This is a genomic window from Marinobacter alkalisoli (assembly GCF_045449795.1).
GTDB lineage: Bacteria > Pseudomonadota > Gammaproteobacteria > Pseudomonadales > Oleiphilaceae > Marinobacter.
Window position 1 is genome coordinate 1 of the sequence record NZ_JBJJLB010000030.1, and the last position, 50,823, is coordinate 50,823.

Sequence of the window (50,823 nt, forward strand, 5' to 3'; positions counted from 1 at the left end):
AAAAGCGACCCCCACCCCGATACCGGCAGGCCTGTTTGCCAGCCCTAGATCAGGAATTCAGTGGTTCAAGGTAATCCACCAACAACTGCAGGTTGGTTCTTCCCCTGAACGTATTGGCATCCGGCTTGTAAACCACTCTGGCCCCGGTTTTAGTGTAGTCGGGCACTTCCGGCCCGGTGTTGAACGCAATGCCATCAACAATCCCGCTGCCATCAGCGGGCTGCAGCACCAGTTTCAGGTGGTTTTCGCCGACGATGCGCTGGCTGACCACACGGAATTCGCCATCGAACAGCGGCTCGGGAAAGTGCTGCCCCCAGGGACCGGCTCTCTTGAGCAGGGTAGCGGTGTCGAGGCACAGCTCCTGGCTGTTCAGCGGGCCGTCGGTGACGATGGCGGCTTCCAGGTCTTCCGGCGTTAGCGTATCCCGCACGGCTTGATCGAAAGCCTCGCAGAAGGTGTCCAGATCTTCCCTGGCCAGGGTCATGCCGGCAGCCATGGCGTGGCCGCCGTATTTTTTCATCAGGCCGGGATTGCGCGAGTCCACTACCGCCAGGGCGTCGCGGATGTGCAGGCCGGGGATGGAGCGGGCGGAGCCTTTGACGTCTTCGCCGTTGTCGTCCGCGGCAAACGCTATTGTCGGACGGTTGGTTTGCTCGCGGATTCGCGCGGCGAGAATGCCGATGACGCCCTGATGCCACTCCGGGTCATACAGCGCCAGCCCCCAGGGCAACCCCTCCAGATCCAGGGACATGGACGCCAGCAGGTCCTGGGCCTGGGCTTTCATGTCTTTTTCGATGGTGCGGCGTTCGCGGTTGAAGGTGTCCAGCTCTCTGGCCAGCCTCTGGGCCTCGTCGGGGCTGTCGGCCAGCAGGCAGGCGATGCCGATGCTCATGTCATCGAGCCGGCCGGCAGCGTTGAGGCGGGGGCCGACGACGAAGCCAAGGTCGGTGGAACTGATGGCGGTGTGATCACGGCCTGCCACTTCCAGCAGCGCCAGAATACCCGGGCGGGCCTCGCCCTGACGTATCCGGCGCAGGCCCTGCTCTACGAATATCCGGTTATTGTGGTCCAGTGGCACAACATCGGCCACGGTGCCCAGCGCCACCAGATCCAGCAGGGTGCCAAGATTGGGCTGCGGCTCCGGCAGTCTGCCCTGCTCCCGCAAGTGTTTGCGCAACGCCGTCAGTACGTAAAACATCACGCCCACACCGGCGGCATTCTTGCTGAGGAACGGGCAACCCGGCTGATTGGGATTCACGATGGCGTCGGCATCTGGCAACGTCTCGCCGGCCAGGTGATGGTCGGTGATGACCACCCGGATGCCCAGTTCTTTTGCCGCCCTGACACCCTCAACGGCGGAAATACCATTATCCACCGTGACCATCAGGTCCGGTAGCTCGCCCTCATCCTTCAGGCGATGAATGATGCCCGGGGTCAGGCCATAGCCGTCAGCAAACCGGCTGGGCACGCGGAAGTCGACGCTTTTCAGACCAAGCATGGACAATCCCAACATGGCGACAGCGGTGCTGGTGGCACCGTCAGCGTCAAAATCCCCCAGAATCATCACCCGCTGCTGGCCGGTGATCGCTTCAGACAACAGCTCCACCGCCCGGTCAATACCGCGCAGCTCCAGCGGCGAGGCCAGGTGCTTCAGGGTATAAGTCAGCTGCTCATCGGAAGTGACGCCGCGTGCGGCGTATAAACGGCGAAGCAAGGGGGGCAGATTTTGACCCCAGCCCGGAAGGGTGTCGGGCTGGGGGCGACGCAGGATCTTTTTGGGTGTCATACCGGATCAGGTATTCTTCCAGTGTTTGGCGATGAATTCCTGAACGCCCGCGATGTTGTTATCCAGCACCGTGTAGCGCTCTTCCCGCTCGAACAGGTCCGCCATGTGCGCCGGCAATTCGGGCTTGACGGCCAGGCCGGATTCCGCGATGGCATCCGGGAACTTGGCCGGGTGGGCCGTACCCAGGGTCACCATCGGCACGGCCTTGTCACGGCGACAGTTACGGGCGGCACGCACACCGATGGCGGTGTGGGGATCCAGCAGGTATTCGTTCTGCTCGTAGATCTCGCGAATAGTATCGCAGGTGGTCTTGTCGTCCACCGCGTCACTGTCAAACAACTTGCGAGCATGCTTCCAACGGTATTCCTCGATACTGACCGGCCCCTTGGCGGCATTCTCCAGAAGCAGCTTGACCGCCGCGCCGTCACGACCGTGCAGATCGAACAGCAGGCGCTCGAAATTGCTGGATACCATGATATCCATGCTCGGCGACAGGGTATGTTCGAGCTGGTGCTGTTCGTACTTGTTGCCGCTCATGAAGCGATGAAGAATGTCGTTACGGTTGGTGGCGATCACCAGTTGGGAGATCGGCAGGCCCATTTTCTTCGCCAGGTAACCGGCAAAAATGTCACCGAAATTACCGGTAGGCACCGAGAACGCCATGCTGCGATCGGGACCGCCCAGCGCCAGCGACGCCTGGAAGTAATAGACGATCTGGGCCATGATCCGCGCCCAGTTGATGGAGTTCACCGCAGCCAGCTGGGTCTTGCCACCCAGGAACGACTGGTTGCCGAAGCTCTCCTTCACCATACGCTGGCAGTCATCAAAGTTGCCGCGCACCGCTATGTTGTGGATATTGTCGCCCTTGACCGTGGTCATCTGGCGACGCTGCACTTCGGACACCCGCTCGTGCGGATGCAGGATGAAGATATCCACGTGCTCGCAACGACGGCAGCCTTCAATCGCCGCGGAACCGGTATCACCCGAGGTTGCCCCCATGATAACCACGTGCTGCTTGCGTTTCTCCAGCACGTAATCCAGCAGACGGCCCAGCAGCTGCAGGGCGAAATCCTTGAACGCCAAGGTCGGACCGCGGAACAGCTCCAACACCCATTCATTGGTATCGAGCTGAACCAGCGGGGCAACCGACTGATGGGCAAACACGCTATAGGTCTCGTCCAGCATCTTGCGGAAATCATCAGCCGGAATGGCGTCGTCCACGAACGGGTACATGACGTTGAACGCCAGCTCGCTGTAGGACAGGCCACGCCAGCTGCGAATTTCTTCCACGCTGAAGTGCGGCAGGGATTCGGGCACATACAGGCCACCATCGGTGGCCAGCCCGGTCAGCAGAACGTCTTCAAAACCCAGAGCGGGAGCTTCCCCCCGTGTACTGATGTATCTCACGTGCGTACCTGTCAGTTGAAGTTTTCGGCGCGGATGCGAACAACCTGACCATCGATGTCCGTCAGGGCTTCCAGTTCTTCAATGGCGCGGTTTACCTGGCGCTCCTGAACCGTGTGGGTCAGGATGATCACCGGAATGCGGCCATCTTTCAGCTCCGACTCCTTCTGCATGATCGACTCTATGTTGATGCCATGCTCGCTGAGAATCGAGGCCACCTTGGCCAGCACACCGGGATGGTCCATGGCGGTGATGCGCAGATAGTACGCCGACTGAATGTCTTCCATCGGCAAGACATTGAGTTCTTCCAGCGCGGACGGATCAAAGCCGAGGTAGGGCACCCGCTGGGAGCTTCCGGCTGCGACCGTGCGGGCCACATCCACGATATCAGCGATCACTGCGGAGGCCGTCGCCTCGTCGCCGGCCCCCGGACCGTAATACATGGTCTGACCAACCGCGTCGCCGTCCACCAGTACCGCGTTGAGAACGCCATCGACCTGGGCAATCAGGTGGCTCCGTGGCACCAGGGTCGGATGCACACGCAGCTCGATACCGTCATCACGACGACGGGCAATGCCAAGGTGTTTGATGCGATAACCCAGCAGCTCCGCATGGGCAATGTCGTAAGGCGTGATCTGCGAGATGCCCTCGGTGTAGGCTTTTTCGAATTGCAGCGGCACACCAAAACCGGCCGAAGCCAGGATGGTCAGCTTATGTGCGGCATCAATACCTTCCACGTCAAACGTGGGGTCGGCTTCGGCGTAACCCAGGTCCTGGGCCTCCTTGAGCACTTCCGCGAATTCGCGGCCTGCGCGCATCTCGGTAAGAATGTAGTTGCCAGTACCGTTGATGATGCCGGCAATCCAGTCGATGCGGTTGGCAGCCATGCCCTCGCGAACCGATTTGATCACCGGAATACCGCCCGCCACGCCGGCCTCATAGGCAACGATAACGCCGGCTTTTTCTGCCGCCTCAAAGATCTCGTTACCGTGGACCGCGATCAGGGCCTTGTTGGCCGTCACCACATGCTTGCCATTCCTGATGGCAGCCAGCACCAGTTCCCGGGCAGCGTCATATCCACCAATCAACTCCACCACAACATCAATATCGGGGTCGTTGATGACGTCGAAAATGTCGGTGCTGAACGGAATACCGCCCATATCAATATCTTCCCGGGGGGTACGGCTAGCCACCCGGCCAATCCGGATATTGCAGCCGGCACGGCCCGTAATGAGTTTGGCGTTTCGGGTCAGTACGTTAAATGTACCGCCGCCGACGGTTCCCAATCCGCAGATTCCGACACTGACGTCTTTCAAACTTTCACCTCTGATCCCGCTTGGGGGTGCTGATGGGTTTTCTTGGGGTTATCTCAAGAGGGCATAGTATACCGATTAAGGGCACACTGAATAAGCCCTGCGTCACTGCTCGGACTTATTCAGTCGGGGGCGCCGGTGAGGCCCCGGCATCCGCAGGGTTACAGCAGGCCAAGCCCTTCGGCCAATTTCTGCGCGGGGACGTATCCACGCACCATGTTGCCATCTTCCAGCACAATAGCCGGCGTGCCGGTTACCCCAACTTCTCCGCCCAGATTGAACTGATCCCTGACAGGATTCTCGCAGGATTGCGCATCAACCTGTTTGCCGGCTTTGGCCATATCCATGGCCGCCTGCTGATCGTCACTGCACCATACCGAAACGTATTTGTTGAACGACCGGGTATTCGGCCCCGAACGGGGGAACCCATAATAGTGCACGGTAATACCGTATTCGTTGAGCTGGGCCATCTCGTCATGCAACTTGCGGCAATAAGGGCAGTCGATATCGGTAAACACGGCAATCTCAGCCTTCTCTTCGCCGTCGGCACGATAACTGATCACTCCCCTGGCACCAAACGCTTCCATCTGCTGTTTGCGGACAATGGCCCGATTCCTTTCCGACACATTGGCAATGCCTTTATCGGTTACCTGAAGCAGATCACCCGTTAGCAGGTAACCGCCATCCTCGGTGGTATAAATAGTGTCGCCATTATTGCTGTACACCTCATAAAGCCCCGGAGCTTCAGACTCTCGAACCTCACTCACCCTCAGCCCTGGAATGGCCTTGGTCAGCCGCTCGGAAATCTGGTCCTCCACCTCGCCGGCCACCGCAGTGTGCATGCCGATCAACCCCGCCATCATCAGGGCGACCACCAGGGAGGATGTAAACAGTTTTCTGGCAAACATAATGTCTTCCGCTTTCAGTTGTGGTTCAAACCCGGCGCGTCCCCGGGTCGGGTTCAGTTAATCTACTGCGACACCCTGGCGGCGTGAAAGTTCAGGCGCGGCTCCAAGGTTATCAAAGTTACCGGAAAGAATGCCCCTCAGCCACGCGGGTGGTGAGCCTGATGCAGGGACTGCAGGCGCTGGCGGGCCACATGGGTATAGATCTGCGTGGTCGAGAGATCGGAGTGCCCCAACAGCATCTGAACCACTCGCAGGTCTGCACCGTGGTTCAGCAGGTGCGTCGCAAAGGCGTGCCTCAGTGTGTGCGGAGACAGGTGCTTGTTAATGCCGGCACGCATGGCGTAATGACGGATACGATGCCAGAAGGTTTGCCGTGTCATTGCCACAGGCCGGTTACCCGGGAACAGTGCATCCGAGGTTCGTCCTTTCAACAATTCCGCGCGCCCTTCTTTCATGTAGCGCAGCAGCCAGTCCACCGCCTCTTCACCAAGCGGAACCAGACGCTCTTTGTTTCCCTTGCCAGTGATCCGAGCCACGCCCTGGCGCAGGTTGACCTGATCCACTCGCAACTCCGTCAATTCCGAAACCCTCAACCCACACCCATAGAGAATTTCCATCATCGCCTTGTCGCGCAATTCTATGGGGATTTCCGGATCTGGCTCGTCCAGCAGGGCATCAACATCCCGTTCCGACAACGAATCCGGAAGCCTGCGGGGCAGACGCGGGCTGTCAATCTGCAACGTGGGATCTTCACTGATAACCCCCTCTCGCAGCAGATAACGATAGAAGCGCCGCAACCCCGACAGCCTGCGCGCTGCCGTAGAAGTCTTGGCGCCCTCCGCCAACCCCCGGGAGATCCACGCGAGAAGATCCATCCGCTTCACCGCCACCAGAAGCGGTCGCCCCGGCTGATCCACCAGCCAGGCTGCCAGACCCTCCAGATCATTACGGTAAGCCATACGGGTTTTATCGCCCAGGCCATCTTCCAGCCAGATAGCATCGGTGAAACGCGCAATCAGCGCCTCATCATCGGGCCGAAGCTCCTTACGGGATCTGCGTTGAGACACCATACTTACTTCCCGGACCAATGACTAAAACCCTGTTTATAACAGCCAGACACGAAAAAGGCAGCCCGCGGCTGCCTTTTTCTGAAGCACTCTGTTCAGCGCAAGGCTGATCAGCCCAGCTTCTCCTTGATACGAGCTGCCTTACCAGACAGGTCGCGCAGGTAGTAAAGCTTGGCCTGACGTACGTCACCACGACGCTTCACGCTGATGCTGTCGATCAGCTTGGAGTGAGTCTGGAAAGTACGCTCAACACCCACACCGTAAGAAATCTTACGAACAGTGAAGGAAGAGTTCATGCCACGGTTACGCTTACCGATAACAACGCCTTCGAACGCCTGCAGACGCTCACGGTTGCCTTCAGTTACGCGAACCTGGATAACCACGGTGTCACCCGGCGCGAACGCAGGGATTTCCTTGGTCATCTGTTCTGCTTCAAGTTGACTGATGATGTTGTTCTTGCCGCTCATCGTATGCTCCTGATACCCAATCTTTTAATGCCCTGATGATTCAGAGGCACCCGGTTCGTTCAAAATCTCTTCCAGCAGCTCACGCTCTTCGTCCGTCAGTACCCGCTTTTCCAGCAGGTCGGGGCGTCGCTCCCGGGTTCGCCTCAGCGACTGCTTGAGCCGCCAACGCCGGATCTGATCATGGTGACCGCCTAACAAAACATCCGGCACCGCCTGACCTTCGTAAACCTCGGGCCGGGTGTAGTGCGGACAATCCAGCAAACCGTCGGCAAAGGAATCCTGCTCTGCCGACTGCGCATGACCCAGCGCTCCGGGGATGAGGCGCGTAACCGCATCAATGACAGCCATGGCTGCCAACTCGCCGCCGGACAGGACAAAATCCCCCAGCGACACTTCCCGATCGACTTCCGCCGATATCAGGCGCTCGTCGACACCCTCGTAACGGCCCGCCACCAGAATCAACCGTTCTTCCGCCGCAAGGGACTCAACAACAGACTGATTCAGGGTCTCACCCTGGGGTGAGAGATAAACAACACAGGCTTTGCCGGGTGCCGATTCCCTGGCCGCATGGATCGCATCCCGCAGAGGCTGCATTTTCATCAGCATGCCAGGACCACCACCATAAGGCCGGTCATCCACCGTGCGGTGACGATCATGGGTAAATTCCCGCGGGTTCCAGCTCTTGAAGGTCAGAAGACCATCACGAACCGCCCTGCCGGTAATGCCATAATCAGTGACCGCACTGAACATTTCCGGGAACAGACTGACTGCGCCAATCCACACCCTCAGAACTCCGGATCCCAGTCAACAACCATGCGCTTCGCGGCCAGATCCACTTCCCGAACCACCTGATCCGGAAGATAGGGAATCAGCCGCTCACGCTGGTCGATGGAAGCCTGATTGGACTTCACCACCAGAACGTCGTTGGAGCCTGTCTCGATCATGTGATCCAGCACACCCAGGCACTCATCCTCAACAGTGAAGACGTCAAGCCCCTCAAGCTGGTGCCAGTAGTACTCCCCTTCGGGAAGCGCCGGCAGCTCAGCGGTCGGAACCTTGACCTCTGCACCGCAGTATGTGTGCGCCAGATCACGATCATTAACACCTTTCAGCCTGACGACGATCCCCTGCCCCTGGCGGCGACCTTCCTCAAGCCTGGCCGGAATACGCTTACCGTTGAGGACCAGAGTCCAGTCACGGTAGTTCAGTATTCCGTCCCTGGGGTCTGTGTAGGAATAAACCTTAAGCCATCCCTTAACCCCAAACACCGAGGTAATCCGGCCAATCACAGTTTCCTGCGAATCCTGTGTCATGCCATCAACCCCGGTATTAAAGCGTAATTACTCAGCGCCTTTCAGCAGCTGGGCAACGCGATCGGTGGCCTGAGCACCCTGGCCCAGCCAGAACTCAACACGATCACGATCAACGCGCAGACGCTCTTCCTGACCACGGGCAACCGGGTTGAAGAAGCCAACACGCTCAATAAAACGACCGTCGCGGGATTTGCGGCTGTCGGTGACTGTCAGGTGATAGAACGGGCGCTTCTTTGAGCCGCCGCGAGCCAAACGGATTGTTACCATTTAACCAATATCCTGTTCTGTTGTACGAACTTTGTACGATTCACACCCGCCAGAACTGGCCGGCGTGAAGACCCATACTCGAAAGGGGCGCTATTCTATGCTAAAAAAGCGCCAATGAAAACAGGGAAACACAGTGAAACCCGGTTTTCTGCGTACGGCTTTCTACATACGGCCATATGGCGGCATACCGCCACCGCCTCCACCCGGAGGCATCATGCCGCCCAGGCCCCGCATCATATTGGCCATACCGCCTTTTTTACCGAATTTCTTCATCATTTTCTGCATCTGCTTGTGCTGCTTGAGCAGACGATTCACATCCTGAATCTGGGTGCCGGACCCGGTCGCTATACGGCGCTTGCGGGAGTTGTTGATGACATCCGGGTAACGACGCTCTTTCGGCGTCATGGAGCAGATGATGGCCTCCATCTGCCCCATGGACTTGTCATTCACCTGCTGCTGGGCCACTTGCGCCATCTGCCCCATGCCCGGCAGTTTATCCATCAGCCCGGCGACACCGCCCATGCTTTTCATTTGCTGCAGCTGATCACGGAAGTCCTCAAGATCGAAACTCTTGCCCTTCTTGATCTTCTTGGTCAGCTTCTGGGCCTTCTTCTGGTCCAGCTTGCGCTCAGCCTCTTCTATAAGGGAGAGCACATCCCCCATCCCCAGAATCCGCGAAGCCACCCGATCCGGATAGAAGGGCTCAAGGGCATCGGACTTTTCACCAATACCAAGGAACTTGATGGGCTTACCGGTAATGTGACGCACGGAAAGCGCAGCACCGCCACGGGCATCGCCATCGGTCTTGGTCAGCACCACACCGGTCAGCGGCAAGGCATCATTAAAGGCCTTGGCGGTATTGGCAGCGTCCTGACCGGTCATGGCATCGACCACGAACAGGGTTTCCACCGGGTTGACCGCCTTATGCAGCCGCCCGATCTCGCCCATCATCTGCTCATCCACATGCAAGCGACCGGCCGTATCCAGGATCACTACATCTATATGCTTTTTACGGGCTGCTGCTATGGCGCCTTCGGCAATGTCCACCGGATCCTGATCCGAGGAACTGGGGAAAAACTCCACCCCGACCTCACCGGCCAGAGTTTCCAGCTGCCGGATAGCGGCAGGGCGGTAGATGTCGGCACTGACCACCATCACCGATTTTTTCTGGCGCTCCTTGAGCAATCGGGAGAGCTTGGCCACCGTTGTGGTTTTACCCGCACCCTGCAGGCCAGCCATCATAATGACCGCCGGCGGCTGCACAGACAGGTTGAGGGATTCATTGCCCTCACCCATGACCCGCTCAAGTTCCTGCTGGACGACCTTTACGAACACCTGGCCCGGCGTAAGACTGCGCTGCACTTCCTGGCCGACGGCGCGTTGGCGGACACCTTCTATGAAGTCCTTGACCACCGGCAGGGCAACGTCTGCCTCCAGCAGCGCCTTTCGCACTTCGCGCAGCGTGTCCTTGATATTGTCATCGGTAAGCCGCGCCTGGCCGGAAATTTTGCGCAGGCTACCGGAAAGTCGGTCTTGGAGGTTTTCAAACATGTTGCTCTTCCGTACCCCGGATAAATTGAGTGCACAAACCACAAAGCCGGAACCCGGCTCCTTGATTCCTGTTGCATAATCGCGACATTATAACCAGACTATCGCCCTGAAACGACCAACCCGGTCAAATCGGTGACTAACCGCACCGATCCCCAGTCAGACAGTGGTTAAAGGAAGTCATGGGAACGCTGATTCTCGCGGTCACCTCTCTTTTTCTGTATAGCATTGGTACCGCCCTGCAAGCACTCAGCTTCAGGGGGCGAGTGCATACCAATGTAGCCATCACCATGCTGATTGGCATTCTGGCACTGACCGGCCACGGCCTGCTGATTGCCCAGACGGTGCATCAGGATACTGCCTTTGATTTCAGCTTTTTCCAGAGTTCAGTACTGATATCCTGGCTGATCGTCTTCCTCCTGCTCGGGCTGAGTCTGCGCAAGCCTGTGCAAAGCCTGTTCCTGGGAGCTTACCCCCTGGCCGGGCTCACAATCATCCTGTCACTGATTACCCATACCCCTTCCCGCCTGGTACCGGAAGACAGCTATGGCATGCTTTCCCATATCGCGCTATCGGTGACAGCCTACAGCCTGTTCACCCTGGCCGCCATTCAGGCGACCCTTTTTTACTTCCAGAACCGTCAGCTCAAGCACAACTACAACAGCATCCTGGTTCGCAACCTGCCGCCACTGCAAACCATGGAATCCCTGCTGTTTGAAATGGTTTGGGCAGGGGTGGTCATGCTCATTCTGGCGATCGTCACCGGCGCGCTGTTCGTGGAGGACCTGTTTGCCCAGGACCTGGCCCACAAAACGCTCTTTTCGCTGTTATCCCTGGTGGTTTTTGTGGCTCTGCTGATTGGCCGCTACACCAAGGGCTGGCGCGGCATTACCGCCAGCCGCTGGACCCTAGCGGGCTGCGCGCTGCTGATGCTGGCGTTCTACGGTAGTAAATTCGCACTTGAGCTGGTATTCCATCAATGAATGAAACGTCGCTAACGGTACTTTTTAGCGTACTGGTCGGGCTTATTGTGCTGTCCGCTTTCTTCTCCAGCTCTGAAACCGGGATGATGTCCCTGAACCGGTACCGCCTGAAGCACATGGCGAAAACCGGCCACAAGGGCGCCAAGCGCGCCCAGGGCCTTCTGCAGAGAACCGATCAACTGATCGGCGTCATCCTCATTGGCAACAACTTCGTCAACATCCTGGCGTCCTCCATAGCGACTGTCATCGCCATTCGCATCTGGGGGGATGCGGGCATAGCCATCGCCACGCTGCTGCTCACGCTGGTTATCCTGATTTTTGCCGAGGTAACCCCGAAAACCCTGGCGGCACTCTTCCCTGAAAAAATCGCTTTTCCGGCCAGTCACATTCTCGGACCGCTGCTCAAGATCCTCTATCCGCTGGTCTGGGCGGTCAACCTGTTCACCGGAGCCATCCTCAAGATTCTCGGCATTTCTCCCCACGACGCTGCCAACGACCACCTGAGCCGCGAAGAGCTGCGCACCGTAGTCAATGAAGCCGGCGCGCTGATTCCCGCCAAGCACAAAGACATGCTGGTGGGCATCCTGGATCTGGAGAACGTCACTGTGAACGACATCATGGTGCCCCGTAACGACGTGGTCGGTATCGATCTCGACGATGAAATGGACACCATCCTGCGCCAGCTCCGCAGCAGCCAGCACACCCGGCTGCCGGTCTACAAGGGCGACATCAACAATATCCGGGGTATTCTCCACCTCCGCAGCGCGTCAAAGCTGCTGTTGCAGGAAGACCTGAACAAGGCAATGTTGATGCAGCTGTGCCAGGAACCCTACTTCATTCCGGAAAGCACGCCACTGAATACCCAACTGATCAATTTCCAGAAAGGCAAGCGCCGGTTCGGGGTAGTGGTGGATGAGTATGGCGACGTGCGGGGCCTGGCCACTCTTGAGGACATCCTTGAAGAAATCGTGGGTGAATTCACCACAGATTACGCCGCGACCAGCCCCGACATCATCCCGCAGGACGACGGCACCTTTATTATTGATGGCGCCACGGCGCTCAGGACCATCAACAAGACACTGGGCTGGAAGATGCCCACGGATGGCCCCAAAACCCTGAACGGACTGATCACCGAAACCCTGGAAAACATCCCGGAAACCAACGTCTGCCTTAAGGTCTCCGGTCACCGGATCGAGGTTCTGCAGATCAAGGATAATGTCGTCAAGGCAGCCATCGTCCACCCTGCCCGCCGCAAGAAACGCTCTCTCCTCTGATGCTCCGGGATACTTATACCGTAAGGTTATAGCAGCTCCGGGGTTAGACGATCAAAATTTAACCGACTCCTTGACCGCCACTCACATTCCACCAAGACTGAAGGTGCGTGCGACATAACAATAATCATTAGGAGTCTTTCCATGAGTCTGACACACACCGTTGGCCTGCTCACCCACCCTGATCGTGAGTGGGAAGCCATACGTCGGGATTCTGAATCCGTTAGTAAACTGTATTTAGGCCACATTTTTATCCTGGCCCTGATTCCCGCTATTGCCGGTTTTGTCGGGACCACCCAGGTTGGCTGGCAAATCGGAGATGGAGCCATCACCCGGCTGACGGTCACCAGCGGACTGCAACTGTCCGCCCTGTTCTACGCCGCCATGCTTGCGGGCATCTATGTTCTGGGCAAGTTCATCGATTTTTTCGCCGCCACCTACGAAGTCAAGGACCGCACACCCCGTGGCGTGACCCTGGCCGCGTATACTGCGACCCCGATGTTCCTGCTGGGCGTTATTGCGGCCTACCCCAACATCTGGGTAAACATGGCGGTAGGGCTCGTCGCCGTTTCCTACGCCGTGTATCTTCTTTATGAAGGCCTGCCGATCCTGATGAAGATACCTGAGGATCGGGGCTTCATGTTTGCGTCCTCGGTACTGACCGTCGGACTGGTCATGCTGGTGGCGATGCTGGCAGTCAGCGTGGTGATCTGGAGCGTTGGCATCGGACCGGTGTACATTCACTGATACCGTCCGAACCTCGCATAAACCGAGGATCATGCAACGGGGTACCCTTCGGGGTGCCCCGAAATTTTTTGGCAACGTGGGCCTGTTATCATTTAGTCATGTTACCGCCTGTAAAAATGCGGTAGATTTAACCGATAATGAGAAACAAAGTCAGTAAGCTCGGTCATGTATCCGGTTGAGGCGTAAACAGGAGTCGGCCATGAATAAGCAGTCCGGCATACATTATCTCCGCGAACACAGGAAAGCGGGCAGTTCCCGCCCCGTTCCCGCAGAGGTAACCCGGATCCGTGACACCGTCGTTGCCGGGCTGGGTGACTTGCTGCAGGGAGCCTTCGACGCGGTCGATGACTCGTTGTTCGAGCTGGCCAACAATGCCCGCAGCAATAACGAGCAAAACCGGTATTTTGAGGCGATGCGCGAAATCCGCATCAAACGCAAGGGTGTGGAACGGCATTTCCAGAACGCCGTTGCCCAGAATTTTTCCGCGCCACCGCGCAGCGGCGGTGTGACCAGCGAAGAAAGCCAGACTGCACAGCCTTCGGCTGACAACCTCTCTCTCGTGGGCAATGACGACCTGGAAGAGCAGGTCGCACTCAATGCCATGATCACCAAGGCCAAGGCACACTTCCAGGGACCACTGCTGCAACTCCAGACCCGTTTCAGCGTGGTCTACCCGGAAGCCAGCGAAGAGTCGCCGGTTAATCCGATGGCCCCGGAGCACTTGTGCAGCGCCTTTATCGAAGCCATACAGGCGCTGGAAATCCAGATTCGTGAGCGCCTGATCCTGCTCAAACAGTTCGACCGATACGTGGTATCCAACCTGGGCATGCTGCTGGATGAAGCCAACCGCATACTGATCCAGGCCGGCGTTATTCCCAATTTCCGCTACCACGGCAAAACCGGGCAGCAACAAGGTAAAACCCAGGGACAGTCAACTGAAAAGCCCAGGCCCGAGGGAGAGACCGACGACGCATCCCGAGCGGCCGGCCAGGCCGGTGACAGCGCGGTGTTTGAACAGATACGCCAGATGCTTGCCTTGCAGCGGGCCAACGCCGGCATCCCGTCACGGGCATCGGACCCCAATGTCCACGTTATCGGAGACGCGGAGCTGATCGGCCTGCTGAGCGCCCTGCCCCAGCAGCCGGCAACTTCCACCTCGGAGAATCTCAGTGCCGGAGAGCCGCTCACCGTAGATCTGCGGCAGGTGGTTGAGCAGTTGCTGGCCCACAAAGTGGCTGCGGATGGCAAGAAACCCGCACTGAACGAAATGGATGAGGACCTGATCAACCTCGTCTCCATGCTGTTTGAATTCATCCTTGACGACTACAACCTGTCAGCGCCTATTCAGGTACTGATCAGCCGGTTGCAGATTCCCATCCTCAAAGTGGTCATCAAGGACAAAACCTTCTTCAGCAAAGCAACCCATCCGGCGCGCCGTTTACTGAACTCCCTTGCCCGTGCAGGTATCGGATGGAGTGACAGTGACGAAAAGACTCGCGACAAACTTTACGACAAGATTCACAGCATCGTGCAACGCATCCTCAACGAATTCGATGGCGACCTGTCACTGTTTGAAGAACTCGGAGAAGAGTTTGAGCAGTACCTTGCCAGGGAGAACCGTAAAGCTTCACTGGTGGAACAACGAACCCGAGAGTCGGAGCGTGGCCGAATAAAATCCCAGAAAGCCCAGGAAACCGTCGATCGCGTGCTTCAGGAAAAAGTCGCCCGCTACCATTTGCCGGATTCGGTTCAAAACATCCTGGTCAACGGCTGGAGCCGGGTCATGTTCCTGGCGTACCTGCGGGACGATGTCGAGCACCGCTGGCTGGAATCCGTACGGGTCGTGGATGACCTGATCTGGTGCCTCCATCCTCACCAGGAAGATGAGGAAAGAGACCAGTGGGTACGCGTAGTGCCGGGCCTGATCAAGTCTTTGCGCGCAGGGCTGGAAGAAGTTTCCTACAACTCCTCAAAGCTCGACGAAATGATGAGCGAGCTCAAACACGAACTGACGGAAGCATTCCGGGCCAACGCGCTGATGGAAGCCCGGGAGGAAATACCAGCCCCCTCCGCTGAAGAACCGGAACAAATCCCGCCAACGGCTGTCGAGCGCCAACAGCAGCTTGAGGAAGCCGCCATTGCGGAGTACGTCGCGCAGATTGATGCGATCGAAATTGGCAACTGGGTTGAGTTCAACCTGGTCAACGGCGCCAGCTTCCGCTGCAAACTGTCTGCCATTATCGAGGAAGCGGACTGCTTCGTTTTCGTCAATCGCATGGGGCTCAAGGTAATCGAGAAAACTCGCACCGAGCTGGCCCACGAAATGCGTCGCGGGAGACTGACCGTACTGGAACAGGGCGCACTCATTGACCGGGCACTGGATGCTGTTGTTGGCAGCTTGCGGAGCAAGGCTGGATAAGGCCGCAATTCATTCTTGCCAGGAGCACGCGACAGACCATGCTGGATTATGGCCGTACTACCAGCCTTCCGGCCCAGTATCGAATTGCCCTTGCCATTTCCCTGGCGCTGTTCCTGCACACTGCGGCCCTGTCGGCCATTCCCTCACTGCTTGAGAAAACAGAGCAACCGACGCCGACCATGACCGTCACGCTGGTTGCTCCCGGCAGTCAGGCAGCCCCCGAGGCCGTGACCAGCTCCGCGGAAAAACCCGCCGAGCAGCCACAGCCCCCCCGGGATTCCAGCGTCCCGCCGCAGGATTCGAAGACAGCAAACCCGGACCAACCCGAGACGCCCTCGCAATCTGCACCCCCACGGGTCACTCCGGCCCCCGAACCGGCATCAGCGGCGCCCGCCGCCGGAGCCTCGCAGGCGGAGGCAGAAAACCAGTCGCCCTCCTCCCGAACAACGGCGGCGGGCGCTCCCGCCACCTCTCCAACCGAAGCGCCCCGTCAGATCAGACAGGTAACAGACTCCCCGAAAGAAACCGACGCCTACGTTGTCAGTCTCGCCACCCGGATTGCCCGGGAACTGAGGCGCAATGGCGTGCCGATGCTTCGGGAACTGAGCTCGCCCATCACCCTGGAGGTTGAACTGCAACTGCTGGGAAATGGCGCTCTGACCAGGGCAAACGTGTCCCGATCAAGTGGTATGAAAGGAATCGATGGCGCAGCCTACCGGGCTGCATTGGCAGCCAGCCCCTATCCGGAGCCGCCAGGTAAGGAGGGAGGGCAACAACGCTACCGGGTTGAACTGGTGTTCTCCCCGGAGCGCCTGGAAAACTAACGGATCAGGCTTCAGCCTGCTTGGCTGCATCCTTGACAGCCTTGGCCAAATCGCCACTTTCGGACATCTCAAGAACGATGTCACAGCCACCCACCAGCTCACCGTTGATGTAAAGCTGCGGGTAGGTCGGCCAGCTGGAATAAACCTTCAGGGCCTCACGCAGTTCCTGATTGTCCAGAATATTGACAAACGCAAAGCGCTCACCGCAGGCCATCAATGCCTGGACGGTTTTTGCCGAGAAACCGCACTGTGGAGCCTGCGGAGTACCCTTCATGTACAGAATGACCGGGTTACCCTCAAGCTGGCTCTTAATGGTTTCGTTAATGTCCATGAACATTCACCTCTGATTGGAAACGGAATTGCCTGTCGGCAATGCACTTGAGGCCTATTGTACACGCCGCCTGTCGGGGGCACCAAACTCCCCGCTTGATGCAGCGCAACCACCGCGGCAACGCCGTTGTCATCATCTGCCTTAAGGGCTAGACTTGAGCCCCTGTCTTCCAGGCAGTCAGCGCAGCTCCCGTCACGTTCACCCGCCGGTGCGGTTTTATCCGCAGTCTGGCGCGTTGTGGTTTTCCGACGCGGATTTTTACGGGCCAGTTGTAACAACCAGCATGCCCGTAAATGTGCGGCAGGGTTTTCGTTTGATAAAGGGCCAGAACATGGCAGCAAGACACTTTCTGACATTGAATGACATGACCTCCGGCGAGCTTGAGAGCCTGTTGGACCATGCAAGCAAACTTCGCAAAGAGTGGCGCAGCGGCGTTACCCGGGACACCCTGAAGAACCGGGTGCTGGCGATGATCTTTGAGAAATCATCCACTCGAACCCGGGTATCGTTCGAGGCCGGCATGACCCAGCTCGGCGGCGCCGCTCTGTTCCTCTCTCCCCGCGATACCCAGTTGGGACGAGGTGAGCCCATCGAGGATTCCGCCATCGTCATTTCCAGCATGGTGGATGCGGTGATGATCCGCACTTTTGCCCACGAAACCGTGGAAAAATTTGCCAGCGCCTCCCGCGTGCCGGTCATCAACGCGCTGACCGACGACTTCCATCCCTGCCAGTTGCTGGCCGACATGCAGACTTACCGTGAGCACCGGGGCAGCATCCGTGGCGCCACGGTGACCTGGGTCGGCGATGGCAACAACATGTGCCATTCCTACATCAATGCCGCTACCCAGTTCGGCTTTAACCTGCGCATTGCCTGCCCTGAAGGCTACGACCCCAGCGCCTCACTGATGCAGATGCACAGCGACCGCGTCAGCATCGTCCGCGATCCGCAGGAGGCAGCCCGCGGCGCCAACCTGCTGGTCACCGACGTGTGGGCCTCCATGGGCCAGGAAGACGAGCAGAAAGCTCGCGAAAAGGCATTCCAGGGCTACCAGATCAGCCCTGAACTGATGACCCTGGCAGACAAGGACGCACTCTTCATGCACTGCCTCCCAGCCCACCGGGGCGAGGAAATCTCCACGGACATGATGGAGCACGCCAGCTCCGTAGTGTGGGATGAAGCGGAAAATCGTCTGCACGCCCAGAAGGCACTGCTTGAATTCCTGATTCTCAACAAACTGGACTGACCGGATGAGCCCGAGCCTGAACCAACCCGCCGACTGGCTGCTGGAAGTGCACAACCTGTCCTGCGGGTACGGTGACGGCTCGGTGGTCAACGACGTCAGCTTCTCACTGAGCCACGGCGACATTGGCTGCCTCCTGGGCCCCAGCGGCTGCGGTAAAAGCACCATACTTCGTGCGCTGGCCGGTTTCCTGCCGCTCAATACCGGCGAAATCCGCCTGCAGTCACAATCCATCAGCCTGCCCGGCCGGACACTGGCACCGGAGAAACGCCGCATCGGCATGGTGTTTCAGGATTACGCGCTGTTTCCACACCTGACCATCGCCGACAATGTGGGGTTTGGCCTGCACAAGGAGAGCCGCAGCGAGAAGCGCCAGAAAGTCATGGAACTGCTGACTCTGGTGCACCTTCAGGACCTGGCGGACAACTACCCCCACGAACTGTCAGGCGGCCAGCAACAACGGGTCGCTCTCGCCCGGGCACTGGCGCCGGAACCAACGCTGATCCTGCTGGACGAACCCTTCTCCAACCTGGACACCGATCTGCGCCGTCGCCTGAGCCTGGATGTGCGCGAGATCCTCAAAACCCTCGGTATCAGCGCCATCCTGGTGACCCATGACCAGCAGGAAGCCTTTGCCATGTGCGATCAGGTAGCGGTACTGAAAAACGGCAGCATCCAGCAGTGGGACGTGCCCTACAACCTCTATCACGAACCGGCCAATCGTTTTGTGGCCGGCTTTGTCGGTCAGGGTGGTTTTATTCCCGGCAAGGCGCTGGGTCCGGATACCATTGAATCGGAGCTGGGCATCATTCACGGCAACAGGGCCTACAAATGGGCACCCGGCACCCTGGTGGACGTGCTGATCCGGCCTGACGACATCGTCTACGACGCGGACTCCGGCCTCAAACCCAAGGTGGTCGAGAAAACCTTTGCCGGCACCTCAACCCTGTACCGTTTCCGCTGCTCGGAAGACACGGAGTTCGAGGCCCTGTTCCGCAGCCATCTGGATTTTCATCTGGGCGAAACCGTGCCGGTGCGCGTCGAAGCCGACCATCTGATCGCGTTCGAACGCACTGCCTGACCGGGCCGTCAGTTGTTGCAGACCCGCTCCACGGCATCCAGCCATCCGGCATAGAGCGATTCCCTGAGGGCCGGTCTCATGGCCGGCTCGAACCGCCGCTCCCGCTCCCACAACTGCGCAATCTCATCCAGGCTCTTGTAGACGCCAGTATGGAGCCCGGCCAGGTACGCGGCTCCCAACGCCGTGGTTTCTGTTACCCGTGGGCGGTCCACCGTCACATTCAGAATATCCGACAGGAACTGCATGACCCAGTCGTTCACCGCCATTCCGCCGTCGACCCTCAGCGCCTGCAGGGGGGCACCGTCGTTCTGAATGGCGCGGACAAGATCCTTGGTCTGGTAGCAAACGGACTGCAGGCCTGCGGTGACAATCTCGGCGATACCGGTATCCCGGGTCAGCCCCATGATTGCCCCCCGGGCGTGAGGGTCCCAGTGTGGCGCCCCCAGACCGGTAAACGCCGGCACCAGGTACACCGGGTTATCCACCCCGACCTGCTCCGCACACGCAGCCGATTCACTGGCATGGCGAATCAGCTTCAGGCCATCCCGCAGCCACTGCATCGCCGCACCCGCGACAAAGATGCTTCCCTCCATGGCGTAACAGGGTTTGCCGTTCAGACGATAGGCCATGGTGGTCAACAGGCGGTTCTCGGAGCGTAGCGCCTGCTCTCCGGTGTTGAGCATGAGAAAACAGCCGGTGCCATAGGTGCTTTTGGCCATACCAGGCTCAAAACAGGCCTGGCCGATCAATGCGGCGTGCTGATCACCCGCGATACCCGCGACCTGCACCGGCGCGCCCAGACATGCCTCGTCAGTGGTACCGAAATCCGCGGCACAATCCATGACTTCCGGAAGCAGCGCCCTGGGCACGCGGAACAACTCAAGCAGTTCATCGTCCCAGGCCTGATTATGGATATTGAACAGCGCGGTGCGAGAAGCGTTGGTGGCATCGGTCAGGTGCGACCGGCCGCCGGTCAGGTTCCACAACAACCAACTGTCAACCGTGCCGAATGCCAGTTCTCCGGCCTCGGCGCGGGTCCGAGCACCATCGACATGATCCAGAATCCAGGCAACCTTGGTGGCCGAAAAGTATGGGTCAATCAGTAATCCGGTACGCTCGACAACGGTATCCTCATACCCATCGGTTTTCAGCTTGGTGCAAATCGATGCCGTACGGCGATCCTGCCAGACAATGGCGTGATGAATGGGCTTGCCCGTCTGACGGTCCCAGATAATCGTTGTCTCACGCTGATTGGTGATTCCGATCCCTGCCAGGGTCGCGGCGTCTATGCCGCCTTTTTCCAACACTTCACGACACACCGCCAGAGTGCTGTCCCATATCTCGGCGGCATCGTGCTCAACCCAGCCATCCCGGGGGAAATATTGATGGAATTCCTGCTGGGCCACGGCAACGCTGGTCCCGGTTTCATCAAACACGATAGCGCGGGAGCTGGTCGTCCCCTGATCAATGGCGAGAAGGTAATCTGGCATGATGATTGGCACTCCATTGTTTTTTCATGATTCTAACAGTGGAGAGCCTGAGGAAAGCAAAACCAGCAACAAAAATCCAAAAAAAAGGGCCGGTAAAAACCGGCCCTCAAATGACGAATGAAACAAGGAAAGTTCGTAAGAACTACAACCTCAAAAGTCATCCCTTACACTGCGAATTATGGACAAGGCGATGACCCTGTTCAGTTGAGGTTATGTATGTGGATTGTTACATCAGGTGAGAGGGCGAGACACAGTTCACACTATCGCGTCCACCGGCTTCTTGCGCGGCCACACCAGGCTGAACCTGGCACCACCCAGCGCTTCACTGCGGCTGACGAACGCCTGCCCGCCATGCCAGTACAGAATACGGCGCACAATCGACAACCCCAGCCCATAACCGCCGGAGGTGCGCGTGCGACTGTCATCCAGACGGGCAAAGGCGGTAAAGACCTTCTCCCAGTCCTCTTCCGGAATGCCGGGGCCGTCGTCCTCAACGTCCACCCGGCAGTTATCTTCGTCGAAATGACAGCAGACCATCACTTTCTCGCGGGCATAACGTCCGGCATTTCCGACCAGGTTCTGGATGGCTCGGTGGATGTAGCGAGGCTCGACATCTGACAGCCCCCACTGCTCCGATTCCTCGCCAATCCTGGCCGTAATGGCCAGTTCCGGGCGGATCAGCTGCTGCTCGCCCACCACCTGCCGAACAATATCCGTTACCGAAGTTTCCTGCAGCGAGAACACCGGCCCACCCTGCTCCAGCCGGGCGTAGGTCAGAATCTCATCAATCAGTTCATCCAGTTCCTGGATATCGCCGTCAATGCCATCCAGCTGCTTCTGCAGCGCCTCCGGGCTGGAGGCGCTCTCAATCATCTGTACACCAAAACGAATGCGGGCAACCGGCGTGCGCAACTCGTGGGACACCGCGTGGATCATCTCCCGCTGAACCCCCACCAGGCGCTGAATATGCTCTGCCATGCCATTAAAGGCCGCCGCCAGACGGGAAACCAGCTTACTGTCCCCGGCATCCACCCGGGCGCCCATCTCCCCCCGTGCAATGCGCACAGCCACCGATTCAACCGACCGCAGATTGCTATCCACTTCCCTCAGCGCCAGGTAGAGCGCCAGTGCCAGCACGCCGCCACTGACCGTCAGCAGCAGCAGGATCACGGGCCAGCCCCAGGAACTGAATGGCTTCGGCATGGTGAGGTCGATCAGGGAACCGTCCCCAAGCCGAATCAATACACTGGCACGGTCAGTGCCGTCCTGCTGGTACAGTGACAGTCCCCGCTCCGATACCCGATCCAGCACTTCGGAGCCCGGCACACGATCGGGACTCTCAACCCGGGACAGGAGTATCCCGAAGGTCTCTTCCAACTGATCGATCATCATCTCTTCACGGCCGGGGCCCACTTCATCCATATGCTGGCGCACAATCAGGGCCACCGCTTCAGCCACATCGCGATAGGTATCCCTGAATCGGATCGACAGCACCGAACCATCCACACCCTGAACCAGAACCTGCTGACCGATACTCGACTCCCTGGCGACAACCTGGCCATACGCCAACCGCTCAAGAACAACCGGTGACAGGGACAGGCCATCGGGCGCGGCTACCTGGAAATCGTAGAGCGATTCAAGCCAATGATATTGCTGGAGTGGTGCTGGCGACGCTGCCAGCCAGCGCATGAGCGGCTCGGGAAATCGTTCATTCCAGAACTGGGAACGAACCGAATTGACGCCCATGAACAGGGCAGCACACAGCAGCAGGACCAGAAAGGTAAGGCCGATCAGGCGAAGGTAGAGTTTGAGGAAAAACTTCAGGGGCATCGCGTTAACCCTGGCAACGAACGCCGGCCCCACCCCACAGGGAAGGCTGCCGGCGCCAGAGGCTGATGGTTCAGGCTTCTTTTACGAACAGATAGCCTTTGCTGCGAACCGTTTTGATGCGGCGGGGGTGTATCGGATCGTCACCGATCTTGGGACGAATCCGTGACACCCTGACATCGATGGAGCGGTCCTGGCCGTCGTATTCAATCCCCCGCAGGGCCGTGAAGATTTCCTCCCGGCTGAGCACCCGCCCGGCGTTACTGGCCAACAACCAGAGCAGATCGAACTCGGCACTGGTCAGATCGATACTCTCGTCATTGAGCCAGGCTTCGCGCATGGATCGATCCACCACCAGATCATTGAACTGGAGCCGGACCGGTTCTTCACCATTGACTTCTTCGGCCCCGCCCTGGCTGCCCTCGGTGATTCGTCGCAGCATGGCGCGAATCCTTGCCAACAGCACCCGGGGCTTTACTGGTTTGCCGATGTAGTCATCCGCGCCCATCTCCAGACCCAGCACCTGATCCAGGTCATCGGTCCGGGCGGTGAGCATGATGATCGGCCCCTGATAGGCAGGCCTCACCCGACGACAGATGGACAAGCCATCCTCGCCCGGCAGCATAAGGTCAAGAACAACCAGGTCAGGCTGCTCGTTGCGGATACGTTCGACTGCGCGGCCACCATGGGTCTCCAGGGAAACGGTCAGGCCGTTACTCTCCAGATATTCCCTTGTCAGCTCTGCCAGCCGTTCATCATCCTCGACAATGAGAATTCGCCAACTTTCGTTTGTCTGTTCCACGCCGTCCATCTCTGGTTTTGTTATTCCGGTTTCAGAAGAAGCATTCTGTTACTGACAATACAGGCAACCTGCTGTAACAGCAATTATACATGCTATTCAGAAATATACATGGAACCGCCACTCCGTTACAGCTGGTGACATACCTCACAACCTGATTTGTCCAAAAAACACTGTAACCCAGTCGTCATCGGGCGGTCATTCCGCTGTCACACCCGGTTCATAGCCTTGTCTGGAAACGGCAACAATGAGACCAAGCTATGAGCGCACAATCCGTTGACGTCACCCGCCCCGCCCGCCAGTTAAAGGCTGGAATAACAAACCACCCGGCCACTGTGGAAGCAGCCCAGCGCCTGCGTTACCGGGTATTTTCCGAAGAATATGGCTCCGACCTCGGCGCCACCACCCCGGGTATCGATGCGGACAGCTTCGATGCGTATTGCGATCATCTGATTGTTACGGACCAGTCCAGCGGACAGCTGGTGGCGACCACCCGCATCCTGCACCAGCGGGATGTGGCAAAGGCCGGCGGCTTCTATTCCGAAGGGGAATTTGACCTGGCCGCATTTCACCGTCTACCGGGCACTGTGGCAGAGTTGGGCAGAACCTGCGTCCACCCGGATTACCGGAATGGCGCCACCATCACCCTGCTGTGGGCCTCCCTGGCGGAGTACCTGGTTCAGCACCAGGTAGACTACCTGATCGGCTGTGCCAGCATCAGCATGGCCGATGGCGGACTGAAAGCCTGGAACATCGCCCGCTACCTACAGCGTGAATTCATGTCCGATGAGGCCTTTCGGGTGACTCCGAAACGGGAGCTGCCACACCTGGCCCATCCGGTCAGCGAAGGACGACCGGTGAATGTACCGGCCCTGATCAAGGCATACATGCGACTGGGGGCCAAAGTATGCGGGGAACCCTGCTGGGATCCGGAATTTCGCTGCGCGGATGTCTTGGTGGTGCTGGAAGTGAGCCGGCTGGCTTCGCGTTACAGCCGACACTTCCTGGCCAGGGCCTGATGACCATGGGAGGAATCCGGCTCACCGTCAGGCTGGCGCTGTTTTCCGCCTTCCTGCTCACTACCGCACTGATCGCAGCAGCCTGCCTGCTGGCGGAAAGCGTCTCGCGGCGCGCCATCAACCGTGCTCCGATCGCCCGCTTCTGCTTCCATGGCGCCAGCCGCTGCCTCGGCCTTCGCATTCGCCTGCAGGGCACCCCGGCCGCCGGGCCCGTGCTGCTTGTCAGCAACCACATTTCCTGGTCTGACATTCCAGTGCTGGGCGGTACCGTCCCACTCCGCTTCCTGTCCAAGGCGGAAGTGGGTCGCTGGCCGGTGATCGGCTGGCTCGCGCGACAAGCCGGAACACTGTTCATTGTCCGTGGCGGCGGCAGGGCACGGGAAGCCAGGCAGGAAATCGCCTCGACCCTGTGCGGCGGGCAATCCGTGCTGATATTTCCGGAAGGCACAACCAGCACGGGGCTGACGGTACTCCCGTTCCACAGCCGGTTACTGCAGGCAGCGGCGGATGCCAATGTTGCCATTCAGGGCATCAGCATTGCCTACACCAGACAAGGGAGGCCGGACCACCTTGCACCGTTTATTGGCGATGACGAGTTCCAGTCCCACCTGCCCCGACTGCTGCGACAACCAGCCGTGGACGTTACCGTGGCGTTTCACCCGCCAGCGCAGATTGGCGCCGACAGGTCACTGACGGAGGTCGTTGAACAGGTACAGGAAACCGTCGCCGGCGGCGTGCGGCAGATCTATCGGGAAAGGGCCATTGAAGCTGGCAGAGACGCAGGCGAGCCTGTGCGGCAGCAGGCGTAAGCCGTACAGGCAACCCGCCGCTCAGTAAAGCGGGCGCCCCTGAGCGACTTCCTCTTCCGTAGCTTCCCGCTTGCCGACAATTTCCAGATCGAAGTACAGGGTAAAACCCGCCAGCGGATGATTGGCATCCACCTTAACCAGGTTGCCATCAATACTCACAACCTGAACGACCTGTGCGCTGTCTCCGGTGTTGGTCTGGAACTTCATGCCAACATCAAGGTTCTCCACCCCCTCGAACATGGAGCGTGGCACCTTGCGAATCAATTCCGGGTTGTGCTCGCCATAGGCCATGGAGGGCGGCACGGTGACCTCAAGGCAATCGCCCACGTTCCGGTCTTTTACCGCCTCCTGAATGCCGGCGATAATGCCCGGGCTGCCATACAGGAAGTGCAGAGGCTCACTGCCCTCCGAGGTATCAACCAGCTCCCCGATCTTGTTCTTCAGGACATAGTGAACGGTAAAAACATCAGGTTTTTGCATCAGGTTTCTTTGCTTCCCGTGTCGGATGGTGTATCAAGTTTGCGCAGGCCATGAATAACCAGGCGCCGATCAAGCCTGGCCTTCAGGCCACGGGGATTCTCCAGCCCCATACGCTGCAACAATGCCGCGTAACGGCCGTCCTCATCCTTCTCCCGAAGGGCCTGCCACAGCGTTACCAGTTTACCACGTCGGGTCGACGTTGCGGCCTTCAGGGTCTGCAATGCCTTGCCCAGGGTCAGTTCCTCGTCGGTGAAGTCGCGGCCAAAGGGAAACGCAGGGAACAGCTCCTCGTCCCCAGTACGGGTCACCGCCTGGCGCACGGCGTCCGGCGTGTTATTGCACCAGTCGGCGGGCAGCGTGAAATCCGGCGCCACCTTGCCTGCCTTCTGGGCCTGTTTCAACAAATCCTGCTGAAAGCGGGAATCGGCGATGCGGATCAACCTCAGATAGACCTGTTCGTCAGGCTGTCCACGCAGATCGGCGATGCCATATTCGGTCACCACAATATCCCGCAAGTGTCTGGGAATGGTGCAATGACCATAGCTGAACACAATATTGGACACTGCCTCACCCCCGGATTGGCGGGTACTCCGCAACGTCAGGATTGATCTGGCGTCCGGCAGCTCGTGAGCCATGGCGACGAAGTTGTACTGACCACCCACCCCACTGACCACGCGGCCATCGTCCAGGCCGTCGGAAACGGCAGCGCCGCTGAGGGTGTACATCATGGCCGAATTGATAAACCGGCTGTGAACGCGTTGGGCGGCCTTTAACCGCTGAGTGCCGAAGGCGTGATCATAAAGGTGGTTGATGTAATTCACGCTGGTCATGCAGATGCGCTGACGGTCCTCGTCGGACAGATCCCGCAGAGCCTGGTAGAACGATTCCGGCCCGACATAGAAGCCACCGTGCATGACCACGCCGCCGGTCAGGCGATCACCCAGCGCCAGGGTCCGGATGGCCTCTCTGGAGTCGGCATTATCCAGATCCGCATCCAGCGATTGCTCCCCTACCCTGAGGCGCCCCCCCTTGAATTCGACGGTGTCCCTGAAAATACCGAATCGGGTCAGCCAGCGAACGTCCCGGGCCCGCATCGGGGAATCAATCAGCTTTTCCCGGCGGAGGACATCGAGTGTGTCCAGTGAGACCTGCTGACTGATATCGCCCTGGTTGATCAGGGTTTGCAGGCCAGCGTGGTCATATACCACGCGGGTCAGTACGCCGGCATCCAGCAGATAATAGAAACCGTCGACCATCATTTCGCTGCAGCCATACAGCCCTTCCCGGAACGGCTCAGTGCCACCGTCCTCCGTTGCTACCGGGAACCGGTCCGCCACACGCAAACGGTCAAAGACCGCATTCCAGTCATCGTTCTGCTTGTGACGCATGATGGTACTGTGCACCAGAGCTGCCCCCAGGGAACCGATCCCCACCTGCAAGGTGCCGCCATCCCTGAGCAGAGTGCTGGCATAAAAGCCGATCAGATGATCTGCCGGGCTCACCGCCATCTGTGGAGCGGAGAACAGCGGATAGTCGGATGGCTGGTGCTCCAGCAGGACATCGAAACTTGTCTCGGCAATTGCCGCATGCTGCCCCATGAACGGCAGGTTTTCATTGAGTTCGCCAATGACAGCCACCGGCGTCCCTTCAGCTTCCCGCTCACGCATCAGGGGCAACAGATCCAGAGACAGGTCCGGATTGGAGCTGAGACTGACCTGACCCGAGCCATCCCCGGGCGCGATCATCTGCCCGATCACATTCACCCCCAGCGCCATGAGATCCCGCACGGCATGGGTGTAGTTGGTGCAAACGTAATTGCGCTGCTGATCAACATTGTTAAGGAACGATCCGGCCTTGAAGAAAAACTCGGATACTTTGACATTGTCCGGCAGGCGGTTGGCACTGACATCACGGGCATAGGCCAGTTCCGGAATACGTCCATACAGACGCTCGGCGAACGGCCCCATAAATCGCTTTTCCAGGGAGGAGCTACCCCGGGGAGCGAGCAGCGACAGCGCGGTGACAATATGAAGGTTAATGGAGGGATCGTCCTTGGCACGCTGATACAGCGCATTCACGAACCGAACGGGTTTACCCAGCCCCAGCGGCAAGCCGAGCGTTATGTTCTTGCCCACCCGCTCGATAACGGCGTCCACACAGGCATTGGTATCACTCAGGCGCAATGGCGCGTCTGCCACCATATCCATACTCCTTTATAACCTTCGTAGAGGGTTCCGGAGAGGATCATCACATGATAGGTGCAGGCAGACAATGAGCCAGGCGACTTAGTTGGGAGCTAAAACGGCAAATTCCGGGGAGATGGCAGAGGAAGAGTGGAGGTCAGAAATTCCACTTCAGATTCAGGGCCGCGCCCTCTTCCAGCAGGGCAACGCCATGGTCCGCACGGGCCCGATCGGAAGCGTAGCGTTTTCCGCTGGACCCGGAACGATACAGGCTGAGGCTCAACAGGCGGGAACCAATTTCCGTCAGCGCGTCCTCGGTATCGTCACGCTCAAAATCACCCGCCATCCGTTCCTGGAGCTCGTATACATCCTCAGCAACGTTTTCATCAGCAATGACTCGCTCGTCCGCCTCGGCACGAACGACGAATGCAATCATATTGAGGGCTAACAGCGTGACAAAAATGCGGATAATCATGATACTTCTACGACCTTTATTATTAGGGAAGCAGTCTACGTTCGTGTACTGCTAAAGTCTAATGATTCGAGGCCAGAAAGATGTGATTCTGCACACAAATTAGTCGATTTTTTGTCACCAAATGAAACCGTTTATGTCAATAAATTATCCCTTCCAATTTCAGTGTATCTTTCTGGCGAGGGCTGCGCCCCGACGCGTCTCCAGGCAACACGTCGGGGCGAGCCACTCAGGGACAGGGGTAGGTGAACTCCTGGTGAATGGCCTCAATGGCTTCAATCAACTCTCTGTCCAGCGTGATCCGGGCCGATCCGATGTTCTCCCTCAACTGCTCCATGGTGGTAGCGCCGATGATATTACTGGTAACGAAGTCCCGGCTGTTCACCCAGGCGAGGGCCAGTTGCACCGGTGACAGACCATGTTTCCTGGCCAGATCCGCATAGGCACGGGTCGCCGCCTCGCCACGACCGCCGGAGTAACGGCTGAAACGCTCAAACAGGGTCAGACGTGCCTTCGGTGGGCGCTGACCATCCAGGTACTTGCCAGACAACATACCAAACGCCAGGGGCGAATACGCCAGAAGTCCGGCCTGCTCCCGATGTGACACTTCCGCCATCCCCACTTCGTAGGAGCGGTTCAGCAGGTTGTAGGGATTCTGGATACTCACCGCCCTGGGCCAGCCCTTTTCCCGGGAAAGCCTCAGATACTCCATGGCTCCCCAGGGCGTTTCATTGGACAGTCCGATGTGGCGAATCTTGCCCTCTTTCACCAACTCGTCGAGAGTCGAGAGGGTTTCCTCAATCGGTGTCGAATGCTCCTCCGGGTTATGGACATAACCCAGCTTGCCAAAGAAGTTGGTATTCCGGTCCGGCCAGTGCACCTGGTAGAGATCAATATAGTCGGTCTGCAGGCGCTTCAGACTGTCATCACAGGCCTGGCGGATGTGCTCACGGGTCAGGCGGGGCCCGTCCCGCAAATAACTCAGACCATTTCCCGGCCCCGCCACCTTGGACGCAATCACCAAATCATCCCGACGACCGCGGCGAGCCAGCCAGTTGCCGAGGTATTGCTCGGTCCGTCCCTGGGTCTCAATTCGAGGCGGCACCGGGTACATTTCTGCCGCATCAATAAAGTTAATACCTTCGGCAACGGCCAGGTCCAGTTGCTCAAATGCTTCCTGTTCCGTGTTCTGCTCGCCCCAGGTCATGGTGCCGAGGCAAATCAGGCTGACATCGATATCGGTGGTACCGAGCTTGCGCGTCTGCATAGTTTCTCCGGTTTGTCTGGTCAAAAGGTAAACAGATTGTCACGGGGCTGTCGCATAACTGTCACAGCGACTTCCCATAGTGGAAACATGATTCAGGGAAACACAGGACGCACCGTGACCAATTCATTGCAGGCCATCCGGCGCAGCAGTCACATTACCATCGTTTCCGAGACCTTTCCTCCGGAAATCAATGGTGTGGCGAACACCTTGAGGCACTTGTGCCAGGGCTTGCTGCAACGCGGCCACCGGGTAGCGGTGGTACGCCCCCGCCAGCAGCATGAAGTCAAAGGACAGGTGGACCACGCCGGAGATCAGCTGTTTTCCGCCGAACACGTGGTAACGGGCCTGCCCCTGCCCGGCTATCCGGATCTGCGCTTCGGACTGGCAGGAGCGCGGTCGCTGACAAAACTCTGGAAAGCGCAACGTCCGGACGCGGTTTACGTAGCCACCCAAGGGCCACTGGGGCTGGCAGCCGTAGCCGCCGCCAGACGTCTGGGCATTCCGGTCAGCTCCGGCTTTCACACCAACTTCCACTCCTACAGCCGATATTACGGCGCAGGGTTCCTGGAAAAGCTGCTCTGCGCGTATGGGCGCTGGTTTCACAATCGCACCGCCATCACTCTGGTGCCCACCCGGAAAATGCAGCGCACGGTGGCGGATATGGGCATCACCCGGACAGGACTCTGGAGCCGGGGCGTCGACTGCCACCGTTTCAGCCCACACAAACGCGACGAGGCACTGCGTCAACAGTGGGGCCTGAAAGACACTGACCGGGCCATTCTTTATGTCGGCCGGCTGGCCTCCGAGAAAAATCTGCAGATGGCCGTCGCCTGTTTCGAACGCCTTCGGGGACTGCACCCCCAGACCCGTTTCGTTCTGGTGGGTGATGGCCCACTGCGCAAACAGCTGGAAGAGCGTCACCCGGATTATATTTTCTGCGGGACCCGGCGCGCGGATGACCTGGCTCGCCACTATGCGTCCGGGGATATTTTCCTGTTTCCGAGCAAAACCGACACTTTCGGCAACGTAGTGACCGAGGCCATGGCCAGTGGCCTGGGCGTGGTGGCCTTCGACGATGCCGCCGCCAGCGAGCACATTCGCCAGGAAGAAAATGGCATGAAGGCGCCGCTGAACGACGATGAGAGCTTCGTGGACAATGCCCTGCGCCTGGCCGACCAGCCCACGCTGCTGAACCGAATCCGCGCCCAGGCACGCCTGGACGCCCTGGAACTGAACTGGGCCAGCCAGATCGAGCAGTTTGAACAGCTGGTATTCAATCAGCCAACAAAGGCCAACTACCATGCCGTCAACAACCAAAGCATCTCGCTTCTTTAACCTGGTGGATCAGCGGGAGTACGCCTTTTGCCAGGCGATTAACCGCAGCCTGCGCTTCCGGCCGGTACACGGCTACTTTCAACTGGTCAGTCGCCTGGGTGACGGCTGGCTGTGGTACGCGCTGATTCTCGCCATGCCGATGATCCGGCCCGCCGATGGCCTGGCGCTGGCCCTGCTGATGGTCGCCACCGGGCTCACCTGCACGGTGACCTACAAGCTGCTCAAACGCTGGCTGATCCGTGAGCGACCGTTTATCTCATTCCCCAGCATCAACTGCGGTACGCCACCGCTGGACCGCTACAGTTTCCCCTCCGGCCACACCCTGCACGCCGTCTGCTTTACCACTATGATTGCGCTGCTGGCGCCAGGCCTGTTCTGGCTGCTGCTCCCCTTCACACTGAGTGTGGCTGCCTCGCGGGTTGTCCTAGGCCTGCACTACCCCAGCGATGTCGCCGCCGGAGCACTGATAGGCGGATGCCTGGGCAGCCTCGCGGTCTACGGTTTTGCTGCGCCGGTCTGGGCCCTGTTTGCCACCTGAACTGGTCGTTATTCGAACAGCCGCAACTGTGTGACGGGGGAATCGTCGTTACGGAAGCGCACACCCAGCCCCAGAAGCCGAACCGGGCGCGAACTGTCCGTGACCAATTCATCCAGTAACGGGCTGAAATCTTCAATACCGGGCTCCCGGATTTGCTCCCGGACCCGCTCAAGGGTATGGGTCGAAAAGTCGCTATAGCGAATCTTGATAAACAGCTTGTGGATGGGTTTGTCACGGGCCTTACGGCTCAGGCGCAGGTTCAGGTCAGCCACCAGCGAGGCCATCACCGACTCACAGGCGGTCTTGTCGGGAAGATCCTGGGAAAAGGTCCGCTCCACGCTCAGGGATTTGGCGATGCGGGACACCACCACCGGGCGCTCATCACGACCAAACGCCATCTCGTGCAGCCGGTGGCCCTGCTTGCCGAAACGGTCGATCAATACCTCGGCGCCGATCGCCTGCAAGTCACCGCAGGTACTCACGCCGAGAGCGTGAAGCTTGCCGGCAGTGACCTGCCCCACACCAAATAACTTTTCCACAGGCAGCTCGGCCACAAAGCCTTCAACGTCCTGGGGACGAATCACGAACAGACCGTCCGGCTTCTTCCAGTCACTGGCGATTTTTGCGAGGAATTTATTGGGCGCCACGCCAGCGGAAATTGTGATACCGACTTCATCACGCACGCGCTGGCGAAGGTACTGCGCCATCAACGTGGCACTGCCCTTGTGATCGGCGACATCACTGACATCCAGGAACGCCTCGTCCAGCGATAGCGGCTCCAGAAGGTCGGTCATTTCACGCAGAATGGCCATGACCTGCTGCGACACGGCACGGTATCGCGCCATGTCCGGCGGCACTGTCACCAGCCCGGGACACAGGCGGCGGGCCTCTCCGCCCGGCATGGCAGACCGCACCCCGAATGCCCGGGCGCGGTAATTACAGGTGGTCACCACCCCCCGACCGCCTTCTCCGCCCACGGCGAGGGGCACATCCCTTAACGAGGGATCGTCCCGCATCTCCACGGCGGCATAAAAGCAGTCGCAATCCACATGTATGATCTTGCGCTGGGGCATCGGACAACAACTCGAGTCGACAGTCTGTACATATATACAGCCTTGTATCTTAAGCTAACATACAGAGAATGTCAGGAACTCTTCAGGCACTCTACAGCCCAACAGGCGAGCAATCATGACAAACCCCATTCCCGAGCAATCACAAACCGAAATCGAGGCCGCGGCATTCCGCCGTCTGGTGCAACACCTGCGTGATCACACCGAAGTCCAGAACCTGGATCTGATGAACCTGGCCGGGTTCTGTCGTAACTGCCTGTCCAAGTGGTATCGTGCCGAGGCCGCCGAACGGGGCTATGAGCTGTCCGATCCGGACGCCCGCGAGGTTATTTACGGCATGCCCTATGAAGAATGGAAATCCCGTTATCAGAAGGGCCCCAAACAGGACCATAAATAATGAACATCAATGAATCAGTGCGGATTCATCTGGCGTCCCTGAAAGCGGGCCATGCCGATTTTGACGATACTTTGGCGTTGATTGACCGCCATTTCGAGTATCAGCCGACCGGTTTCCATAACGGCCCACTGCTTAACGCCGCCGGCGAGAATGCAGGCTCCTGCAGGGTATTTGCACTGGGTCAGTACTGCAGCCTCAACGAAGCCGACACCCTGCAGCTGTTCGCACAACATTACCAACAGGTATTGAATGATCCCGCAGGCGGCAGCCATGGTAACATTCGTCAGTTCATCAGCACCGGCTGGTCCGGCATCCGCTTTGAAGGCGAGCCACTTCGCGCCCGCCCTGCCGACTCCCGGAACGATCCCAAGGAAGAGAGCCTTTCATGAGCGATACCGCCACCTCAGGGGTACAACACTGCTTTCAACTGAAAAGCGCCAGCGTGTCCATGACGGCTCTGGAGCTTTATTACTTCGACAATGACGAATTCGAGGACACCCTGCGGGACAAAATCAGTCAGGCGCCCGGGTTCTTCAAGGACATCCCGCTGATCATCAGCCTGGAGAAGTACGAAGGTCTGAGCAGCGAGCTGGATTTCTTCAAGATTATCGGCACCTGCCGCCGCCATAATATCCACGTTATCGGTGTTCGCGGCGGCAACGACGACCAGCGCAGACTGGCCCGGGGAGCTGCACTGGCCCTGTTGCCCGGTGGCAATCAGCGTGACCGTGACGTCAGCCCGTCCGACCAGAAGGCGACCGCCGCCAACGAGCCAGCACAGGTGAGCGAACCGGAAGCCAGCCCGGCCGCAGAATTGCCATCCGGGCCCGCACCGGCCCGCATCATCAATCAGCCGGTGCGTTCCGGCCAGCAGGTGTATGCCCCCGAAGGCGATCTGATCATTCTGGCCCCGGTTCAGGCTGGCGCGGAAGTACTGGCGGCAGGTAATATCCACGTCTACGGTCCGTTGCGTGGTCGCGCCCTTGCTGGCATACACGGTGCGCCGTCCGCCCGGGTTTTCTGCCAGTCACTGGAAGCGGAGCTTGTGTCCATCGCCGGACACTATAAAATCTCTGAGGATCTTCAGGAGAAAAGCTGGAAAACCGCTGTTCAGATCCAGCTCAGGGACGACCTGCTGGTGGTAACGCCACTGGAAAAGGCCTGATAAGACTATAACGACCGATTTACTCGGCATAGATGACGAATCCACCGTGAAACAGGAATGTAACCTTGGCTAGAATCATTGTCGTTACCTCAGGAAAAGGTGGCGTAGGCAAAACCACCACCAGCGCCTCAATCAGTACCGGTCTGGCCAAACGCGGCCACAAGACCGTGGTCATTGATTTTGACGTGGGCCTGCGCAACCTCGATCTCATCATGAACTGCGAACGCCGGGTGGTGTATGACTTTGTCAACGTCATCCAGGGCGAGGCATCGCTGAACCAGGCGCTCATCCGCGACAAGCGCGTCCAAAGCCTGTACATACTGCCAGCCTCGCAAACCCGGGAAAAAGAAGCCCTGACCCGGGAAGGCGTTGAAAAAGTCATTAACGAACTGTCGGAGACCTTTGACTACATTGTCTGCGATTCCCCGGCCGGCATCGAACACGGTGCACTGATGGCACTGTACTACGCGGATGAAGCTGTTGTGGTCACCAACCCGGAAGTGTCCTCGGTGCGGGATTCCGACCGCATCCTGGGCATCCTGCAGAGCAAGTCCCGCCGCGCCGAGATGGGCCAGGACCCGGTCAAGGAGCACCTTCTGCTGACCCGCTACAACCCATCCCGGGTGGAAAGGGGCGAAATGCTGTCGGTAGCAGACGTGGAAGAGATTCTTGCTATCCCGCTGCTGGGCGTCATTCCGGAAAGCCAGATTGTGCTGAATGCGTCCAACCAGGGTCTGCCCGTCATTCTTGAAGAAGACAGCGATGCCGGTCAGGCCTATGACGACGCCGTGGGCCGGCTGCTGGGCGAGGAGCGCGAACACCGCTTTATGTCTGCCCAGAAAAAGGGCTTCTTCTCACGGATGTTCAAGGGGGGCTAAGGGATGAGTTTCCTCGATTACTTCAGAAGCAAGAAAAGCAACAGTACCGCCAACGTTGCCAAAGAGCGTCTGCAGATCATTGTTGCCCACGAAAGGGGGCAACGCGAACAGCCGGACTACCTGCCCCAGTTGCAGCAGGAACTGCTGGCCGTCATTCGCAAGTATGTGCAGATCAGTGACGATATGGTCCAGGTGGAAGTGGACCGCAACGACAGTTGTTCGGTACTGGAACTGAACGTCACCCTACCGGAAAGCTGATCGCGCTTTAAATCACTTTCCAGATCACTTTCCAGATCACTCTCCAGATCATTCGCAACACGCCCGCAGCTACCAGCGGGCGAAATGATCTTCCATCAATCCCCGTAGCCCTGCTATGGGGATTTTTTTGTCTTCATCATCCACCACAAAGCCTTCAAACGTGCCCGCGTATTGGCGGAAGTTGGACGCCAGCACCAGAGCATTCAGCCGTTCCTTGCGAACACCCGACGGCACAAAGCGGAGATCCACCCGGCCATCGCTGGTGGTAACCCGCCAGGGTGCGCCCTGATCGTAGCGGTCAAACTCGAACCTGGCCAGATCAAGCTTGATGCAGCGACCATTGAGCCACAGTGCGTTCTCGGTCAGCCCTGATTCGTTCACCCCGGTGGCGAGATTCAGACCAACAGAGGTGCCATCCGCCAGTTGACCGGCCAGGCATGCCCAGTTCCAGGCGGTTTCACGGCGCATGAAACCGCAACTCCAGTCGACTGAACCCCGGGTATGGTCATCACAGCGCCAGACCTGGTCTCCCCAACGAATTTCACCGGTGACCGGCAAGCCCGCAGACTTACGGGTAAACACCCAGCCATTGTACCCTGCGGGACAAGCCAGCCTCAGGGGATCCCGGTCTTCATGGAGTGCAAACATCGCACGAACAGTGTCACCCGCCGTCACGCTGATGCTGCGACCTTCCGGGCCCGGGATAATCCTCAGGTTCGCCTGTTTGCTGCGGAAACTGGCCACACCGTCCTCCGGACGCGGTTCTATTACGGTGCCCCTGCCCAGCGGCTGCATGAAGGTTTGTTCCAGCATCTCTCCGGAAGCAAAATCATACACATAGAAAAATCCGTTGCTCACCAGTTTCAGGTCAACAATGGCCAGACCAAATACCCAGTGTTCCGACATGACACTGACAAACTGGAACTGATTGAACCGCCATTTCCGGGCAAGCCGGGAGCGAGGTCGGTCCATCACCGTTCGCAGGTCGTAATCCAGGTAATTGATCGTATCCACGGGGCCCGAAAACACCCCGGTTTGCACCCGCCCCCTGTCATCAATCAGTTGCTTTATCGAAGTCATCATTTTCAATTCGGGCCAAATTCAATGTGTGGATGTACAGGCAGATACCCAGTTCACAATCCCCTGATTCAACGCCACGCCCCTGTAAATGTGCATGGTAGACTCATGCCACTCACATCAAGGAAGTGTACTCTATGCCTAATCAAAGAGCCCACGGCAAGCCCACATTCACCATTCTGACTGCCATTCTGACCCTCGCCACCAGCTTCCCGGCACTCGTCCAGGCTGGATTACCTTCCGAGAATGCCGATGGCTGGACCCTGCGCAAGGAATCCGACAACATCAAGGTCTACACCATCGACCAGGACGACTCCAGCTTCCAGGCATTCAAGGCCGAAGCATTGATGGATACCTCCATGGAAAACCTGATGGCGGTGATGGTCAATCCGGAATCCTGCGTTGAGTGGGTTCACAATTGCACCAAATCCCATGCCTTTGGTGACGGCAACTTCCTCGACCGGTACGCCTACTCGGTGAATGACATGCCCTGGCCGGTGACCGACCGGGACTACGTCCTGCGCATCCGTACCCATGGCGAACAGTCCACAGGTGAGGTGGAGATGGACCTCAACGCTGTCCCTGATCGCCGCGAGGAGGTCGATGGCCTCGTCCGGGTTGATCGCTCTGATACCCGGTATCGATTTATTCCCGAAGGCGACAAGACTCGTATGGTCTGGATCCAGCACACCGAACCCAATGGCTCGATACCCGGCTGGCTGGTCAACACCTTGCTGGTGGACATTCCGGTAAGATCCATGGAGCAACTGGAGCGGGTCACACACCGGGAGCGCTACCAGGACCACACACTGGTGTATGACGATGAAGGTAAACTCATTGATGTGGCGCCATCGTTACAATCAGGGGATGACTAGCCGCACGGGACAAGCTAAGCTCTGGTGAAAAGGACCCTTCAACAGAACAGGACCCGGTAAATGACTGTTCTCGCTTACGAGATCATGACCCCAAGCATCAAGGCCGTACCGCAATCATGGACGATGGAGAGGCTGGCCCGCTTCCTCACCGACAACGAAATCACTGGAAGTCCGGTCACCGATGAACACGGTGACATTGTCGGTATCGCCACCCTGAAAGACATCACCGAATTTCGCTGGAACGCCAACCGCAATGACAACGATGCCCGGCTGACCCCGGAAGAGGAGCGGGAAGCCCGCCGCCTCCGCATGGCCATCTTCGAGGAGATGGGTAAGGTCCCCGTCGAAGTACGGGATATCATGACGCCGAGCGTCCTTTCCGTTGATGAACAGACCCCGGTGCGCGATATCGCCGATATCATGATGCGTGAACACCTGCACCGGATCTTCGTTACAAAAGACGACAAGATCACCGGTATCATCACCACTTATGACATGCTAAAACTGATTTCAGACAAAGAACTCACCAGCCGCTGTGCCTGAAACGACTGAGCCACCAGAGAGGTAACGCGCCTTATGCCAGGAGCATCGCAAGCTCGCCGAAAGATGTATGTCCTCGACACCAACGTCCTGATTCACGACCCCAACGCCCTCCTCAATTTTGAAGAACACGATGTCATCCTTCCGATGACGGTCCTTGAAGAACTCGACAGCCTCAAATCCGGTAAACAGGCCGTAGCTGCCGATTGTCGCCAGGCCATTCGCAACATCGACAAACTGCTGGGTGATGCCAGCCCGAAGGACATTGAGAAAGGCGTTCCCATTGTAAGGGCAAAGAAGGCCGAGCCCCTTGGCACCCTGTCGATCCTGATGAGCACCGAAAACCACGGCAATCATTCCCTGCCGGAACACCTCAACGACAACAAGATCATCAACACTCTGGCGGCGCTGCAGGAACAGCACAAATCCCGTGACATCATCCTGGTCAGCAAAGACATCAACATGCGGCTCAAAGCCCGCGGTTTCGGTGTCGAAGCCCAGGATTACCACAACGACATGTTGCTGGATGACATCGATTTGCTGCCCAAAGGCTACAAGCAATTCCCCAATTCCTTCTGGGACAATATCGCCAAGGTGGAAACCATACAGCGCGAGGGCATCACCGAACATATCCTCAAGCGCGAAGGTGAGCTGGCCAGGCTCAACGTCAACGAATTCGTGGTGGACGAACAGGGATTCGTTGGCAAGGTGGTGGACCTGTCTGATGACCAACTGGTCATGCAGGATCTGCATCAACACGATCTGATGAACGAGGAAGTCTGGGGCCTGGTCCCCCGGGACATATACCAATCGCTGGCCCTGAACCTGCTGCTGGATCCCGACATTCACCTGGTGAACCTGACGGGGTCGGCCGGTTCGGGTAAAACCATCCTGGCGCTGGCCGCCTGCATCGAGATGACCGTGGCGAGCAAGCTGTACAAGCGCATCATCGCCACCCGAAGCACCCAGGGGCTGGATGAAGACATCGGCTTCCTGCCCGGTACCGAGGCAGAGAAAATGGAGCCCTGGCTGGGCGCCATCGTCGATAACCTGGAAGCGCTCCATGAAGACGACGAGAACATGACCGCAAGCGTCGACTACATCCTCAGCAAGGTGCCATTGCACTTCAAGTCCATGAACTACATCCGCGGGCGCAGTTTCCAGCACAGCCTGATCATTATCGACGAGTCCCAGAACCTGACGCCGCACCAGATCAAGACCATCATTACCCGCGCCGGCAACGGCTCCAAGGTCATCTGCCTGGGTAACCTGGCACAGATAGACACCCCCTATCTCAGCGCCCTCAGCTCCGGCCTGACCTACATGACGGAACGCTTCAAGGGCTTCCGCCATGGCGGCCACATCCATCTCCAGGGTGTACCGAGGTCGGTTCTGGCGGAATACGCCGAAGCCAATCTCTGACAGCCCTCCAGAACCAAAAAAGCCGCACCCTTAACCCGGTGCGGCAAATCTGGGCTCATTCACCCAGGGACAACAACAAAGAGACGCAAATCAGAACTTCAGCCGTCCTCCGACCAGAACGGTGTCCACATCGTCAAAGTCAGCACCGGCACGATCCAGGGAATGGTTGTTGTAACCGGCATAAGCCTCAAACCATTTGATTGGGGTGAAGACATAGCCTACCCCGACGGTTTCCGCCGAGTCGCCCTTTTCAACGCGGTCTTCTGTTTCCATATAATGAATGTCGAAGGCATGTCTGCCCATTATGTATCCCAACTTCGCCAGGTAGAAATCAGAGTCCGGATTGGCAGAGTCATCATCACTGCTGGCTGAGTAGGCGCCCGTCAGGTTGATACCGCTGTCGTGCAACCACGACAGCGAACCGCCAAGGGTTTCAACATCCCCGGTTTGCCCGCCACTGTCCTTGACTGAATAACCGAGCGCACCGGAAATCTTGCCCCCGAACCGGCCAGAGAAGCGCACCCCGATCTCTGAAACGTCATCACCATCCTTGATGCCCTGGCTTATCGAGGGCTGCAGCCCGGCCAGGGCTGGCAGATCGTACTTCACACGGCTGTACCGGCTCTCGAAATCCTGGTCGCTCGTGGCAGCCCCCAGCCGGACCCGCGTATCGGTGGCATCGTCCAGAAACTCCAGACCGCCACCCACCAAGCCGGGGTTGGTATACGAAATAACCTTGGTACCCGACAGGTCCCGTTCGATGTTGCCGTTCGCGGCCCCATCACCCTGGCCGAGTGATAACTTGCCAAATCCACCGGAGACAAACAGGTTCAGCTGGCGCTCATTGAATTCGCCGCTGATCGAACGCTCTTCAAGCGTCACTTTGTTAGAGGCGTTCTGCTGATACTCCAGCTCCACATGGGCACCGACCACCAGGTCTGTATCGTTCAAGTCGCCTTTCAGTTTGGCGCCGATCCGGCTCCCGCTGTTGTCGTTATCAACGATGAAGTGCTCACTGCCATCGCCAGTGTCACCATACAGAAGACCATAGTTCAGCTGGCCATACACGTCCGCAGACACATTCGACACCGGCGCATCCGCTGAGAGCTTCGAGCCCATCGCCTGGGCATACGCACCTGAAGCGGAGAAACCACAAACAACCAACGCAATACATGAAACCAATCTTTTTTGTTTTCTCATTACATCCTTCCTTATTGAATTGTATTTATTGCTTTGCAAGCCAGACACCAGTCTGGCGGGAACACACTGGAGCGCAGTCAGTCACTGACCGGGCTTTCCTTCATGGCAGCGTTCATGCGGCGACGCAGCAGGGGGCCAACCAGGTACGGCAGCACCAGGCTCAACCCGGCGACCAGCCAGAAGCTCTTGGCCAGGGTGCTGGCCCAGAGAATGCTCCAGTCACCATCTGACAGCACAAGGGCATGTCCGAGGTTCTTTTCCATCTCCGGTCCCAGCAACAGACCGAGAATGATGGGCACCACCGGGATTTCCAGCTTGCGCAGGAAATAACCGGCAACACCAAACGCCACCATGAAATACAGATCGAAAGTACTGTTGCTGATGGAGTAAATGCCCACGAAGGCAACCATGGTCACGATCGGCAACAGGTACATGGGGGGAACTGACAGCAGCCGTACAAAGAGCCCGACCAGAGGAATGTTCAGCAGCAGCAAGAGCACATTCCCGATGAGAAGGGCTGCGATGACGCCCCAGACAATATCGGCGTTCTGGGTGAACATAAGCGGGCCAGGCGTGATGTTCAGGGAAATCAACATCGCCAGCAGAACCGCTGTCGTGCCACTGCCAGGCACGCCCAGGGTCAACATGGGCACCAGCGCACCCGATGAAGCACCGTTGTTACCCGCTTCAGGCGCAACCACACCGCGGATATCGCCTTCACCGAACCTGCCCTTCTTGCCAAGGATCTGCTTCTCCAGCGTGTAACTGATGAAGCTGCCCAGAGACGCGCCCGCCCCCGGCAGGACCCCGGAAATAAACCCGAGCACACCACCACGCAACTGGGTAGGAATGGTGCTGACCAGTTCCCGGAAGCCGAGAGTCAGCTTGCCCACGCTCACCTTTTCGCGCCCACGGCCCATGCGTGACTCGACGAAGAACAACAACTCCGAGATCGCAAACAGCCCCACAATGGCGAGAATAAAATCGATCCCTTCGTACAGCTCCAGCACGCCAAAGGTGTAGCGCTGGGTGCCGGTGGAGATATCGATCCCCACGGTGGAAATCATGATCCCCAAAGTGGCAGCGATCACGGTTTTCATCGGGTTCTTACCGGTAATACCACCCAGCGTTGCAAACGCCAGCAGGAACAGCGCGAAGTACTCCGCCGGTCCAAAACTGAGAGCAAACTTCGCCAGCACCGGGGCCAGCATGATCAAACCCACCGTCCCGATCAGACCGCCAGAGAACGATGCTATGGCAGAGATCGCCAGCGCATCCGCCGCCCTGCCCTTGCGGGCCATCGGATAGCCATCAAGACAGGTCATCATCGCCGGCTCGTCACCGGGGATATTGAGCAGGATGGAGGATATGCGGCCGCCGTACATGGCCCCCGCGTAGACCGAGGTCAGCAGGATCATGGCCGTTTCCGGCGGCAGACCCAGGGTGAACGCCAGGGGAATAAGAATGGCCACGCCATTGGCGGGACCGAGGCCCGGCATACAACCGATCAGGGTACCGGCAAAGGCGCCAAGCAGGGCAAACATCAGATTGTACGGTGTCAGTGCCACCGCAAAGCCGTCCATCAGAAAACCGAGCGTTTCCATCAGTTCACCTCCAGAAGGCCAGCGGGCAGGCTCAGCGACAAGCCGTAGTTGAACAATACAAACACCACTACGGCACTCATCAGACCCGTCACAAATGCACTTCGGGGATTAGCGCCCATGCGCCAGCTCAATGTGCCCACAGCCAGGGTTGTCGAGATGACAAACCCCAAAGGCTCAAGCAGCATGGCGTACACCACCAGAACCAGCAGGGACACCACAAGCTCCAGTGCGGACTTGCCCAGCGGCCACTGGGCATCGGGATCCGGCCTGATCATCAGGTAGATACCACCGGCCACCAGCACGACCGCCAGGATGGTGGGGAAGGTTTCCGGCCCCACGGTTTCGGCGCCGCCAAACGGTTCCGGCCACTGCTGGGCCACCCAGCCGTAAACCACCGCCAGCACCATCAGGCCAAGACCAAGAAGTCGATCACCGAGGCCAGTCATTTGAGCAGCCCTATTTCACGAGACAGAGTTTCGATGTCCTGCACCTGCTGCCGCACAAAGCTGTCAAATTCACCCGCCGGTGGGTGGAAGGGAATCAGGCCATTGGCCTTCATGACCTTTTTCCATTCCTCGCTGGTGTAAAGGGTATCGACCGTATTGGCCCAGTAGGTCTTGGATTCTTCGGAGGCGTCCTTCGGCATGTAGAAACCCCGCCAGTTCGGACCGACCGCATCAATGCCCTGCTCTTTTGCCGTCGGAATCTCTGCAAAGTTACCCGGCACACGCTCATCCGACAGTACCGCCAGCACACGCAGGTCGCCGGATTCCATAAAGCCGGTGACTTCTGAGAGGTCACCGGTAAAGGCATCAACCTGGCCGCCCACCACCTGGGTCATGGCTTCGCCGCCGTTGTTGTAGGAAAGGTAGGGAATCGCCGGGAGCTGCTCAGCACCGGCAGCCTTTGCCGTGATCAGGACCTTGAGATGATCCCACCCGCCCCGGGCACTGCCGCCCGCGAACTTCACCGACTTGGGATTCGCCTTGACGGCATCCAGAAGCTGATTCAGGTTCTGGTATTTGGAGTTGCTGCCCACGGCAATCACGCCGTAGTCGGCCCCCAACGCCCCAACCCAATTCACCATATCTGCGTCCAGACCGGGAAACTGCTTCTGTGCCAGGCGTGTGGTGGTGGCTGTCGATGCGGCCACTATAAGCTTGTCGTCCTCGGCCCGCTTGCTGACCGTGTGGGCAAAAGCAACCCCGCCACCGGCGCCAGCCATGTTCACGGTCTGGACCGTGCCATCAATCAGGCCAAGCTCTCTGAGGACATTGCCGGCACTGCGGCAGGTAAAGTCCCAGCCACCGCCCGGATCGGAAGGAGCAATACACTCGACCTTACCGGAAGGCTGCCAGGCCAGAGCGGACATGCTGAAGGTGGCGGCTGCCACCAGGGAAAGTGTTTGTTTGATAGTCATGATTGTCACCTCACTCTTGTTTTTATGGTCTCTTCCTCGGCGGATCTCATTGCTGGAAGCCGCTGGAAGGAGACTCGCAAAAACAGACTAGAGGGCAATCAACGCCTCCAGAAGTTTCTGGACGTAAAGCCTTTAAAGAAACTAATGGGCGTTAAGTTCATAAAATTTACGGGTAATCGCGAAACTTGTGATTTACCCTGAAGGGAATAATGACAACAAACCAATCGCTGCTGATAACGTGTTCCGAAAAACCAAACTTAAAACCCGAATGATCCTTTCGCTCGGGTTCGTCAGTGCCCTGCAAACTACACTGATCGGCGTATTCGCCGGCTATTACCTCAGTGATTCCCTGTTTGATGAGATCGGACAGCGTGCGCTGATGGTTGCCAAAACCGTTGCCGCCGCGCCCACAGTAATAGAGGGCATCCACCAGCGTGATATAGACACCCTCAATCTGTTGGCCAGGCGCCTGGCACACACCAACGAAGCCCTGTTCATTGTTATCGGTGACCACCAGGCCATTCGCCTTGCGCACCCCTCCGCCGACCGGATTGGCCACTCCATGGCAGACGACGATGGTGACGATGGCCGGCGCGCCCTGGTCGATGGTGAGTCCTACGTGGCAAGGGCCGAAGGTAGCCTGGGCGAGTCCATGCGCGGCAAGGCACCGGTGGTTGAACCGGATAGCGGCGAGATTATCGGCATTGTTTCGGTCGGCTATGGCGTCGATCAGGTGAACGCAACCATTGAACGTTACAGCATCGTGCTCTACAGCGTCGTTGGCCTGGCGCTGTTGATCAGCATAGTGATTGCCATCGTCATTGCCGGTCGCTTCAAACGCGCCATATTCGGACTGGAGCCGGAGGAAATCGCACGCCTGTTCCAGGAGCGGGACGCCACACTCCAGTCGGTCCGGGAGGGCATTATCGCCATCAATCGCGAGGGCATTATCACCACCGTGAACCGAACCGCTCTGGAAACGCTTGGATTGGACCCGCACACACCTCTGGCAGGCCGCCCCATTCTCGAAGTCCTGCCCGAAAGCGACCTGCTTTCGGTGCTTGAGTCCGGCACACCGGACTTTGACCGGGAAGTGTGGCTGAGAAACCGGCAGATGATCGTGAACCGGCTACCCGTCCGCCAGGGCGCGGACATTATTGGCGTGGTCGCCAGTTTCAGGCTTCGGGACGAAGTGGATCAGGTCAGCCAGCAGTTAACGCGGATACAGCAATACGCTGACACCTTACGAAGCCAGACCCATGAGTACTCGAACAAGCTCCATACCATTGCCGGCCTGATCCAGATCGAAGCCTATGAAGACGCACTGAGTCTGATTGGCAGTGAAGTCAGTGATCACCAGGCGCTGATTCACCTGCTGCTGGATGCGGTGCCCGACCCTATCATTGCCGGTTGCCTTCTGGGCAAGTACAACCGGGCGCGGGAAATGGGCCTGCGCCTCCACATCGATCCGGATAGCCGGATGACGGATATACCCGCCGATATGCCGCGGGATCAACTGGTCAGCGTGCTCGGCAACCTGATCGACAATGCCCTTGAAGCAACCCGCCAACAAACCGGCGAAGGCGGGCTCGTTGAGCTTTCCATGACCGACCTCGGGCACGAACTGATTTTCGAGGTGGAAGATCAAGGCCCCGGCATTCCTGAAGATCTCCGGCAGACGATTTTCGAGAAAGGCGTGAGCACCAAGAAAGGTGACGCACATGGCTATGGCCTGCACCTGGTACGCCAGTTCCTGAATCGCTGGGGTGGGTCAGTCACGGTTGACGACCTGCCTGGAAAAGGCGCCCGCTTTACCCTTTACCTACCTAAAACCAGCAGAGGGAGGGACAGTCATTGACCATCATTCGCGTTCTGATTGTTGAAGATGACCGGAAAATTGCGGAAATCCAGCGACGATTTGTCGAACGCCTGGACGACGTCGAACTGTGTGGCATCGCCCACAGCCTGGAAGACGCAAGGGACCTGATCGACGTGATGGCGCCTCACCTGATCCTGCTGGACATCTATTTCCCCGACGGGAACGGGCTTGAACTGCTCCGTGAGCTCCGGGCAAAAGACAGCAGCAGTGACGTCATTCTCATCACCGCTGCCAAGGAAGTGGAAACCCTGAGAAGCGCCCTGCGCGGCGGGGTGTTCGACTATATCCTCAAACCGCTGGTGTTCGAACGCCTTGAGGAAGCCGTCAGCCGATACCGGGACCACCTTCGCCACCTGTCAGGCCTGGTCCGGGTGGCACAGAAAGAGGTGGATGCCCTGCTGCCCCGGAGCTCGGGCGAGGATACCCAGCCGGCCCGCGAAGAACGGCTACCCAAGGGCATCGACAGTATCACGCTAGATAAGATCCGTGAGGTGCTGTCATCCGGACAGCACTGGAGTGCCGAGGAACTGGGCAATGCCATCGGCGCCTCCCGGACTACCGCTCGCCGCTATCTGGAGTTTCTGGTCGGTAAGGGCGAGCTCACCGCCGAAGTGACCTACGGCAGCGTTGGACGCCCGGAAAGGCGATACCACCTCCAGTGAGATCACGTCCCTCGCCACAACCACACTCCCTGACTGGTCAGGCATACCTTCAGGTGCGTGAGCGTCCCCTGAAGCTTTGACCTGCGAGCCATTCTCCCCGGGCATTCTGGCCATCGCCCCGTAAATCGCCCCGCCTTATTGTGACTTTCGTCACACTTTGTAATGCATCACAACAAAAACATACAAAGGCATAATTATGAACAGATTAACCAGTACCCTGGTTATTGGCACCAGTGCGGCTCTGCTGGCGGCATGCGGAGGAGGTGGCAGCAGCTCTGAGGCTTCTGGTGGAGCCACCCTGGGCGACACCGAAAGCCGCGAAACCAACACCCAACCCTCAACCACCCGAACCATTTCCCGTCCACTGACAGAAAGCATCAGCGAGCTGGTACACGCCTCCTGCGACCAAGGCAGTGATCTGACCGGCGGCCGCAGCTATCGGGTAGAAATGCCTTCCCGGATAGATGGTGCCGCGATCGTATTCCAGGTTTTCGAGCCAACCCAGTTTGACTGCAAGACTGAACACCCCCTGATTCTCCAGGGACACGGTTTCAGCGGCACTCGCTCCACCGAAGCCGGTGATGATCCTCTGGCCCCCATCGCCCCATTGGTGGACGCGGGCTTCACTGTGATCAGCATCGACCAGCGTGGTCATGGTGAAAGCGGCGGAACCATTCGGGTGATGGATCCGGACTTTGAAGGAGAAGACCTTGTCCAGATTGTCGACTGGGCGGAAACCCACCTGGATTACCTCAAATACCGTGATGACAACCTGTTGCTGGGTGGCGTCGGCGGCAGCTACGGTGGCGGTTTCCAGTACCTGCTTTATAACGCAGACCCGGATCAGCGCATGGACGCCATGGTGCCGCACATTACCTGGCACGACCTGACCTACAGCCTGAACCCGGGCAACGTTACCAAGAACTACTGGCTCGCGTTCCTTTCCCTTGCCGGGGATGCCGGGACAGGCGGCTCCATGGACCCATACCTGCGTTCTTCGCTGATCGATGGCATTGTCCAGAACCGCTTCCCCGAGCCGGCACTGGATTTCTTCCACTACCACAGCCCCAGTTATTTCTGGGAGAACGAACGCAGCCTTGAACTGTTCGACAGCGGCAACAGCCAGGAGTACCTGCTGGATCCGATCACCGGACAGATTCCCATCACCAGTGACGGCCGTTATGTCATCAAGACGCCACAGATGGCCCCTTATCCGGTAGACGTACTCATGTTCCAGGGCATGCGAGACAGCCTGTTTCCCTTCAACGACGCCTGGGAAAATTACAAGGAGCTGAAAGCAGCCGGCGGTGACGTGCGCTTGCTCACCTACCCCTTCAGTCATCATTACCTTGCGCCCAACGTCGGCCTGATCCAGGAAACCCTGGCGAGCCTGGGCTTCTATGCCGAGTCGCTGCCGGATCTGGCCACTGCGGGCCTCAACACCCTGACCGATTGCGGCGACATCAGCGCCAATCAGGCGACCGTTGCCTGGTTCAATGAAAAGCTTCTGGGCCGTGGCAATGCGGATAACGTGATCACCACCGGCGACCAGATATGTTACACCCTCTCCCCCGGTGACGCGGTCCCGGCACCGGAAGTCACCGTTGGTGGCGCCAGCTTCCCGGTCAGATACGATATGCTGGGAGAAGACATAGAGGTAACCACCTTCACGGGCGTCGCGGGTTTGTTACCAACCATCGTTCCTTTGACAACGCTGGAGAGTGACGGAGTTATCGCCGGTATCCCGACGGCCACACTCAATGTCGGAGCCCCGTTGTCCGACCTCGAGGAGCGTTGTCTGGATGAGTCGGATCCGGTGTTCGCAACCGGCACCTGCGATGCCATCCTGTTTGTCGGGGTTGGTGTTATCAGAGGGGGCGCAAGCATTCCCGAACTGATCGACGAACAAGTTCAGCCCATTCGCGGCTTCGGGCAACACGACATCGAACTGACGGGAATTGCAGAACGGCTGAACACCGGAGATCAACTGGTCCTGATGCTTTATGGTCAGCACCCGACATTCCTTGGCGCCTTTTCCCGCGATCTGACGGTTCCCGCAGTCAGTGTCAGCGGCAATGTTTCACTGCCTCTGCTGACGGAAGACGGACAGCAGCAACTTGAAATGACAACCTCACGCTAAGACAGGCCATACTGGCAGATTCATTCAAGGGGGTCTGCCAGCTCCTTACCACCGCCCCTGCAACGTTGCCACAATGCGGCGGCTTCCGGCATGGTCCCGGTGCTCGCACAGATAGATTCCCTGCCAGGTTCCCAGGGCCAGATGACCATCCGAAACCGGGATTGTCAGTGAGTGGCCAATCAACACGTTTTTTATATGGGCGGGCATATCATCAGCCCCCTCAGCGGTGTGCTGATAGTAATCAGCCCCTTCCGGAGCCAGCACATTGAAATGCCGCTCCAGATCCCCCCGCACATCCGGATCCGCGTTCTCGTTTATCGCCAATGACGCGGAACTGTGCTGAATAAACAGGTGCAGCAGCCCAACCTGACAATTCCTGAGGTCCGGTGCCTGCGCGACAATTTCGTTTGTCACCAGGTGGAACCCGCGCGGAAGGGGTGCCAATTCGATAAATTTCTGGTCCCAGATCATCTACTGTTCACCTTTTTGTGTAGCGATCAACAAACTCTGACTTCAGCCTAACGCTCTGCATTGGTATTGGCTATGCTTAACTACTAACTCCAAACCTGACGATAAGACTGAACTATGCGCAGCCGGAATGATGTACTGATTACTCTCAACGTAAGCGTCCGGTGATCCCATCTTGAGCACGGCGCTGCCAACGTCAGGATAGTGTCCACTTATTTTCTAGTGGACACTTAACATGAACGAATTAAGCGTAACCAAGCCCTACCAACGCCGTCGCCGGTTTTCCCGCGAATTCAAAGCCGAGATTGTCGCCAAATGCCTGGAACCCGGGGCCTCCGTTTCCCGGATTTCACTGGATAACGGTCTCAACGCCAACATGGTCCGGCGCTGGATGAGTGAAGCGCAGCGAGCGGATAAAACACCAGCAACACCGGGATTTGTTCCGGTTAATCTGCCTGCTGCAACCTCTGCACCGGGCAACCAATCGGTCTCGGATAAGCGTAGCACCATCCGCATCGAGATTCCCCGCGCCGGTGGTGCGGTGGTGGTGGAGTGGCCTGCGGAGCAGGCCCACCAGTGTGCCGCCCTGTTGCGGGATCTGCTGGGATGATCCGCATTGACGAGATCTGGCTGGCCACTGAGCCGCTGGACATGCGAGCCGGGCCAGACAAAGCGCTGGCTCGGGTTATTCAGGTCTTCGGTTCTGCCAGGCCGCATTGCGCCTACCTGTTTGCCAACAAACGGGGCAACCGGATGAAGGTCTTGATCCACGATGGCCTGGGCATCTGGCTCTGTGCTCGCCGGCTGAATCGGGGCAAGTTCCACTGGGGCGAAGCCTGGCGCGGTGACCAACTGCGCCTGACTGAGGAACAGTTATCCGCTCTGGTTCAGGGCCTGCCCTGGCAACGCCTTGGCGCTGAAGGCGTGATCTCCATTCTGTAACCATAAGCTGAGTGATATCGCCATAGCCAGAACCGCGAATCGCTTGCGGCACATGGACTTGGCATACTGACGGGCATGACTCAGCGCCCCGATCTCGACCAACTCTCTGCCGATCAGCTCCGTGCTCTTGCCACGGAACTGTTCGATCGTGTCGAGAACAAGGAGCGGGCCCTGGTGCACCGTGATGCGGTCATCGAGAAGCTGACTCACGAAGTGGCCATCCTCAAGCGCCATAAGTATGCCCGGCGCAGCGAGCAACTGGACGCCGTCCAGGGACGACTGCTGGATGAACTGATCGACAGCGACCTGGCGGCTATCGAAGTCGAGCTGGAACAGGCGATGACCGAGGAGCAGAAAGCTGCCCGGCCAAAGCAAAAGCCCAAGCGCACCCCGCTGCCGCCGGAACTGCCCCGCACCCTGATCCACCACGAGCCCGAAAACACTCAGTGCCGCTGCGGCTGCCAGCTCAAGCGCATCGGCGAAGACGTCAGCGAAAAGCTGGACTACGTTCCGGGCGAGTTCACGGTGGAACGCCACATCCGGGGCAAGTGGGTCTGTGACAGTTGCGAGACCCTGGTCCAGGCACCGGTGCCACCGCAGGTGATCGACAAGGGCATTCCCACCGCTGGTCTGCTGGCTCAGGTCCTGGTGGCCAAGTACGCCGATCATCTACCGCTGTACCGTCAGGAACGCATCTTCGGTCGCGCCGGCCTCGAAATTCCGCGCTCCACCCTGGCCGAATGGGTCGGTGCCTGCGGTGTGCAGTTACAGCCCCTGGTGGATGCGCTGAGAAACACCCTGCTGGACCACAGCGTTCTGCATGCCGATGAAACCCCGGTCAGCATGCTGGCCCCGGGCAAGAAGAAAACCCACAAGGCCTACGTCTGGGCTTACTGCACCACACCGTTCTCGGACCTGAAAGCCACCGTTTATGACTTCGCGCCCAGCCGTGCAGGCGAACACGCCCGCACCTTCCTGGGTGACTGGCAGGGCAAGCTGGTCTGTGATGATTACGCTGGTTACAAGGCCGGGTTCGGCAACGGCATCATCGAGATCGGTTGCATGGCCCACGCCCGGCGCAAGTTCTACGATCTGCACGAAGCCAACAAGAGCGAGCTAGCCGCTAAGGCGCTGGAGTACATCGGAAGGCTCTACGAAATCGAGCGGGACACCAAAGACCTGCCACCGGACAAGCGGCAGGAAATCCGGGAAACAAAAGCCAAGCCGATTGCTGATGCGCTGCATCAGTGGATGCTGGCGCATCGCCAGAAAGTGCCGGATGGTTCCGGCACGGCCAAAGCGTTGGATTACAGCCTCAAACGCTGGGCAGCGCTGACGCGCTACCTGGACGATGGTGCTGTGCCCATCGACAACAACTGGGTGGAAAACCAGATCCGGCCCTGGGCGCTGGGCCGCTCCAACTGGTTGTTCGCGGGATCACTGCGCAGTGGTCAGCGTGCGGCTGCCATCATGACTCTGATCCAGTCGGCGAAGCTGAACGGACATGATCCGTATGCCTATCTGAAGGATGTGCTGACCCGTCTCCCGATGCAGAAGAACAACGCCATCGATGAGCTATTGCCTCACAACTGGAAGCCGGCTATTACTGACAAGGTGTGATGGCCGGACGCTTAC

At 58.4% G+C, this 50,823-nt stretch carries 50 protein-coding genes; 25 read left to right on the top strand and 25 right to left on the bottom strand.

Features of this window, described 5'->3' with window-relative positions; translation table 11 throughout:
• Positions 1-49 precede the first annotated feature (49 nt).
• From recJ to ffh, 10 genes are all read right to left on the bottom strand, one after another.
• Positions 50-1,786, bottom strand: coding sequence for a single-stranded-DNA-specific exonuclease RecJ (gene recJ / locus ACJO3M_RS14465; RefSeq protein WP_407002099.1), 1,737 nt, complete (start codon positions 1,784-1,786; stop codon positions 50-52).
• A 6-nt stretch (positions 1,787-1,792) separates the two neighbouring features.
• Positions 1,793-3,193 carry a threonine synthase gene (thrC, locus tag ACJO3M_RS14470; RefSeq protein WP_407002100.1) on the bottom strand — a complete coding sequence of 467 codons (1,401 nt, stop codon included), beginning with the start codon at positions 3,191-3,193 and terminating at the stop codon, positions 1,793-1,795.
• Between the two features lie 11 nt (positions 3,194-3,204).
• Positions 3,205-4,506, bottom strand: coding sequence for a homoserine dehydrogenase (locus tag ACJO3M_RS14475; RefSeq protein ID WP_407002101.1), 1,302 nt, complete (start codon positions 4,504-4,506; stop codon positions 3,205-3,207).
• A gap of 158 nt (positions 4,507-4,664) precedes the next feature.
• Positions 4,665-5,366 (bottom strand): thioredoxin fold domain-containing protein, encoded by a 702-nt coding sequence (locus ACJO3M_RS14480; RefSeq protein WP_407002137.1) that lies wholly within the window; start codon positions 5,364-5,366, stop codon positions 4,665-4,667.
• Between the two features lie 182 nt (positions 5,367-5,548).
• Positions 5,549-6,481, bottom strand: a complete 933-nt coding sequence (gene xerD, locus ACJO3M_RS14485; RefSeq protein WP_407002102.1) for a site-specific tyrosine recombinase XerD — start codon at positions 6,479-6,481, stop codon at positions 5,549-5,551.
• Between the two features lie 107 nt (positions 6,482-6,588).
• Positions 6,589-6,945 (bottom strand): 50S ribosomal protein L19, encoded by a 357-nt coding sequence (rplS, locus tag ACJO3M_RS14490; RefSeq protein WP_127330945.1) that lies wholly within the window; start codon positions 6,943-6,945, stop codon positions 6,589-6,591.
• A 24-nt stretch (positions 6,946-6,969) separates the two neighbouring features.
• The gene (gene trmD, locus ACJO3M_RS14495) at positions 6,970-7,728 is read right to left on the bottom strand and encodes a tRNA (guanosine(37)-N1)-methyltransferase TrmD (RefSeq protein WP_407002103.1); all 759 of its coding nucleotides are present in this window, start codon (positions 7,726-7,728) and stop codon (positions 6,970-6,972) included.
• A 2-nt stretch (positions 7,729-7,730) separates the two neighbouring features.
• On the bottom strand, positions 7,731-8,258 hold the full coding sequence (gene rimM / locus ACJO3M_RS14500) for a ribosome maturation factor RimM (protein WP_407002104.1): 528 nt from the start codon (positions 8,256-8,258) through the stop codon (positions 7,731-7,733).
• 27 nt (positions 8,259-8,285) lie between these two features.
• The gene (rpsP, locus tag ACJO3M_RS14505; protein ID WP_012138828.1) at positions 8,286-8,525 is read right to left on the bottom strand and encodes a 30S ribosomal protein S16; all 240 of its coding nucleotides are present in this window, start codon (positions 8,523-8,525) and stop codon (positions 8,286-8,288) included.
• Positions 8,526-8,687: 162 nt separating this feature from the next.
• A complete protein-coding gene (ffh, locus tag ACJO3M_RS14510; protein WP_407002105.1) occupies positions 8,688-10,076 on the bottom strand; it encodes a signal recognition particle protein in 1,389 nt (462 codons plus the stop codon).
• A gap of 179 nt (positions 10,077-10,255) precedes the next feature.
• Here ffh and ACJO3M_RS14515 point away from each other — a divergent pair, with 179 nt between their 5' ends.
• From ACJO3M_RS14515 to ACJO3M_RS14535, 5 genes are all read left to right on the top strand, one after another.
• Positions 10,256-11,056, top strand: coding sequence for a cytochrome C assembly family protein (locus ACJO3M_RS14515; protein ID WP_407002106.1), 801 nt, complete (start codon positions 10,256-10,258; stop codon positions 11,054-11,056).
• Positions 11,053-12,330 carry an HlyC/CorC family transporter gene (locus ACJO3M_RS14520; protein WP_407002107.1) on the top strand — a complete coding sequence of 426 codons (1,278 nt, stop codon included), beginning with the start codon at positions 11,053-11,055 and terminating at the stop codon, positions 12,328-12,330. The genes ACJO3M_RS14515 and ACJO3M_RS14520 overlap by 4 nt, the downstream gene beginning before the upstream one ends.
• Positions 12,331-12,471: 141 nt before the next feature.
• Positions 12,472-13,074, top strand: coding sequence for a Yip1 family protein (locus ACJO3M_RS14525; RefSeq protein ID WP_407002108.1), 603 nt, complete (start codon positions 12,472-12,474; stop codon positions 13,072-13,074).
• 199 nt (positions 13,075-13,273) lie between these two features.
• The gene (locus ACJO3M_RS14530; protein WP_407002109.1) at positions 13,274-15,493 is read left to right on the top strand and encodes a DUF1631 domain-containing protein; all 2,220 of its coding nucleotides are present in this window, start codon (positions 13,274-13,276) and stop codon (positions 15,491-15,493) included.
• Positions 15,494-15,531: 38 nt separating this feature from the next.
• A complete protein-coding gene (locus tag ACJO3M_RS14535; protein WP_407002110.1) occupies positions 15,532-16,317 on the top strand; it encodes a TonB family protein in 786 nt (261 codons plus the stop codon).
• Positions 16,318-16,321: 4 nt separating this feature from the next.
• On the opposite strand, the gene grxD is transcribed toward ACJO3M_RS14535, so the two are convergent.
• Positions 16,322-16,648, bottom strand: coding sequence for a Grx4 family monothiol glutaredoxin (gene grxD / locus ACJO3M_RS14540; RefSeq protein ID WP_406986354.1), 327 nt, complete (start codon positions 16,646-16,648; stop codon positions 16,322-16,324).
• 331 nt (positions 16,649-16,979) lie between these two features.
• On the opposite strand from grxD, the gene argF reads away from it, so the two are divergent.
• Positions 16,980-17,894: an ornithine carbamoyltransferase gene (argF, locus tag ACJO3M_RS14545; RefSeq protein ID WP_407002111.1), complete on the top strand. Its 915-nt coding sequence runs from the start codon at positions 16,980-16,982 to the stop codon at positions 17,892-17,894.
• A gap of 4 nt (positions 17,895-17,898) precedes the next feature.
• Positions 17,899-18,972 (top strand): ABC transporter ATP-binding protein, encoded by a 1,074-nt coding sequence (locus tag ACJO3M_RS14550; protein ID WP_407002112.1) that lies wholly within the window; start codon positions 17,899-17,901, stop codon positions 18,970-18,972.
• Positions 18,973-18,980: 8 nt separating this feature from the next.
• Here the strand turns inward: ACJO3M_RS14550 and glpK are convergent, their stop codons facing one another.
• The 3 genes from glpK to ACJO3M_RS14565 form a co-directional block, all read right to left on the bottom strand.
• Complete coding sequence (glpK, locus tag ACJO3M_RS14555; RefSeq protein WP_407002113.1) at positions 18,981-20,462, bottom strand: glycerol kinase GlpK; 1,482 nt, start codon at positions 20,460-20,462, stop codon at positions 18,981-18,983.
• A gap of 255 nt (positions 20,463-20,717) precedes the next feature.
• A complete protein-coding gene (locus ACJO3M_RS14560) occupies positions 20,718-22,292 on the bottom strand; it encodes an ATP-binding protein (RefSeq protein ID WP_407002114.1) in 1,575 nt (524 codons plus the stop codon).
• A 70-nt stretch (positions 22,293-22,362) separates the two neighbouring features.
• Positions 22,363-23,100, bottom strand: a complete 738-nt coding sequence (locus ACJO3M_RS14565; RefSeq protein WP_406986342.1) for a response regulator — start codon at positions 23,098-23,100, stop codon at positions 22,363-22,365.
• Between the two features lie 248 nt (positions 23,101-23,348).
• Between ACJO3M_RS14565 and ACJO3M_RS14570 the strand changes: the two genes are divergently transcribed.
• Both ACJO3M_RS14570 and ACJO3M_RS14575 read left to right on the top strand, forming a co-directional pair.
• Positions 23,349-24,107, top strand: a complete 759-nt coding sequence (locus tag ACJO3M_RS14570; RefSeq protein WP_407002115.1) for a GNAT family N-acetyltransferase — start codon at positions 23,349-23,351, stop codon at positions 24,105-24,107.
• Positions 24,107-24,916, top strand: coding sequence for a lysophospholipid acyltransferase family protein (locus ACJO3M_RS14575; RefSeq protein WP_407002116.1), 810 nt, complete (start codon positions 24,107-24,109; stop codon positions 24,914-24,916). Before ACJO3M_RS14570 ends, ACJO3M_RS14575 begins: the two co-directional genes overlap by 1 nt.
• A 21-nt stretch (positions 24,917-24,937) precedes the next feature.
• Here ACJO3M_RS14575 and ACJO3M_RS14580 read toward each other — a convergent pair whose 3' ends face one another.
• The 4 genes from ACJO3M_RS14580 to ACJO3M_RS14595 form a co-directional block, all read right to left on the bottom strand.
• Positions 24,938-25,396, bottom strand: coding sequence for an FKBP-type peptidyl-prolyl cis-trans isomerase (locus ACJO3M_RS14580; protein ID WP_406986335.1), 459 nt, complete (start codon positions 25,394-25,396; stop codon positions 24,938-24,940).
• A complete protein-coding gene (locus ACJO3M_RS14585; protein WP_407002118.1) occupies positions 25,396-27,597 on the bottom strand; it encodes an acetyl-CoA hydrolase/transferase C-terminal domain-containing protein in 2,202 nt (733 codons plus the stop codon). The genes ACJO3M_RS14580 and ACJO3M_RS14585 overlap by 1 nt, the downstream gene beginning before the upstream one ends.
• A 139-nt stretch (positions 27,598-27,736) precedes the next feature.
• Positions 27,737-28,054 carry a hypothetical protein gene (locus ACJO3M_RS14590; RefSeq protein WP_407002119.1) on the bottom strand — a complete coding sequence of 106 codons (318 nt, stop codon included), beginning with the start codon at positions 28,052-28,054 and terminating at the stop codon, positions 27,737-27,739.
• A gap of 226 nt (positions 28,055-28,280) precedes the next feature.
• Positions 28,281-29,318 (bottom strand): NADP(H)-dependent aldo-keto reductase, encoded by a 1,038-nt coding sequence (locus ACJO3M_RS14595; RefSeq protein WP_407002120.1) that lies wholly within the window; start codon positions 29,316-29,318, stop codon positions 28,281-28,283.
• Between the two features lie 87 nt (positions 29,319-29,405).
• Between ACJO3M_RS14595 and ACJO3M_RS14600 the strand changes: the two genes are divergently transcribed.
• Positions 29,406-30,653, top strand: coding sequence for a glycosyltransferase family 4 protein (locus ACJO3M_RS14600; protein WP_407002122.1), 1,248 nt, complete (start codon positions 29,406-29,408; stop codon positions 30,651-30,653).
• Positions 30,619-31,191 carry a phosphatase PAP2 family protein gene (locus ACJO3M_RS14605; protein ID WP_407002123.1) on the top strand — a complete coding sequence of 191 codons (573 nt, stop codon included), beginning with the start codon at positions 30,619-30,621 and terminating at the stop codon, positions 31,189-31,191. Before ACJO3M_RS14600 ends, ACJO3M_RS14605 begins: the two co-directional genes overlap by 35 nt.
• A gap of 8 nt (positions 31,192-31,199) precedes the next feature.
• Here ACJO3M_RS14605 and dinB read toward each other — a convergent pair whose 3' ends face one another.
• Positions 31,200-32,264: a DNA polymerase IV gene (dinB, locus tag ACJO3M_RS14610; RefSeq protein WP_407002124.1), complete on the bottom strand. Its 1,065-nt coding sequence runs from the start codon at positions 32,262-32,264 to the stop codon at positions 31,200-31,202.
• Positions 32,265-32,379: 115 nt separating this feature from the next.
• Between dinB and ACJO3M_RS14615 the strand changes: the two genes are divergently transcribed.
• From ACJO3M_RS14615 to minE, 5 genes are all read left to right on the top strand, one after another.
• Positions 32,380-32,658, top strand: a complete 279-nt coding sequence (locus ACJO3M_RS14615; protein ID WP_406986319.1) for a DUF1244 domain-containing protein — start codon at positions 32,380-32,382, stop codon at positions 32,656-32,658.
• Positions 32,658-33,047, top strand: a complete 390-nt coding sequence (locus ACJO3M_RS14620; protein ID WP_407002125.1) for a HopJ type III effector protein — start codon at positions 32,658-32,660, stop codon at positions 33,045-33,047. Before ACJO3M_RS14615 ends, ACJO3M_RS14620 begins: the two co-directional genes overlap by 1 nt.
• Positions 33,044-33,823, top strand: coding sequence for a septum site-determining protein MinC (minC, locus tag ACJO3M_RS14625; protein WP_407002126.1), 780 nt, complete (start codon positions 33,044-33,046; stop codon positions 33,821-33,823). The genes ACJO3M_RS14620 and minC overlap by 4 nt, the downstream gene beginning before the upstream one ends.
• Positions 33,824-33,888: 65 nt before the next feature.
• The gene (minD, locus tag ACJO3M_RS14630; protein WP_406986311.1) at positions 33,889-34,701 is read left to right on the top strand and encodes a septum site-determining protein MinD; all 813 of its coding nucleotides are present in this window, start codon (positions 33,889-33,891) and stop codon (positions 34,699-34,701) included.
• Between the two features lie 3 nt (positions 34,702-34,704).
• Positions 34,705-34,959, top strand: coding sequence for a cell division topological specificity factor MinE (gene minE / locus ACJO3M_RS14635; RefSeq protein ID WP_406986309.1), 255 nt, complete (start codon positions 34,705-34,707; stop codon positions 34,957-34,959).
• Positions 34,960-35,028: 69 nt separating this feature from the next.
• On the opposite strand, the gene ACJO3M_RS14640 is transcribed toward minE, so the two are convergent.
• Positions 35,029-36,042, bottom strand: a complete 1,014-nt coding sequence (locus ACJO3M_RS14640; protein WP_407002127.1) for a DUF2804 domain-containing protein — start codon at positions 36,040-36,042, stop codon at positions 35,029-35,031.
• Between the two features lie 131 nt (positions 36,043-36,173).
• On the opposite strand from ACJO3M_RS14640, the gene ACJO3M_RS14645 reads away from it, so the two are divergent.
• The 3 genes from ACJO3M_RS14645 to ACJO3M_RS14655 all read left to right on the top strand — a co-directional run bounded on the left by ACJO3M_RS14645 (position 36,174) and on the right by ACJO3M_RS14655 (position 38,873).
• A complete protein-coding gene (locus tag ACJO3M_RS14645) occupies positions 36,174-36,911 on the top strand; it encodes an START domain-containing protein (protein ID WP_407002128.1) in 738 nt (245 codons plus the stop codon).
• Between the two features lie 60 nt (positions 36,912-36,971).
• The gene (locus ACJO3M_RS14650) at positions 36,972-37,454 is read left to right on the top strand and encodes a CBS domain-containing protein (protein ID WP_406986301.1); all 483 of its coding nucleotides are present in this window, start codon (positions 36,972-36,974) and stop codon (positions 37,452-37,454) included.
• 63 nt (positions 37,455-37,517) lie between these two features.
• Entirely contained in the window at positions 37,518-38,873 is a 1,356-nt protein-coding gene (locus tag ACJO3M_RS14655) for a PhoH family protein (protein ID WP_407002138.1), read from the top strand.
• Positions 38,874-38,963: 90 nt separating this feature from the next.
• On the opposite strand, the gene ACJO3M_RS14660 is transcribed toward ACJO3M_RS14655, so the two are convergent.
• The 4 genes from ACJO3M_RS14660 to ACJO3M_RS14675 form a co-directional block, all read right to left on the bottom strand.
• The gene (locus ACJO3M_RS14660) at positions 38,964-40,073 is read right to left on the bottom strand and encodes a porin (protein ID WP_407002129.1); all 1,110 of its coding nucleotides are present in this window, start codon (positions 40,071-40,073) and stop codon (positions 38,964-38,966) included.
• A 77-nt stretch (positions 40,074-40,150) separates the two neighbouring features.
• Positions 40,151-41,677, bottom strand: coding sequence for a tripartite tricarboxylate transporter permease (locus ACJO3M_RS14665; protein WP_407002130.1), 1,527 nt, complete (start codon positions 41,675-41,677; stop codon positions 40,151-40,153).
• Positions 41,677-42,123, bottom strand: a complete 447-nt coding sequence (locus ACJO3M_RS14670; protein ID WP_407002131.1) for a tripartite tricarboxylate transporter TctB family protein — start codon at positions 42,121-42,123, stop codon at positions 41,677-41,679. The genes ACJO3M_RS14665 and ACJO3M_RS14670 overlap by 1 nt, the downstream gene beginning before the upstream one ends.
• Positions 42,120-43,097 (bottom strand): Bug family tripartite tricarboxylate transporter substrate binding protein, encoded by a 978-nt coding sequence (locus ACJO3M_RS14675; protein WP_407002132.1) that lies wholly within the window; start codon positions 43,095-43,097, stop codon positions 42,120-42,122. Before ACJO3M_RS14675 ends, ACJO3M_RS14670 begins: the two co-directional genes overlap by 4 nt.
• 268 nt (positions 43,098-43,365) lie before the next feature.
• Between ACJO3M_RS14675 and ACJO3M_RS14680 the strand changes: the two genes are divergently transcribed.
• The 3 genes from ACJO3M_RS14680 to ACJO3M_RS14690 all read left to right on the top strand — a co-directional run bounded on the left by ACJO3M_RS14680 (position 43,366) and on the right by ACJO3M_RS14690 (position 47,778).
• The gene (locus ACJO3M_RS14680; RefSeq protein ID WP_407002133.1) at positions 43,366-44,955 is read left to right on the top strand and encodes an ATP-binding protein; all 1,590 of its coding nucleotides are present in this window, start codon (positions 43,366-43,368) and stop codon (positions 44,953-44,955) included.
• Entirely contained in the window at positions 44,952-45,638 is a 687-nt protein-coding gene (locus ACJO3M_RS14685) for a response regulator (protein ID WP_407002134.1), read from the top strand. The genes ACJO3M_RS14680 and ACJO3M_RS14685 overlap by 4 nt, the downstream gene beginning before the upstream one ends.
• 196 nt (positions 45,639-45,834) lie before the next feature.
• Positions 45,835-47,778, top strand: a complete 1,944-nt coding sequence (locus ACJO3M_RS14690) for an alpha/beta hydrolase (protein WP_407002135.1) — start codon at positions 45,835-45,837, stop codon at positions 47,776-47,778.
• 45 nt (positions 47,779-47,823) lie between these two features.
• Here ACJO3M_RS14690 and ACJO3M_RS14695 read toward each other — a convergent pair whose 3' ends face one another.
• Positions 47,824-48,249, bottom strand: coding sequence for a secondary thiamine-phosphate synthase enzyme YjbQ (locus ACJO3M_RS14695; protein WP_407002136.1), 426 nt, complete (start codon positions 48,247-48,249; stop codon positions 47,824-47,826).
• A gap of 232 nt (positions 48,250-48,481) precedes the next feature.
• On the opposite strand from ACJO3M_RS14695, the gene tnpA reads away from it, so the two are divergent.
• The 3 genes from tnpA to tnpC all read left to right on the top strand — a co-directional run bounded on the left by tnpA (position 48,482) and on the right by tnpC (position 50,808).
• Positions 48,482-48,856, top strand: a complete 375-nt coding sequence (gene tnpA, locus ACJO3M_RS14700; RefSeq protein ID WP_406999688.1) for an IS66-like element accessory protein TnpA — start codon at positions 48,482-48,484, stop codon at positions 48,854-48,856.
• The gene (gene tnpB / locus ACJO3M_RS14705) at positions 48,853-49,188 is read left to right on the top strand and encodes an IS66 family insertion sequence element accessory protein TnpB (protein WP_406999690.1); all 336 of its coding nucleotides are present in this window, start codon (positions 48,853-48,855) and stop codon (positions 49,186-49,188) included. Before tnpA ends, tnpB begins: the two co-directional genes overlap by 4 nt.
• A 75-nt stretch (positions 49,189-49,263) precedes the next feature.
• Entirely contained in the window at positions 49,264-50,808 is a 1,545-nt protein-coding gene (gene tnpC, locus ACJO3M_RS14710; RefSeq protein ID WP_406999692.1) for an IS66 family transposase, read from the top strand.
• Positions 50,809-50,823 lie beyond the last annotated feature (15 nt).

Coding starts and splice junctions, on each gene's coding strand:
- ACJO3M_RS14565 (WP_406986342.1), bottom strand. CDS start 23,100: ATGGACGGCGTGGAACAGACAAACGAAAGTTGGCGAATTCTCATTGTC.
- tnpB (WP_406999690.1), top strand. CDS start 48,853: ATGATCCGCATTGACGAGATCTGGCTGGCCACTGAGCCGCTGGACATG.
- ACJO3M_RS14645 (WP_407002128.1), top strand. CDS start 36,174: ATGCCTAATCAAAGAGCCCACGGCAAGCCCACATTCACCATTCTGACT.
- glpK (WP_407002113.1), bottom strand. CDS start 20,462: ATGCCAGATTACCTTCTCGCCATTGATCAGGGGACGACCAGCTCCCGC.
- ACJO3M_RS14530 (WP_407002109.1), top strand. CDS start 13,274: ATGAATAAGCAGTCCGGCATACATTATCTCCGCGAACACAGGAAAGCG.
- ACJO3M_RS14525 (WP_407002108.1), top strand. CDS start 12,472: ATGAGTCTGACACACACCGTTGGCCTGCTCACCCACCCTGATCGTGAG.
- ACJO3M_RS14675 (WP_407002132.1), bottom strand. CDS start 43,097: ATGACTATCAAACAAACACTTTCCCTGGTGGCAGCCGCCACCTTCAGC.
- ACJO3M_RS14595 (WP_407002120.1), bottom strand. CDS start 29,318: ATGCAGACGCGCAAGCTCGGTACCACCGATATCGATGTCAGCCTGATT.
- ACJO3M_RS14605 (WP_407002123.1), top strand. CDS start 30,619: ATGCCGTCAACAACCAAAGCATCTCGCTTCTTTAACCTGGTGGATCAG.
- rimM (WP_407002104.1), bottom strand. CDS start 8,258: ATGACACAGGATTCGCAGGAAACTGTGATTGGCCGGATTACCTCGGTG.
- minC (WP_407002126.1), top strand. CDS start 33,044: ATGAGCGATACCGCCACCTCAGGGGTACAACACTGCTTTCAACTGAAA.
- ACJO3M_RS14550 (WP_407002112.1), top strand. CDS start 17,899: ATGAGCCCGAGCCTGAACCAACCCGCCGACTGGCTGCTGGAAGTGCAC.
- tnpA (WP_406999688.1), top strand. CDS start 48,482: ATGAACGAATTAAGCGTAACCAAGCCCTACCAACGCCGTCGCCGGTTT.
- ACJO3M_RS14515 (WP_407002106.1), top strand. CDS start 10,256: ATGGGAACGCTGATTCTCGCGGTCACCTCTCTTTTTCTGTATAGCATT.
- ACJO3M_RS14620 (WP_407002125.1), top strand. CDS start 32,658: ATGAACATCAATGAATCAGTGCGGATTCATCTGGCGTCCCTGAAAGCG.
- ACJO3M_RS14575 (WP_407002116.1), top strand. CDS start 24,107: ATGACCATGGGAGGAATCCGGCTCACCGTCAGGCTGGCGCTGTTTTCC.
- ACJO3M_RS14560 (WP_407002114.1), bottom strand. CDS start 22,292: ATGCCCCTGAAGTTTTTCCTCAAACTCTACCTTCGCCTGATCGGCCTT.
- xerD (WP_407002102.1), bottom strand. CDS start 6,481: ATGGTGTCTCAACGCAGATCCCGTAAGGAGCTTCGGCCCGATGATGAG.
- ACJO3M_RS14570 (WP_407002115.1), top strand. CDS start 23,349: ATGAGCGCACAATCCGTTGACGTCACCCGCCCCGCCCGCCAGTTAAAG.
- ACJO3M_RS14590 (WP_407002119.1), bottom strand. CDS start 28,054: ATGATTATCCGCATTTTTGTCACGCTGTTAGCCCTCAATATGATTGCA.
- ACJO3M_RS14670 (WP_407002131.1), bottom strand. CDS start 42,123: ATGACTGGCCTCGGTGATCGACTTCTTGGTCTTGGCCTGATGGTGCTG.
- ACJO3M_RS14665 (WP_407002130.1), bottom strand. CDS start 41,677: ATGGAAACGCTCGGTTTTCTGATGGACGGCTTTGCGGTGGCACTGACA.
- ACJO3M_RS14660 (WP_407002129.1), bottom strand. CDS start 40,073: ATGAGAAAACAAAAAAGATTGGTTTCATGTATTGCGTTGGTTGTTTGT.
- ACJO3M_RS14655 (WP_407002138.1), top strand. CDS start 37,518: ATGTATGTCCTCGACACCAACGTCCTGATTCACGACCCCAACGCCCTC.
- ACJO3M_RS14695 (WP_407002136.1), bottom strand. CDS start 48,249: ATGATCTGGGACCAGAAATTTATCGAATTGGCACCCCTTCCGCGCGGG.
- ACJO3M_RS14690 (WP_407002135.1), top strand. CDS start 45,835: ATGAACAGATTAACCAGTACCCTGGTTATTGGCACCAGTGCGGCTCTG.
- ACJO3M_RS14640 (WP_407002127.1), bottom strand. CDS start 36,042: ATGATGACTTCGATAAAGCAACTGATTGATGACAGGGGGCGGGTGCAA.
- ACJO3M_RS14585 (WP_407002118.1), bottom strand. CDS start 27,597: ATGGTGGCAGACGCGCCATTGCGCCTGAGTGATACCAATGCCTGTGTG.
- argF (WP_407002111.1), top strand. CDS start 16,980: ATGGCAGCAAGACACTTTCTGACATTGAATGACATGACCTCCGGCGAG.
- minE (WP_406986309.1), top strand. CDS start 34,705: ATGAGTTTCCTCGATTACTTCAGAAGCAAGAAAAGCAACAGTACCGCC.
- recJ (WP_407002099.1), bottom strand. CDS start 1,786: ATGACACCCAAAAAGATCCTGCGTCGCCCCCAGCCCGACACCCTTCCG.
- ACJO3M_RS14580 (WP_406986335.1), bottom strand. CDS start 25,396: ATGCAAAAACCTGATGTTTTTACCGTTCACTATGTCCTGAAGAACAAG.
- ffh (WP_407002105.1), bottom strand. CDS start 10,076: ATGTTTGAAAACCTCCAAGACCGACTTTCCGGTAGCCTGCGCAAAATT.
- ACJO3M_RS14480 (WP_407002137.1), bottom strand. CDS start 5,366: ATGATGGCGGGGTTGATCGGCATGCACACTGCGGTGGCCGGCGAGGTG.
- ACJO3M_RS14600 (WP_407002122.1), top strand. CDS start 29,406: ATGATTCAGGGAAACACAGGACGCACCGTGACCAATTCATTGCAGGCC.
- ACJO3M_RS14615 (WP_406986319.1), top strand. CDS start 32,380: ATGACAAACCCCATTCCCGAGCAATCACAAACCGAAATCGAGGCCGCG.
- rplS (WP_127330945.1), bottom strand. CDS start 6,945: ATGAGCGGCAAGAACAACATCATCAGTCAACTTGAAGCAGAACAGATG.
- rpsP (WP_012138828.1), bottom strand. CDS start 8,525: ATGGTAACAATCCGTTTGGCTCGCGGCGGCTCAAAGAAGCGCCCGTTC.
- grxD (WP_406986354.1), bottom strand. CDS start 16,648: ATGGACATTAACGAAACCATTAAGAGCCAGCTTGAGGGTAACCCGGTC.
- ACJO3M_RS14680 (WP_407002133.1), top strand. CDS start 43,366: ATGATCCTTTCGCTCGGGTTCGTCAGTGCCCTGCAAACTACACTGATC.
- tnpC (WP_406999692.1), top strand. CDS start 49,264: ATGACTCAGCGCCCCGATCTCGACCAACTCTCTGCCGATCAGCTCCGT.
- ACJO3M_RS14520 (WP_407002107.1), top strand. CDS start 11,053: ATGAATGAAACGTCGCTAACGGTACTTTTTAGCGTACTGGTCGGGCTT.
- ACJO3M_RS14650 (WP_406986301.1), top strand. CDS start 36,972: ATGACTGTTCTCGCTTACGAGATCATGACCCCAAGCATCAAGGCCGTA.
- dinB (WP_407002124.1), bottom strand. CDS start 32,264: ATGCCCCAGCGCAAGATCATACATGTGGATTGCGACTGCTTTTATGCC.
- ACJO3M_RS14535 (WP_407002110.1), top strand. CDS start 15,532: ATGCTGGATTATGGCCGTACTACCAGCCTTCCGGCCCAGTATCGAATT.